Genomic DNA, 55418 nt, shown 5'->3' on the forward strand with positions numbered 1-55418 from the left:
AGTTCCAGCACCTCCGCCTGCAGCAGCACGGCTTCGAGCAGTTCGTCGATGCCAACGCCGGTTTTCGCCGAAACGTTGATGAACATCACGTCACCGCCATATTCCTCTGGCAGCACGCCCTCGGCGACGAGTTCCTGCTTGACGCGGTCCGGATTCGCCTCGTGCTTGTCGATCTTGTTGACGGCGACGACCAGCGGGACGTTCGCCGCCTTCGCGTGGTGAATCGCTTCCCGCGTCTGCGGCATCACGCCGTCGTCAGCCGCGACGACCAGGATCACGAGGTCTGTTGCTTTTGCGCCGCGCGCCCGCATCGCGGTGAACGCTTCGTGGCCCGGCGTATCGAGGAAGGTCACCATTCCGCGCGCCGTCTCGACGTGGTACGCGCCGATATGCTGGGTAATGCCGCCGGCTTCGCCCGACGCGACCTTCGCGCGCCGGATGTAGTCGAGCAGCGACGTCTTCCCGTGGTCGACGTGGCCCATGACGGTGACGACGGGCGCGCGCGGTTCGACGTGCGCGTCGTGCACCTCCTCGCTTTCGAGGAAGGCGTCCGGCTCGTCGAGCTTCGCGGCGAAGGCCTTGTGTCCCATCTCCTCGACGAGAATCATCGCGGTTTCCTGGTCGAGGACCTGGTTGATCGTCACCATCGAACCCATCTTCATCAGGTTCTTGATGACTTCAGCGGCCTTGACCGACATCTTGTGCGCGAGATCGGCAACGGAAATCGTCTCAGGGACGTGGACTTCGCGGACGACCGGCTCCGTCGGAGCCTGGAACGCCCGGTGCTCGTCCTGCTGTCCCCGGCCCTGCCGGCCGCCGGCACCGCGCGCGCCGCGCCACGAACCGGTCGCGCCGACTTCGCCGCGGGTCTTTAGGCCGCGCCGTTTCGCGCTGTCGCCCGCAGCGTCGCTACGCGCGCCGCGTTTCGCGTCCTTGCCGGCCTTCTCGTCGGTCTTCGCTGGACGGTGCAGGGTTCCGCTCGGCGCCTTCGGCGCTTCCTTCGGATGCGGTTTCGCGGCTTCGGCACGTTTTTCGGCTTCGGCCCGCTGACGCGCTTCCTCCTCGGCCTTGCGAGCTTCCGCGGCCGCGCGGGCGCCAGCCTCACGCTCCTGCTTGGCCTTCAGGTCCGCCATCTGCCTCGCGCGCAGTTCTTCATGCCGCCGCGCTTCGCGTTCGCGTGCCGCACGCTCCTCGTCGCTCAAAATGGAAACACGAAGCGGCGTTTTCGGCGCAGCGGTGGCGCCGGCCGGACCTTCCGCCTTCGCCGCGACTTCGGCAGGTTCTTGCGCCGGTTCGGGCTGGGCTTCGGGCTCGGGAGCGGGTTCCGGCTCGCGAACCGGTTCCGGTTCCGGCTCGGGTTCGATCACCGGTTCGGGCTCGTGCGGGAATTCGGCGACCGTTTCGGGCGCCGCCTCCGCTGCGAACTCGGTCGCGGCAACCTCGGGTTCCTCGGCGCTGACCTGCGAGATCGCAACCGCCTCTTCTTCGACGGGTGGCTGCTCGACGACCGCGGTTTCGAGCTCGTCACGCTTCACGAAGACGCGCTTCTTGCGAACTTCGACCTGGACGGTGCGGGCGCGACCGGACGAATCCGTCGAACGGATTTCGGACGTCTGCTTGCGGGTAAGGGTGATCTTGCCCTTGGGCTGGTTTTCGCCATGCGAGCGGCGCAGATATTCGAGCAGCCTCGCCTTGTCCTGTTCGGACAGCAGTTGGTCGGCACCGGTCTTCTGGACGCCTGCCTTCTGCAACTGCTCGAGCAGTACCGCGGCCGGCATCTTAAGTTCGCCGGCAAACTGGGTTACGCTCATCTGTTCCATCAATGCCCTCCCATCATTCTTCGAACCAGTGCGCCCGCGCGACCGAAATCAGCGCACTCGCCCGTTCTTGTTCGATCCCCGCAATCTCGACCAGCTCATCCACCGCCAGATCCGCAAGATCGTCCCGAGTGCGGACGCCGTGCTCGGCCAGCTTCGCGGCGAGCGGCTTGTCCATGCCTTCGAGGTTGATCAGATCGTCGGAAACGCTTTCGAGATGCTCCTCGGTGACGATGGCTTCGGTCAGCAGCACATTGCGCGCGCGGTTGCGCAGCTCGTTCACCGTTTCCTCGTCGAACGCCTCGATCTCGAGCATCTCGGCAAGCGGAACGTAGGCGATCTCCTCGAGCGAGGAGAACCCCTCGTCGATCAGGATGTCGGCCAGTTCATCGTCGACGTCGAGTTTCTCCATGAACAGGCTGCGCAGCCCCTCCCGCTCCTGCCCCGTTTTCTGCGCCGACTCTTCCTCGCTCATGAGATTGATCGTCCAGCCCGTGAGTTCGGACGCCAGCTTGACGTTCTGCCCGTTACGACCGATCGCAATCGCGAGGTTGTTCTCGTCGACGACGACATCCATGCCGTGACTTTCCTCGTCGACGACGATCGAGACCACTTCGGCCGGCTGCAGCGCCGCAATCACGAACTGCGCGGGGTCGCTCGACCACACGATGATGTCGATCTGCTCGCCGGCGATCTCGTTCCGGACCGCGGTCACGCGCGAACCTCGAAGACCGACGCAGGTCCCGATCGGATCGATCCGCGAATCGTTCGACTGGACGGCGATCTTCGCGCGCAGCCCGGGGTCACGGGCGCAGGCCTTGATCTCGAGCAGCCCATCTTCGATCTCGGGCACTTCCAGTTCGAACAGCTTGCCGAGGAAGTCGGGCGCGGTACGCGACAGGATCAGCTGCGGGCCACGGGCGCCGCGATCGATGCGCAGCAGGAACGCCTTCACGCGATCGCCGACACGCAGGTTTTCGCGCGGAATCATCTGGTCGCGCGGGATCACCGCTTCGAGCCGACCCACTTCGATAATCGCATTGCCGCGCTCCATCCGCTTGATCGAGCCGGAAACGAGATGCTCTTTACGCTCGAGGAAGTCGTTCAGGACCTGTTCGCGCTCCGCGTCGCGAATCCGCTGCAGGATGACCTGCTTGGCCGCCTGCGCGCCGATGCGGCCGAAATCGATCGGCTCGAGCGGCTCCTCGATGTAGTCGCCGAGCTGGATTCCGGTATTCACTTCCCGCGCGTCGATGATTCCCATCTCGGCTTCGTCGTTGACGACCTCCTCGTCGGGCATCACGAGCCAGCGGCGGAACGATTCGTAGTCGCCGGTCTCGCGATCGATCGTTACGCGCACGTCGGCTTCGTCGTTGATGCGCTTCTTCGTCGCGGAGGCAAGCGCCGTCTCCAGGGCACCGAAAACGATGTCCTTGGCCACATTCTTTTCGCGCGCCAGCGCATCCACAAGCAGCAATATTTCGCGGCTCATTAATCAAAACCTCCACATCCGAAAGCTCAAAACTTGGGTACCAGGCGTGCCTTCTCGATCTCGTCGAAGGGAAAGGCGACCTCGCCTTTCTCGGTGCGCAGCCGCACCTGCCCCTCGACCACTCCCTCGAGCACGCCGGCAAAATTCCGTTGATTGCCGATCGGCATGTGCAACCGCACCTGCACGTCACTTCCGGTGAAACGTTCGAAATCCGACAGCTTCTTCAGCGGCCGATCCAGTCCGGGAGACGAGACTTCGAGGCGGTCGTAATCGACGTTTTCGACCTCGAAAACGCGGGTCAGCTGGTTGCTGACGGTCGCGCAGTCATCCACCGTGACACCCCGCTCGATGTCGATGAACACGCGCATCAGCCTCCCCTTCGGGGATGTCTCGAAATCGACCAACTCGAAGCCGAGCCCGCTGACGACCTGCTCGACCAGACCTTCGACGTTCATTTTCACGCCCACAAATAAAAAATGGGCATAACGCCCATCCCTGTTGATTCCAACCGAAACTGGAGGACGTCGGAATCTGTCCTGCCAAAGCCTTGAAATTATAACTGGTCGCCAGATAACAGGCAATTGACCATCGAGAGTTGTGTTGGCGATTGGGAGTAGAACGACGCCCGCCGCAGCGAGCCGGTATGCAGGCTCGTCCGCGACGAGAACGATCGACGGCGCCCGGGCGGGGCCGGGCTTCCCGAACGGGCCGCCCGAGAGCCTAAAAAGATGCGCTCACTTGCCCGGATTACGCTCGCGCGGCGTCGTGCGGTGAACGCGGACTTTCCGCTCCCGCTCGCCCGGACGCGACGCCTGCCCCTGCGGTTTCGGCAACCCGGCCAGTTCGCATACCTCGGCTTCCGGCATCTCCATCCACATGCCGCGCTTCAGGCGCGAAGGAAGGCTGACCGGTCCGTAGCGCACCCGCATCAGACGGCTGACGGTGAGGCCGACTGCTTCGAACATTCGCCGCACCTCGCGGTTCCGCCCCTCCAACAGCGTGACTTTGTACCAGTGATTGACCCCTTCGCCGCCCTGGTCGGACAGCGTCGTGAAACGCGCGAGACCGTCCTCGAGCTGGACCCCCGCCTTGAGCGACTCGACCTGCTCGTCCGTGAGCTGTCCGAGCAGGCGCACCGCATATTCACGCTCCAGTTCGTAGCGCGGATGCATCAGGCGGTTGGCTACTGTGCCGTCGTTCGTGAACAACAGCAGGCCCGACGTGTTGAAGTCGAGTCGCCCGACGGCGATCCAGCGGCCCTTGCGCAGGATCGGAAGCCGCTCGAACACGGTCGGCCGGCCTTCGGGATCTTCGCGCGAGACGATTTCGCCTTCGGGCTTGTGGTACATCAGCACGCGGGGCGAGCGCGCCGCGGATCGCAACTGGACGAGCTTTCCGTTGCACTTGACCCGGTCGCCCGGGCCGACTTTCTGGCCGAGGACCGCGGGCTCGCCGTTGACCGAAATCCGCCCCGCGACGATCCACTCCTCGATCTCGCGGCGCGACCCGATGCCCGCCTGCGCGAGCACTTTCTGCAGGCGCTCGGGCTCGGCGAGCTCCGCTCCAGGTGCGGATGCGCGGGCTCCCGGCGCCGCGACCGGCGCCCTTGCCGGGCGAGCGAGACCGCCACGGCCGCCGGCTTCGCCGAACGCCGCCTCCCCGCGCAGCGTCGGACGCTCCGACCGCTGCCCGGCGGGTTCAGTTTTCTTCTTCGTTGGCGGCCGCAGCGGGCGCTTCGATTTCTTTGGTGTCGACAAGATCCATGATCCTTTCTATTTCGGTTAGCGCCGGCAATTCGGTCAGGGTGCGCAGGCCCAAGTCGTCGAGAAAGCGCCGCGTCGTCGCGAAGAGCGCGGGCCGGCCCGGCGTGTCGCGATGACCGACGATATCGACCCAGCCCCGCGATTCGAGCGTTTTCAGTACGTTCGGCGACACCGCGACGCCGCGGATGTCCTCGATGTCGCCGCGAGTGACGGGTTGCCTATAGGCGATGATCGCCAGTGTTTCGAGAACCGCGCGCGAATATTTCGGCGGCCTTTCCTGCTTCAGGCGATCGAGGAAGACCTGGTACTCCGGCCTCGTCTGGAAGCGCCACCCGGACGCCAGTTGCACCAGTTCGACGCCGCGCCCGCCCCAGTCGCCGCGCAACTCGTCGAGCATGCGGCGGATGAAGTCGCCGCCCGGGTCGTTCTCGAAGAGCTGCCGCAAGTCGGCGACGGCGAGCGGCGCGGATGCCGCCAGCAAGGCGGCTTCGACGACCCGCTTGAAGTCCTCAGGCGTCGTCGGTTGCATCGGCGAGCTTCACGTAGATCGGTGCGAAGGGTTCGTTCTGCGCGACCTGCACGAGCTTTTCCTTCACGAGTTCGAGTACCGCGAGAAAACCGACGACGAGCGACGCCGGCCCGGCCGACGCCTCGAGCAGCGTCTCGAACGCGACGAACGTCCCGTCGGCGAGCTTTCTCAGGATCGCGGTCATGTGCTCGCGCACCGACAGCTCTTCGCGCTTCACCTGGTGGTGCTGGGTGAGACGGGCCTTCTTCATCATTTTGAGCCAGGCGAACTGGAGGTCGTGCAGCGTCACGTCAGGTTGCCGCTCGACGACCTTCTCGGCGACGAAGACGCTCACCCATTCGTAATCGCGTTCGGCTCGCGGCAGCACATCCATCCGTGCGGCCGCCATCTTCATTTGTTCGTACTCGAGCAGCCGACGCACGAGCTCCGCGCGGGGGTCGCCGTTCTCGTCGTCGCCTTCGCGCGGCGGGCGCGGCAGCAGCATCCGCGACTTGATCTCCAGCAGCGTCGCCGCCATCAGCAGGTAGTCCGCGGCAAGTTCGAGATTGTGCCGGCGCATCGCCTCGACATAGACGAGATATTGCGCGGTGAGCGGCGCCATCGGAATGTCGAGGACGTTGAGGTTCGACTTGCGGATCAGGTACAGCAGCAGGTCCAACGGCCCCTCGAACGCTTCGAGAAACACCTCCAGCGCATCCGGCGGAATGTAGAGATCCTTCGGCAGTTCGAGCAGCGGCTCGCCGTACAGGCGCGCGACGGCCTCGCTCTGGGCGAGCGATTCTTCAGGGGCGAGTGCGAGCGGAAGATTCATCGCAGAGACAGCGCGAACACGGCCGACGTTCGTAGCACCGAGGCGGCCGGGACCGGCACGCCCCGCGCTGCGACGACGGGTCGGGACGGTTCAGGAGTACGACAGTCCCATTGCCTCGCGCACATCGCGCATCGTCTCCTCCGCCAGCTCGCTCGCCCGCTCGCAGCCCTCGGCCATGATCCGGCGCAGCAGCGACGGGTCCTCGACGTAGGGTTGCGCGCGCTCGCGCATCTCGGCCTGCTCCTTCAGCACCGCGTCGATCACTGGCTGCTTGCATTCGAGACAGCCGATGCCGGCGCTGCGGCAGCCTTCCTGGACCCACGCGCGCACGCCGTCGTCGGAGTAGATCAGGTGGAACTGCCACACCGGGCACTTGTCCGGGTCGCCCGGATCGGTGCGCCGCACGCGCGCTGGGTCAGTCTGCATCGTGCGGATCTTTTTCGTGATCGAATCGGCGCCCTCGCGCAGGTAGATCGTGTTGCCGTAGCTCTTCGACATCTTCTGCCCGTCGAGGCCCGGCATCCGCGCCGCCTCGGTCAGCAGCGCGCCGGGCTCGACGAGAATCATCTTGCCGGTCCCTTCGAGATAGCCGTGCAGCCGCTCGCGATCGACGTGCCCGAGGCTCTTCGCGTCATCGATCAGCAGCTTCCCCTGGTCGCGCGCGGCGGCGTCGCCGTCCTGCTGGAAGCGCGTGCGCAGCTCGTCGAACAGCCGTGCGTCCTTGCCGCCGAGCTTCTTCATCGCCTCCTTCGCCTTGTCCTCGAAGCCGGGTTCGCGGCCATAGAGGTGATTGAAGCGGCGCGCGGCCTCGCGGGTGAATTCGACGTGCGGAAGCTGGTCCTCGCCGACGGGCACCTTGTCCGCGCGGTACAGCAGGATGTCGGCGGACATCAGCAGCGGATAACCGAGGAAGCCGTACGTGGAGAGATCCTTGTGCGCGAGCTTTTCCTGCTGGTCCTTGTACGTCGGCACGCGCTCGAGCCACCCGAGCGGGCAAAACATCGACATCAGCAGGTGCAGCTCGGCGTGCGCCGGCACCCGCGACTGGATGAAGAACGTCGCCTTCTGCGGGTCGACGCCGGCGGCCAGCCAGTCGACGAGCATGTCCCAGACGCTCTCGGCGATGACCTGCGGGCTGTCGTAGGCAGTCGTCAGCGCGTGCCAGTCGGCGACGAAGAACAGGCAGGGATACTCTTCCTGCAGCCTCACCCAGTTCTTGAGGACGCCGTGATAGTGGCCGAGGTGGAGACGCCCGGTCGGGCGCATACCGGAAAGAACACGTTCTGCGTACATGGTCGCTGATCAGAATCCAAGAAGGGTCGCGAGAAGAACACGGAAGACGGCCATCATCGGCCACAGGAGTTCCCCGAGGATGCCGGTGAAGAGCAGCACGAGAAGAATCGGGAAGCCGTAGGGCTCGAGGCGCGCGAACTTCCACGCAAGCCGGTGCGGCAGCAGGCTCACCGCGATCCGCCCGCCATCGAGCGGCGGGATCGGCAGCAGGTTCAGCAGCATGAGCACCGCGTTGATCTGCATGCCGGCGTCGGCCATTTTCATCATCGGGATGGTGTAGGCGCCGCCCGGGTTGCTCGCGGCGATCTTGAACAGCACGCCCCACGCCACCGCCATGAGGAGGTTCATGAAGGGTCCCGCCGCGGCGACCCACAGCATGTCGGCCTTCGGGTTGCGCAGCCGGCCGAAGTCCACCGGCACCGGCTTCGCCCAGCCGAACAGGACCCCTGCCCCGCCGAAAAGCGTGCTCAGCGTCAGGATCGCGCCGGGGACGAGGATCGTGCCGACCGGGTCGATGTGCTTGAACGGATTGAGCGTGATCCTGCCGGCCTGATGCGCTGTCGGATCGCCGAAGTGGCGCGCGACATAGCCGTGCGCCGCCTCGTGCAGCGTGATGGCAAGCAGCACCGGCAGCGCCCAGATGGCGATTGTCGAGATCAGCGATTCCATGAGGTCACGGCGTAAAACGGCGCATTCTAGCAGAGCGGACGCGGGCGCCCCGCCACTGCCTGCAGCGGCCCGGTCGGCATAGGCCGCAATGACCGCCGGCCGGCGGAAGAGCGCCGAAGAACGGCACCCTGCAGCCGGGATCGACAGGAACAACGGTCACGGAGACATGACCGCATTTTGCGAACGCTGGCAGCCGAGGCCGCCCCCGCGCCCGGCGCTATTTCTCGAGTCCGAACGGGGCGAGGTCGCCCCGTCCCGCGCGCACGAGCGAAGGGGTGCCCGACGTCAAATCGATCACCGAGGTCGCTTCCGGCCCGCAGTAACCGGCCTCGATGACGAGCTCGACCTGCTTGCCGATCCGCTCACGGATGTTTTCCGCGTCGGTCAGCGGGTGGTCCTCGCCGGGCAGCAGCAAGGTGGAAGTCAGGATCGGCTCGTCGAGTTCCGCCAGCAGCGCGGCGACGACCGGATGATCGGGCACGCGCAGCCCGATGGTCTTCCGTTTCGGATGCAGCACTCGGCGCGGCAGCTCCCGCGTCCCTTCGAGGATGAAGGTGTAAGGGCCCGGCGTGGTCGCCTTGAGCAGGCGGTACTGGGCGTTGTCGACCCGCGCGAAGGTCCCGATCTCGGACAGGTCGCGGCACATCAGCGTGAAATGGTGGCGCTCGTCGACAGCGCGAAGCCGGCGGATCCGCTGCAGCAGGTCGGCGTCACCGGTCAGCCCGCCGAGCGCATAGGCCGAGTCGGTCGGAAACGCGACGAGACCGCCGCCGCGCATGATCTCTGCGGCCTGTCGGATCAGCCGCGGCTGGGGATGTTCGGGGTGGAGCGAAAAGAACTGGGCCATTTTTTTTCTTGCCTGCTTTTTCCTGGCTGAGCTACACGAATCAAGCGAACCGCGACCACACCGGCAACAGGTCCGGCGGCAGGGGTTCGCAACAACCGAGATCCACCGCGCTTTCGCTCTCGCCATGGAAGTCCGACGCTCGCGACGCGAGCAGTCCGCGCCGCCGCGCGAGACTCGCGAACTTCTGCGCCTCGGCTTGCGAGTGCGCACCCGATACGACCTCCACCGCTTCGCCCCCGCACGCGGCGAACGCGTCGAAGAGCGCGTCGAGGTCGGCGTCCGAGAAGCGGTAGCGTCCCGGATGGGCGATCACGGCGATGCCGCCGGCGTCATGGATCCAGCCCACCGCGTCCTCGAGCCGCGCCCATTCGTGCGCGACGTAGCCCGGCTTGCCTTGCGCGAGGTAGTGACGGAAAACCGTATTCACGTCGGGCATCAGCCCGGTCGCGACCAGATGACGCGCGAAATGGGCGCGGCTGACGAGTTCGGGATTGAGCGCGAAAGTCCGCGCCCCGGCGAGTGCGTCGCGGATGCCGGCCGCTTCGAGCGCTTCGCCGATGCGTTTGGCACGTTCGGCACGACCGCGGCGCACTTGCGCGAGCCCGGCGAGCAACTCCGGGTTTCGATGATCGATACCGAGTCCGACCACATGCACGGTGTCGCCGCGGAACGACACCGAGATCTCGACGCCCGGCACGAGCGTGATGCCGACCTCGCGCGCGACCGCGAGCGCCTCGTCCAGGCCGCTGACCTCGTCATGATCGGTCAACGCGAGGTGTGTCACGCCATTCGCCGCCGCGCGGCGCACGACGTCGGCCGGCGCGAGCCAGCCATCCGAAACGGTGGAGTGGCAATGAAGGTCAGCGTTCATGGGATCGATACCGCAAGATGGGCCCGCATTCTAGGACACGAGGAAGGCCGGGAGGATCCGCGATGGTAACAAACCGGGCGTTCCCGCCGTTGCCACTGGAGGGCCGGCGGTGCTATCGTCCGCCCGTCGCGCGGGAGAGCACTCTCCCAGAGAGTCGCCGAAGGCGTAATCCCCCGGAATCGCTCAGGCAAAAGGACCGCCGACGGAATGAAAATCTGGAGAGCGATGCGGCGCGCGGTGAAATCCTCTGCGGGCTTGGGCATCCACCGAAGGGGCACCCGGCGCATGTCGGAATCTCTCAGGTACAAGGGACAGATGGGGCGGCGCTCGCTTGGACGGGCCTCGCCCCGTCCTGTTTTTCAACCCTTCGCAGCCTGAAAAGCCGTCCCGAGGAGCATCCCGTGTCCAGACAAACCCCTCTCCACGCCGCCCATATCGCCGCCGGCGCCCGCATGGTGGATTTCGCCGGCTGGGACATGCCGGTGAACTATGGTTCGCAGATCGAGGAACATCACGCCGTCCGCCGCGACGCGGGGATGTTCGACGTGTCGCACATGCTGGCGCTCGACCTCGAAGGGCCGGATGCGACGACGTGGCTGCGCGGACTGCTCGCCAACGACATCGCGAAACTGAAGGAGCACGGCAAGGCGCTCTACAGCTGCATGCTGAACCCGGACGGCGGCGTCATCGACGACCTGATCGTCTACTACTTTTCCCCGACGTCGTTCCGCATCGTCGTCAACGCCGGCACAGCCGACAAGGACGTCGCGTGGATGCGCCAGCGGATCGCCGCGACGGCCGCGAACGTCACCCTCGAAGCGCGGCGCGATCTCGCGATGATCGCCGTCCAAGGGCCGAACGCACGCGAAAAGACCTGGGCGGCCCTGCCGCAAGTCCGCGCGGCAAGCGAAAACCTGAAACCGTTCTCGGCCGTCGCCGTCGATGACCTGCTGGTCGCCCGCACCGGCTACACCGGGGAAGACGGCTTCGAGATCGCGCTGCCGGCGAACCGCGCCGAAGCGATCTGGAACGCGCTCCTCGCCGCCGGCGTCGCCCCCTGCGCCCTCGGCGCGCGCGATACGCTGCGCCTCGAAGCCGGGATGAATCTCTACGGGCAGGACATGGACGAGGGCGTCTCGCCGCTCGATGCCGGCCTTGCCTGGACCGTCGATCTCAAGGACGAAGCGCGCGACTTCGTCGGCCGCGCCGCCCTCGTCGCAAAGCCCGCCACCCGCGCCGTGCTCGGCCTGATCCTCGAGGACAAGGGCGTGCTGCGCGCGCACATGCCGGTCTTCACCGCGCACGGCGAGGGCGAAACGACGAGCGGCAGCTTCTCGCCGTCGCTCGAGAAATCGATCGCGTTCGCGCGCCTGCCGCATGGTGTCGAAACCGATGCGACCGTCGAGGTCGACATCCGCGGCCGTCGACTGAAGGCCCGGACGGTCAAGCTGCCGTTCGTGCGCAACGGCAAGGCGCTCGTCTGAGGGTTCGGGTCGGCGGACCACCGACGGCACGTTCTTCGCATCCCCACCGCGCCCCTTCAACACCCACTCACCCTCTCTTTCAACAGCCAAGCTACCTGCCGCCGCCGGGCACGAACCCCTGCGGCTCATCTAACTTCCGGAGTCAAGCATGAGCAACGTCCCAGCCCAGCTGAAATACACCAAGTCCCACGAATGGATCCGCGTCGAAGCCGACGGCACGCTCACGGTCGGCGTCACCGACCACGCCCAGGAAGCCCTCGGCGACGTCGTCTTCCTCGACCTGCCCGAAGCCGGCCGGCGCCTCGCCGCGGGCGAAGCGTGCGCGGTGATCGAGTCGGTCAAGGCGGCCTCGGACATCTACGCACCGGTCGCGGGCGAAGTCCTCGAATCCAACCAGGCGGTGGCCGACGCGCCGGAAAGCGTCAACGCCGACGCGTACTCCGCGTGGCTGTTCAAGCTCAAGCCAGACAACGCGGGGGATGTCTCGGCGCTGCTCGACGCCGAGGGATATCAGGCCGACATCGCCAGCGCCTGACGGCCGATCTCATTTCTCCCCGGACCGGCGACAACGGTCCGGAAAATCCCCGAAGAGCCCACGCCTCATGCCGAACACCGCCCTCCCCTCGCTCCTCACCGCCCCGCTCGCGCAGCTCGAACAGCGCGACGCCTTCATCGCCCGCCACATCGGCCCGACCCCGAACGAGATCGCGACGATGCTCGACGCGGTCGGCGCGCCCGATCTCGACGCGCTGATCGACCAGACGGTGCCGCCGTCGATCCGTCTCGCCGCACCGCTGCCGCTCGAAGGCCCCAAGCCGGAGCACGAAGCGCTGGCCGACCTGCGAGCGATCGCGGCGATGAACGTCGTGAAGAAGTCGCTGATCGGCATGGGCTATTACGGCACGCTGACGCCCTCCGTGATCCTCCGCAACGTCATCGAGAATCCGGGCTGGTACACTGCCTACACGCCCTACCAAGCCGAGATCGCGCAAGGCCGGCTCGAAGCCCTGCTGAACTTCCAGCAGATGGTCATCGATCTGACCGGCCTCGAACTCGCGAACGCATCGCTGCTCGACGAGGCGACCGCGGCGGCCGAGGCGATGACGATGGCGCGGCGCGTCAGCAAGTCGAAGTCGAACGTGTTCTATATCGATGAGGCGTGTTTTCCGCAGACGATCGACGTCGTTCGCACACGCGCCGGTTTCTTCGGCTTCGAGCTGAAGTTCGGCCCGGCCCAAGACGCGGCGGGGCACGACTGTTTCGGGGCGCTGCTGCAGTATCCGAACGCGCGCGGCGAAGTCGTCGAGCTGACCGGCACGGTCGCCGCGCTGAAGGCGAAGGGTGCCGTCGTCGCGGTCGCGTCCGACCTGATGGCGCTGGTGCTGCTGAAGTCGCCCGGCGCAATGGGCGCCGACATCGCGCTCGGTTCGGCGCAGCGCTTCGGGGTGCCGATGGGCTTCGGCGGCCCGCACGCGGCGTTCTTCGCGACGCGCGAAGCGAACGTGCGCGCGATGCCCGGACGGATCATCGGCGTGTCGAAGGACGCGCGCGGCAAGACGGCGCTACGCATGACGCTGCAGACGCGCGAGCAGCACATCCGCCGCGAGAAGGCGAATTCCAACATCTGCACGTCGCAGGTGCTGCTCGCGAACATGGCCGGTTTCTACGCCGTCTATCACGGCCCCGAAGGACTGCGCACGATCGCCGCGCGCATCCACCGCTTGGCGGCGATCCTCGCCGAAGGGCTCCGGAGCGCGGGATTCCGCGTCCTCGCGACTGCGTTCTTCGACACCTTGCAGGTCGAGACCGGCGGGCGGACCGCCGATCTGCTCGCCGCGTGCGATGCGGCCGGCTACAACCTGCGGCACGCAACCGGCACCGTTCTCGGCCTGTCGGTCGATGAGACGACGACCGCCGACGACGTCGCGCGGCTGCTGTCCGTCTTCGGCGCCAGCACCGATCTCGTCGCGCTCGACGCGCGTGTCGCGGACGCCGGCGGCGCGATTCCGCCGGCGCTGCTGCGCGCCGACGCGATCCTCGCGCATCCCGTGTTCAACACGCACCACACCGAACACGAGATGCTGCGCTACCTGAAAAAGCTGCAGAACCGCGACCTCGCGCTCGATCATTCGATGATCTCGCTCGGCTCCTGCACGATGAAGCTCAACGCGACGAGCGAGATGATCCCGATCACCTGGCCCGAGTTCGCGAACCTCCATCCGTTCGCGCCGCGCGAGCAGGCGCAGGGCTATCTCGAGATGATCGACGGACTTGCGGACTACCTGAAGGCCGTGACCGGTTTCCCGGCGATCTCGATGCAGCCGAATTCGGGCGCGCAGGGCGAGTACGCAGGCCTCGTCGCGATCCGTCGCTATCACGACAGCCGCGGCGACACGCACCGCAACGTCTGCCTGATCCCGAAATCGGCCCACGGCACGAACCCGGCGACGGCGCAGATGTGCGGCATGGACGTCATCGTCGTCGGCTGCGACGACAGTGGCAACGTCGAGGTCGCCGACCTCGAGGCGAAGGCCGCGCAATACGCCGACCGGCTCGCGGCGCTGATGATCACCTATCCCTCGACCCACGGCGTGTTCGAGGAAGCGATCCGCGAGATCTGCGCTGCCGTGCATCGCCACGGCGGGCAGGTGTACATGGACGGCGCGAACCTCAACGCGCAGGTAGGGCTGACGTCGCCGGCGACGATCGGCGCCGACGTCAGCCACATGAACCTGCACAAGACTTTCTGCATCCCGCACGGCGGCGGCGGGCCGGGCATGGGCCCGATCGGGCTCGCCGCGCATCTCGCGCCGTTCATGGCCGATCACGTGGTCGCGCCGACCGGGGACGACGAGCGGCCGAACAAGGGACAGGGAGCGGTGAGCGCCGCGCCATTCGGGTCGGCGAGCATTTTGCCGATCTCGTGGATGTATATCGCGATGATGGGCGCCACCGGCCTCAGGCGCGCGACCGAAGTCGCGATCCTCAACGCGAACTACGTCGCGAACCGTCTCGCCCCGCACTACCCGGTGCTCTATACCGGCTCCAGGGGCCGCGTCGCGCACGAGTGCATCCTTGATATCCGCCCGATCAAGGCCGCCACCGGCATCAGCGAAGTCGACATTGCGAAGCGCCTGATGGATTACGGCTTCCACGCGCCGACGATGTCCTTCCCGGTCGCCGGCACGATCATGGTCGAGCCGACCGAGTCGGAGGATCTCGGCGAACTCGACCGCTTCATCGACGCGATGATCTCGATCCGCAACGAAATCCGCGAAGTCGAAACCGGGGCCTGGTCGGCCGACGACAACCCGCTGAAGAACGCGCCGCACACGCAGGCGGACTTCATCGGCGGCGACGACCGGGAATGGAGCCGGCCCTATTCGCGCGAGCTGGCGGCCTTCCCGCTGCCGTGGGTCGCCGAAAACAAGTTCTGGCCCAGCGTCAATCGCATCGACGACGTGTATGGGGATCGCAATCTTTTCTGCGCCTGCGTACCCATGACCGAGTACGCGAGCTAGAATCCCGCCGCTTCATTCGGAAGCCACGCCCCCGGGCGTGGCTTTTTCATATGCATTGGCAAAAGCCCTCCGTCCCCGACATGCCCGACCCCCGTTCGTCGCGCGCGGCCGCCGCCCCCTGGCGCGCGCTGCTCTACGTCCACCTCGTCGCCCTCGCCTGCCTCGGCCTCTTCCTCGCGTGGCAGCTGCGGCCCGTCGCGATGCACGACCTGCAACTCGCCGAAGGCGAACGGCTGAAATGCGTCTCCTACGCGCCGTACCGCAAGCCCGGCCAGACGCCGTTCGACGAGACGCTGAAGATCTCACGCCAGCAGATCGTCGACGACCTCACGGCCCTGTCGCGGATGACGGAATGCGTGCGGCTGTATTCGGTCGACCAGGGACTCGACCAAGTCCCCGAGGTCGCGCGCGAGCTCGGGTTGAAAGTGCTGCTCGGCGCGTGGATCAGCATTGACCGCAAGCGGAATGCGCGGGAACTCGATCGCGCGATCCAGATCGCGAACGACAACGCGGACGTCGTCCGCATGTTGATCGTCGGCAACGAGGTGATGCTGCGCCGCGAGCGCACCGAGGACGAGTTGCGCGAACTGATCGAGTACGCGAAGGCGCGCGCGAAGGTGCCGATCACCTATGCCGACGTGTGGGAGTTCTGGCTCAAGCACGAGAGCCTCGCGCGCGCGGTGGACCGCGTCACGGTGCATATCCTGCCGTTCTGGGAGGACGAGCCGGTGTCCGTTGATGTCGCGATCGCCCATGTCGCGACGGTCTTCGCGGAGGTGCGCGGGCACTTCGACAAGCCGGTGATGATCGGCGAAACCGGCTGGCCGAGCGCTGGACGCCAGCGCGAAGCGTCCGCGCCGTCCCAGGTCAATCAGGCGCGATACATCCGCGAGTTCGTGCACCGCGCTCACGACGAGGGCTGGGACTACAACCTCATCGAGGCGATCGACCAGCCGTGGAAGCGGCGCCTCGAAGGGACGGTCGGCGGCTACTGGGGGGTGCTGGACGTCGATTTGAAGCCGAAATTCCCGCTCGCCGGGCCCGTTGCAGAACGCCAGGATGCGGTGGCCCCGCTGCAGGGCGCAGCGCTCGGCGCGCTGCTTTGTCTCGGTCTGTCGCTCGCCGTGGGGCGCGGGAAGCGCTCGCGCGGACACGTGGCCGCGTCGGCGGCGATCGGCCTGGTCGGCGGCCTTGTGGCCATGCTGACTTGGGAACACGCCGCACTCGCCTACCGCGATGCAGGGGAATGGATGCTGCTCGGGGCAGTCTTCGTCGTCGGCCTGCTCGTTCCGCTCGTGCTGACGCGAGGGGCGACGGAGTCCGGGATCGTCTCCGGCGCTGCGGCGTGGAGGGCATTTCGCAAACGCGGCGCAGTTGGACTCGGTACTTCGGGCTACCTCGGACTGCTGCGCACCGTCCTGCTGTTCGCCGCCGCCGTTGCGGCGCTGCTGCTGTTTGCGGACCCGCGCTATCGCGACTTTCCAACCTTGCTCTTTCTGGTGCCGGCGCTCGCATTCGGCACCCTCGGATGGTTCGGCCAAAAGGGGCACGCAGTCGAAGAGCGCGTTTGCGCGGCGGTCATCGCGGTCTGTGTCGTCGGCCGCTGGCTACCCGAGCCTGCCAACCCGCAAGCCATCGCGTGGCTGCTCACCGGTCTGCTCCTCGCCGCGCCGACGCTCGGACGCGGCCCTCGCGAGGACCAGCAGTGACAGCAATGCGCCGACCGCCGCGGGATTGAAGCTGTACAACACGAGTCCGGCGATCCCGCCGACCCAACCTCCCCACGCGAACCCTCGGCGCCGCGTCATGAAGGCGGCGAGCCCGAGGACGAGACTCAGCCAGCCGAGGCGCTCGTGGAGGAACGACTCCACCAGGAGCCATTTCGCCGCGCACAAGCCATCGAAGCCGTCCGCGCTCACGCCCCCGCAGTCGAGCGGAAAGACACCCGCTTCGAGCGCACCATAGCGCAGCACGAGGGCCGCAGCGAGCACGGCGGCGCCGACCGCGCCGATCGCCTTCGGGTCGCAATATGTGTGGAAATACTTTCGAACCATTTTTCTTTTCCCTTTCAAATCAAGCGCCCGCCCTACTACCTACGTCCTGTTGCAAATTGCGCCTCCCGAACGTTGCTAAGCAACTGAAAAAGCGAATAAACTCCGCGCCGCACGTAACGTGTTCCGGGTAGGCCGAATTGTGTCACAACGTCGGCGCCGCATGAGCCCCGCGCCGCACCGCGCCGCTGCTCGAAGCACCTCCGCCACGCTGTGCAGCGTTCTCCTGCCCTGAATGCACCCGGATCATTGATGAAAACTGCAGCTTCGCTGATTTACCGTCTGTTCGTAGCGCTCATTCTCGCCGGCCTGGTCGCCGCCACCCAGTACTACATCGCGGAACGCTGGAACCGAGGCGCCGAATTCATCGGCGCCGGCAACAGCATTCGCGGCTTCGCATACAGCCCCTTCCAGCGCGACCAGAGTCCCCTGAAGGAGACGTATCCGACCGAAGCGCAGATCGGGGCCGACCTCGATCTGCTCGCGCAATCAGCCGAACGCGTGCGGACGTACGGCGTCACCGAGAACCCGGCAGTCATCCCGCTGGCCGGCGAACGCAAGCTGCGCGTGACGGCCGGCGCGTGGTTGTCGTCCGACCTCGCGGCAAACGAGCGCGAAATCGAAGCATTGATCGCATCGGTGCGCAAGTTCCGGCATATCGAGCGCGTCGTGGTCGGCAACGAAGCGGTGTTGCGCGGCGACCTTTCCGTCAAGGAACTGTCCGCATATCTCGCGACTGTACGTAAGGCCCTGAAGGGGCTGAAGGTTCCGGTTTCGACCGCGGAGCCGTGGCACGTCTGGCTCAAGAATCCGGAGCTCGCGAAGAACGTCGATTACATCAACGTGCACCTCCTTCCGTACCACGAAGGGGTGCCGGTCGAGTCGGCGGTCGAATATGCGCTGATGCGCTACGACGAACTTGTTAAGACGTTCCCCAAGAAGAAGATCGTCATCGGCGAAATCGGCTGGCCGAGCCGCGGCCCGACGCTCAACAGCCTGGACGGCGCGGACACGACGTCGGTGCCCTCGGCGGAAAACCAGGCGCGCTTCATTCGCGAGTTCCTCGCGCATCCGCGTACCGCCGACCTCGATTATTTCCTGATGGAAGCGATCGACCAGCCGTGGAAGATCGAAGTCGAAGGCTGGGCCGGCGCGTACTGGGGCATGTTCAACGCCGAGCGCGAGGCGAAATATCCGCTCGACGGCCTAGTCGTGAAGGACATCCGCTGGCACGAGAAAGCGGAGATGGCGGCGATGATCGCGTTCCTCCCGATGTTCCTGATCTGCTTCCTGCTGCGCGACTGGAACGTCCTCGGCCGCCTGTGGCTCGCCGCGTTGATCCAGGCCTGTGCAGTGACGCTGGTCATCGGCCTCAACGTGCCGGCGGACTACTACCTCACTCAGCGCGACCTGATCGGCCTCGCGATGCTGATCGTCGCGACGATCCTCACAATCGCGGTGCTGCTGTCGCACGGCTTCGAGTTCGGCGAGGTGCTGTTCAAACGCCGCTGGCAGCGGCGCTTCCTCCCGCTGGACCCGCACCCCGTCGAGCGCGAGCCGTTCGTGTCGGTCCACCTCGCGTGCTGCAACGAGCCACCCGAGATGGTTATCGCGACGATCGACAGCCTCGCGGCGATGAAGTACGGCAACTTCGAAGTCCTCGTCCTCGACAACAACACGAAGGACGAGGCCTTGTGGAAGCCGCTCGAGAAGCGCTGCGCCGAGCTCGGGCCGCGTTTCCGCTTCTTCCATCTCGATAATTGGCCCGGCTTCAAGGCGGGGGCGCTGAATTTCGGTCTCGAGCAGACGGATCCGCGCGCCGAAGTCGTCGGCGTCGTCGATGCGGACTACGTCGTGTCGCCCGACTGGCTGTCCTGTCTGATCCCGCACTTCGACGCGGCCGACGTCGCCGTCGTGCAGGCGCCGCAGGCGCATCGAGATTGGGAGACGCAGCCCTTCCGCCGCATGTGCAACTGGGAGTTCGACGGCTTCTTCCGCATCGGCATGCATCACCGCAACGAACGCAACGCGCTGATCCAGCACGGCACGATGACACTCGTGCGCCGGCTCGCGCTCGAGGAAGTCGGGGGCTGGTCGGAATGGTGCATCTGCGAAGACACCGAACTCGGCTTGCGCCTGATCGAAAAGGGCTACGACACGCGCTACGTCGACCATATCCTCGGCCGCGGCCTGACGCCGGCCGACTTCCCGGCGATCAAGAGCCAGCGTTTCCGCTGGGCGTTCGGCGCAATGCAGATTCTCAAGCACCACGTCCCCGCGATGCTCGGCCCGAGCCGGCTCAATCTCGCACAGCGCTACCACTTTCTGACCGGATGGTTCGCATGGCTCGGTGACGCGCTGCAGCTCGTGTTCGTGTTCGCGAGCCTCGCGTGGACCATCGGCATGCTCTACATGCCCAAGGAGTTCGGACTGCCAGTGTCGGCGCTCGCGCTGCCGATCCTCGTGTTCATGGCGTTCAAGGGGGGTCTCGGGCCGATCCTCTACCGGCGAACGATGGACGCTCCGTGGAAGGACATTCTCGGCGCATCGGTGCTCTCGGTCGGACTGGCGCACGCGATCGCGCGCGGCGTCTTCGCCGGGCTGGTCAAGAAGCGCGGCGAGTTCGTCCGCACGCCGAAAGGATGGAAGGACAAGGGCACGCTCGCGTTCTTCTCGCCGATCCGCGAGGAAATCGGACTGCTGTTCGCGTTGGTCCTCGGCTCGGTCGTCCTCGTCTGGCTGCGCGGCGCGAACGACCTCGAAGCGCAGTTGTGGGTGGGCATCCTCGCGCTGCAGTGCATTCCCTACGTCGCTGCGATCGCGTGCCAGGTCGCGTCGTACATGCCCGAGCGCCAGCCCGTCGTCGTACCGGCGCCCGCCGCGCCGCCTGTCCCGGTCGCTCCGGCCCCGGTCGTGACGAAGATCCGCACGCGCGAACTGCAGGCCGGCCAGGGCTGACGATCAGGGGGCGCCGACGAATCCGGCGCCCTTCACTTCCCCATCTTCTTCATGTGGTCCTCGAGCCCGGCGCACGGGGACGCCGCTGCCCGCCCCGACGCGCCCGGCGTGAGCCAGATGATTTCGTGCGTCGGCGCGAACCGCCGTCCCGCAAATTCGACGGGTGCGAAGAGTTCCGGAACGGTGGTACCGGCCTGCTCGCCGCGAAAGCCGATGTTGAGCTGACGCAACTGCGGCGCGCGCTGCGCGACGCGTTCGAAGACCCCCATGTTGTGCGCGACATGGCCCCCACCGACGATCACGACGACCGGCTCCCCGGGCCGCTCCGCGGCGAGTGTCGTGACGACGGTCATCATCGCGTCGTTGCGGGCGAGCCACGTTTCGTAAAGGCGATCGAGCAGCGCCGGCCGAGCGAAGCCGCAATGCGCGTCATCGAGCCTTCCGTGCATGAATTCCCGGTAAGCGGCATCTTCGAACCCGGTGTCGTACAACTGCGCGCGTTCGACCGCGCTCAGCCCCTGCACGCCGACGCGGCTGATGCGCCGACGCAGGCCGCCCGGCAGATCGATACCGGCTATGCGAAGTTTGTTCGCGCGCGCGAATTCGAGCAGCGGACCGTAGTCGCGCCACCGATCGCCGTCGGCCGTCCAGCCCAGTTCGGAACGCAAGCGACGCGCCGCTGCTTCCGCGTCGCCGGAAGCCGGCGCGAAGACGTAGTTCATCAGGTCGCTCGTCTGCGTCAGGCTGACGGCCTCGAAACCGATCGCGGGTTTGCGCCCGCTCGCGACGAGGTCGGCGACGATGCCGAGTTGGGCGGCGTGGTGGTGGCGGTTGCCGTGCTGTTCGCCGAGATAGATCACGTCCGCCGCGGCGAGCCGCATCCGGAAGCTCGTCCGGTCGAGCTCGGTGCCGTCCGGCGCGACATGAAGCGTTCCGGCAACGGGCGGGCCGGGCTCGCCGAAGCTCGGCAGGCTGCAGCCGATCAGCATCGCGGCCGCCGCGAGCGCGCATGCTGTCGATCGGTCGATTGCACGCATTCGCAAGCCCTCTTCACCCGATCCCGCATGCCCGTCTCAGGATGTTCGGCCCGCACGAAAGCGCGTTGCCATGCGCGCGGAATGCCTGGATGTTAGCACTCCGATCCGCCACCTGCCCTGGGGCTCACTCCGTGCTTTGTGCTTCGTGCGCGCAGCCCCCTCAGGGAATGTAGCTCAGCTCGATCTCGTCGCTGCGACGGGCGCCCGCCGTCATTTCGCGACAGAGGTCGAGAAAAGCCTTCATGCCCGCCGTCTGGAACTTCTGCCGGTGCCAGAGGAAATGAAAGCGCCGGCGCAGATCGAGTGAGGGCGTTTCGATCGCGACCAGACTTCCGCGGCGGAACGCCTCGCGCAGCGCCATGCGCGAGATGCAGCCGATGCCGAGCCCCGACTCCACGGCCCGCTTGATCGCCTCGGTGTGTTCGAGCTCGAGCCGCACGTCCAGTCGCCCTTCGAAGTGCCGTGTCGCCTGGTCGAGGGTTTCGCGGGTGCCCGACCCGATTTCGCGAAGGATCCACGGCTGGCCGAGGAGTTCGTCGGCCGTGGCCACCCGGCGCTGCGCCATCGGATGCGTCGGTGCGCAGAACACGACGAGTTCATCGTCGAGCCACGGCGCCGTGACGAGATCGGGGTGCTGCGAGCGGCCTTCGATGAGCCCGAGATCGAGGTCGAAGCCGGCGACCTGCTGCACGATGGTGGCCGTGTTGTGCACTTCGAGGCGAATGCGCGCGTCGGGGTGGCGTTGCAGGAACTCGGCGCCGATCAGCGTCGCGAGGTAGTTGCCGATCGTCAGCGTCGCGCCGATGTCCAGCGTGCCGAAGCCGGCGCGGCCGTGAAGCAGCGCCTCGATGTCGTCGGCACGGTCGAGAAGCTCCATCGCGCGCGGCAACAGGCGCTCCCCGAGTTCGTTGAGGCGCAGCGACCGGCCGACGCGGTCGAAGAGCTGGATGTCGAACTGCCGTTCGAACTCCGCGAGGCTGCTGCTCGCGGCCGATTGCGAGATCGCCGACAGTTCCGCGGCGCGCGAAATGCTGCCGGTCCGGGCGGTCGCCGCGAAGATCGCGAGCTGGCGAAGCGTGAACTTCATATCGCTTTTTCTTCTAAGAAATATCCGAATTATCCAACCACCGGATATTTACGCAATCCTAGAATCAACACCGACCCGCATTCCCTCCCGGCAAGGTGGCAACCATGAGCAATCTCAGCACCGAACGCGTCCTCAGCGTCCATCACTGGAACGACACGCTTTTCAGCTTCCGCACGACGCGCGACCGCGCGCTGCGCTTCACGAACGGCCAGTTCGTGATGATCGGCCTCGACGTCGAAGGGCGTCCGCTGACGCGCGCGTACAGCATCGCAAGCCCGAATTACGAGGAACACCTCGAGTTCTTCAGCATCAAGGTGCCAAACGGCCCGCTGACTTCACGCCTGCAACATCTCAAGGAAGGCGATCCGATCGTCGTCAGCAAGAAGCCCACCGGAACGCTGGTGCTGCACGACCTGAAGCCGGGCAAGCGCCTGTACATGCTCGCGACCGGCACCGGTCTCGCCCCGTTCCTGAGCCTGATGCAGGCCCCCGAAACCTACGAGCGTTTCGAACACGTCGTCCTGATCCACGGCGTCCGGACCGTTTCCGAGCTCGCCTACCGCGATTTCATCACCGAGCAACTCGCCGAAAACGAGTTCTTCGGCGACGACGTCCGCAACAAGCTCATCTACTACCCAACGGTCACCCGCGAACCTTTCGTCAACCGCGGCCGTCTGACCGACCTGATCGAAAGCGGAAAGCTGTTCGACGATATCGGCCTCCCTCCGCTCGACCCCGAACATGACCGCGCGATGCTGTGCGGAAGCCCGGCGATGCTCAAGGACACCTGCACGTTGCTCGATTCGCGCGGATTCAAGGTCTCGCGCCATATCGGCGAGCCGGGCGATTACGTCATCGAACGCGCGTTCGTCGAGAAGTAAGCCACGAGTCCGGACAGTTCGGGCGGATTGCCTCCCGTCGTCCGTGCACAAGCGCGGGCGCGGGAGTACACTTTGCTTCCTACGCTGTTTTCCGGACTGCTTTCATGATCACGCAACGCAGACGAACCGTAGTCGCGCCGCTGTCTGCATTACCCGCACTGCTGCTCGCCGGTTCGCTCGCGGCCCACGGAGCCACCCCGCCCGGCCATCCTTCCCCCGCCGACGCGTACCGGGTCATGCGACCCGCCGCTCCCGCCCGCAGCGCAACGCCCGCTAACGTCGGGCAGGTCGTCAGTGCGATCGATGCGAACGAATACACCTACATCGAATTAAGCGACGGGGACCGCACGCGCTGGATCGCGGGGCCGCGAACCGCGCTGTCGCGGGGCGACACCGTCCGCTTCGACGACGGGGTGATCATGAAGGAATTTCACAGCAAGCTGCTCGGCCGCACCTTTCCGGCCGTGATGTTCGTCAGCGGCATTTTCGTCACGCCGGCGAGTAACTGAGGCGTGGGCAGAATCGTCGAAATCCGCATGCCGAAATTTCCCGAGTGCTGGGAGAGTTGCGGCTCCTGTCGCACCGAGGAGGTCTACGTGCAGAGCGTGCTGATTCGCGCCGGAGAAGACATCGGCTTCGATGAGACCGCGATCGTGCTGGAGACCGGGAAGGTCGCCCTCGACATTCCCTCCCTGTATGCGGGGCAAGTCGTCGAGGTCCACGTCGACGAAGGCGACCTCATCGACGAAGGACAATTGATCGCGACGATCGACGCAGGCTGAAGCGCCGAGGGCGATTTCCGCAGCGCGCGCCGGCGTCCGCCGACAGGGCGCCGGACCTTCGATATGCCGCCCAAATTGGGGTATCGTATCGAAGCCGAGTTTGTGCTTCCCTACGCCCGCTGCCACCCTGACCCGATCGCGATGCCTCAACCGTTTCCCCCGGCCGTTGCGCTGGCTGCCCTCCTCAGGCCCTATCGACAGCGTGTCGTGCTTGCCGGCGTCGCGCTGCTCGTCGCCGCCGGGGCGATGCTCGCGGTCGGACAGGGACTGCGCGCGGTCGTCGACCGCGGCTTTTCGGCAGCGAACCCGGTTTGGCTCGACGCGACACTCGCCGCGATGTTCGGCATCATCGCGCTGCTCGCCGGCGCGACCTACGTTCGTTTCTACAACGTGTCGTGGCTTGGCGAACGCGTCACCGCGGACCTGCGTCAGCGCCTGTTCGATCACCTGCTGACGCTCCCGCCAGCGTGGTTCGAGGCGGGGCGTACCGGGGAAGTGATTTCGCGGCTGACGTCGGACACCGCGCAGATCGAGAGCATCATCGGCTCCACCCTTTCGATCGCGCTGCGCAACATCCTGATGCTGTTCGGCGGGCTCGTGATGCTGTTCACAACGAGCCTCAAGCTCACGCTGCTGACGCTCGCCGGGGTTCCGATCGTCGTCGTGCCGATCGTCGTCTACGGGCGGCGGGTGCGGCGGCTCGCACGCGAAAGCCAGGACCGGCTGGCCGAACTCGGCAATCGCATCGACGAGACACTGCATGAGATCCGCGTCGTGCAGGCGTACGGACACGAGGATGCGGACCGGGCGGACTTCGGGCAGCGTCTCGACCGTTCGTTCGACACCGCGCACGCCCGCGTTCGCGTCCGCGCGCAGCTTGTCGCCACGGTGCTCGTGCTCGTTTTCGGCGCGATCGCGTTCATCCTGTGGGTCGGCGGACACGACGTTCTCGCAGGGAAGATCAGCGCCGGCGAGCTGTCCGCGTTCGTGTTCTACGCCGCGCTCGTCGCGGGCAGCGTCGGTGCGCTCTCCGAAGTCTGGGGCGACTTGCAGCGCGCAGCCGGCGCAACCGAGCGACTGATGGAAATCCTCGCCGCGCGCCCCGCGATCCGCGTGCCCGCGGTGCCGGTGCCACTGCCGGAACCGCCGCGCGGCGAAATCCGCTGCGAGGGCGTGAGCTTCCACTACCCGTCCCGCCCGAACACACCCGCGCTGCAGCATTTCGACCTCTCGGTTGCGCCCGGCGAAACCGTCGCACTCGTCGGCCCGTCGGGCGCGGGCAAGTCGACGCTCTTCCAGTTGCTGCTGCGCTTCTACGATCCCGACGGCGGCGTTCTGCGCATCGACGGCGTGCCGCTGACTTCGGCCGACCCGCGAGCGATCCGCAGCCGGATCGCGCTCGTCCCGCAGGAGCCGGTGATCTTCGCCGCGAGCGTGACCGAGAACGTCCGCTACGCGCGGCCGGACGCCACCCTCGACGAGGTGCGCGCCGCGTGCGAAGCCGCTTGTGCCGACGAATTCGTTTCGCGGCTTCCGCTCGGCTACGACAGCGATCTCGGCGAGCGCGGCGTGAAGCTGTCGGGGGGGCAGCGGCAGCGGATCGCGATCGCGCGCGCGATCCTCGCCGACCGCCCGATCCTGCTGCTTGACGAGGCGACCTCCGCGCTCGACGCCGAAAGCGAGCGGATGGTGCAGGAGGGGCTGGAGGCGCTGATGCGCAACCGGACGACGATCGTCATCGCCCATCGTCTCGCCACCGTGCAGCGCGCCGACCGCATCGTCGTGCTCGAAGCCGGCCGGATCGTCGAAACGGGCACCCACTCGCGCCTCGTATTGCTGAACGGCCTGTACGCGCACCTCGCGCGCCTGCAATTCGCCGCCTGAACCTTCGTGTGCGGAAGGACTAGAATCGATCCGTGGCCCCGGCGCGGAAGTTCGCGCTCCCTACGACAACCGGAGGAAAGCCGTGTCCCGAATTCTCGTTCTCACGCTCCTCGGCGACGACCGCCCCGGACTCGTCGAACAGCTCTCGTCGGTGATCACCGCTCATGGCGGGAACTGGCTCGAATCGTCGATGGCGCAGCTCGCCGGAAAGTTCGCGGGCATCCTGAAGGTGAGCGTGCCGCCAGACCAGGCGGAACCGCTCGAAGAGGCGCTCGCGCAGCTATCGGCGTTGCGCGTCGCCGTCGAATGCTCGATGAACTCCGCGGGCGCGGCGCCCCGTCACCGGCGTCTCGCGTTCAGCCTCGTCGGGCACGACCGCATCGGGATCGTCCGCGAAGTGTCGCAGGTGTTCACCCGGCACGGCGTCAACGTCGAGAAGCTCGTGACCCGCGTGTCGAGCGCGCCGATGTCGTCCGAGACGCTGTTCCACGCCGAAGCGGTGCTCAACGCCGACGCTGCCGTGGATGCCGCGGCGCTGAAGGCGGATCTCGAACGCCTGTCGAACGATCTGATCGCCGACATCAATCTCGACGAGCTGGTCGGCTGACGCTCCACCGCGCCCCTCAGTCGGGGTACCGGTAGGCGTTCCGACCTTCGCTCTTCGCGCGATACATCGCTTCGTCCGCGCGCCGCAGCAGCGTGTCCTCGTCGTCGGCGTGCTCCGGATAGAGCGCGATGCCGATGCTCGACGAGATCCTGACGTTGTTCCCGTCGAGGAGGAAAGGCCGCTCGATCTCGCTGCGGATTTTTTCCGCGACGGCCTCGACGTCGGCATGCGAATTGATTTCTGGCAGCAGAACGACGAACTCGTCGCCGCCGCGCCGGCCGAGCGTGTCCGACGCGCGGATCGAATGCTGCATGCGCCGGGCGGCATCCATCAGCAGCAGGTCGCCGACGTGGTGTCCGAACTCGTCGTTTGCCTGCTTGAAGTGATCGAGATCGACGAACAGCAACGCGAGGCGATGCCGGTAGCGGCGCGCCTGATCGACCGCATGTGTGAGCAACTCGCCGAACATCAGGCGGTTCGGTACGCCGGTCAGCACGTCGTGGGTCGCAAGATGGGAAATCCTGCGCTCGATGTCCTTGCGCTCGGTGATGTCCGCGATGACGACGGTCGCGCCCTTCAGCTGGCCGTCATCGTCGGCCAGCGGCGCGTCGGACACGAGCGCGGTCAAGAGACGGCCCTCGCTGCGAACGAGTTCCTTCTCGTAGCGCTTCCCTCGCCCCATCCGCAGGCGTTCGAGGATCTGCTCGCGACTCTCAGGGTCGCCGTCCCGCCACAACTCGTCCAGGGCGCGTCCGAGCAGCACTGACTGGTCGCGCCCGAGCATCTCGACGAGGCTCGGATTGGCGAAAACCAGCCGGAACTGCGCGTCGGTCGCCGCGATCCCTTCCTGCGCGAGATTGACGAGCGTGCTGTAACGCGCTTCGCTTCGGCGTAGGGACTCCGACGTGCGTGCGATGGTCCGGGCGCGCCGCCGGGCCAGGGACATCGAGAACGTGACGACCACGAACAACAAGCCGACCAGTGCAATCGACACCAGTTCGGCCTGCCGCGCATCGAACGGCGCGGCATATCCCGGCAAGGCTTCGAGCCTCACGACCCACTCCCGCCCGGCCAGCGGTAAGCGCTCGACGCTGCCCAACTCGGGCTCCTCTTCCGGCTCGCGTCCGCCGTGACTGTCGTACAGCAGGTTACCGGGCGCCTCGGATTTGTCGTAAATCCGAAGCCGCACGCCGTCCGAATATCGCCCGAGGATCCCCCGCATCAGATCGGACATCCGGAACGGCATATAGACCCACCCGAGCTGCGCCTGCCGCCGTTCCACGTCCGTGCTGAGCGGTTTGTCCCGGTCGAACAAGGGGCTATAGATGAGGACCCCCGCCTGGACGTCCGATTCCGTCTCCTGCACCAGCACCGTGGGGCCGGATAATGCCGCCTCCCCGGTTCTCGCCGCGCGCTCCATCGCCTCCCGCCGCACCGGCTCGGAATACATGTCGTAGCCGAACGCCCGCTGGTTCCGCCAGTCGTCGGGCTCGAGCAAGATGATGCTGGAGTAGCCGTCGCGTTCGCCCTCCGGCCACACCCGATAGTCTTCGTTCCGCTGGCTGCGCATGCGCACCATATGCGCTTCCAGCGCGTCGGGTTGTATCCACTCGGTGAAGCCGAAGCCCTGGATCCCCGGGAAGTCTTTGATCACGTTCAGCGTCTGCACGAAATCCTTCCACTCCGCGCGGCCGATCTCCCCGCCCAGCCCCAAGAGCGCGCGCCCGCTGCGCAACAGCGCCTTGTAACTCCTAAAGCGCTCCTCGATGCGAAGTGCGACTTCGGCACGCTGCAGCGCCAAGTGGGACGCCAATTCGCGCTCGTGCCGTTCCGTGAGCTCGCGCCACACCACCCACGCGGCGAGCCCGGAACAGACGAGCGCGAAAAGTGTCATCGCGACAACGCCCGAAAGCCCGCGTCGCCAGCCCCGATCTGCTCCCCCCGATGTCTTTTCGTCGTCGGTCATGCAGCGCGTCTCCCCGTTGCGGGACGCCGATTACGGTCCGGCGGTCGTACCTCCATCCGCACGCGGGACACGGCACGAGAACTGGACAGCATCATCCGGCATCGGTTCGACTGTCCAGCCGCCTGAACAGCATGCTGCGGGCTTAGGGTATCCTTTGCAGTCTTTCTTTCGGATCGTTTTCCAATCTCAGAGCGATGGCCCAATACGTGATGTCGATGCTCCGCGTGAGCAAGATCGTGCCGCCGAAACGGCAGATCATCAAGGATATTTCCCTCTCGTTTTTCCCCGGCGCGAAGATCGGACTGCTCGGCCTGAATGGCTCGGGGAAGTCGACCGTGCTGCGCATCATGGCCGGCGCCGACAAGGAGTACGACGGGGAGGTCCAGCACCTCGCCGGCGTCCGGATCGGCTACCTGCCGCAGGAACCGGAGCTCGATCCCGCGAAGACCGTCAGGGAGGAAGTCGAATCCGGCCTCGGTGAAATCCTCGAGGCGCGCCAGAAGCTCGACCAGATCTACGCCGCGTACGCCGAACCCGATGCCGACTTCGACAAGCTCGCCGAGGAGCAGGCGAAATACGAGAACATCCTCGCGACGGCCGGCAGCGACATCGAGAACCAGATGGAGATCGCCGCCGACGCGCTGCGTCTGCCGGCCTGGGACGCCGTCATCGGCAACCTGTCGGGCGGCGAGAAGCGGCGCGTCGCGCTGTGCAAGCTCTTGCTGTCAAAGCCCGACATGCTGCTGCTCGACGAACCGACCAACCACCTCGACGCCGAGTCGGTCGAATGGCTGGAGCAGTTCCTGACCCGCTTCCCGGGCACCGTCGTCGCCGTCACCCACGACCGCTACTTCCTCGACAACGCGGCCGAGTGGATCCTCGAGCTCGACCGCGGCCATGGCATCCCGTGGAAGGGCAACTACTCGTCGTGGCTCGAGCAGAAGGAAGCGCGCCTCGAGCAGGAGCAGAAGCAGGTCGACGCGCACATGAAGTCGATGAAGCAGGAACTCGAGTGGGTGCGCTCGAACCCGAAGGCGCGCCAGGCGAAGTCGAAGGCGCGTCTCGCCCGCTACGAGGAGATGGCGACCGTCGAATACCAGCGCCGCAACGAGACGCAGGAAATCTTCATCCCGCCGGGCGAGCGCCTCGGCGACAAGGTCATCGAGTTCCACAACGTCTCGAAGGCGTTCGGCGACAAGCTGCTGATGGACAACGTCAGCTTCACGATCCCGGCGGGCGCGATCGTCGGCATCATCGGTCCGAACGGCGCCGGCAAATCGACGCTGTTCAAGATGATCCAGGGCAAGGAGCAACCGGATTCGGGCGAAGTCGTCGTCGGTCCGACGGTCAAGCTCGCGTCGGTCGACCAGTCCCGCGAAGGACTCGCTAACGACAAGACCGTGTTCGAGGCGATCTCGGACGGCGCCGACGTGTTGACCGTCGGCCGCTTCGAGATGCCAAGCCGTGCCTACATCGGCCGCTTCAACTTCCGCGGCGGCGACCAGCAGAAGATCGTCGGCAACCTCTCCGGCGGCGAGCGCGGCCGGCTGCACATGGCCAAGACGCTGATCTCCGGCGGCAACGTGCTGCTGCTCGACGAACCGTCGAACGACCTCGACGTCGAGACGCTGCGCGCACTCGAAGACGCGCTGCTCGAATTCGCCGGCTGCGCGCTGATCATCAGCCACGACCGGTGGTTCCTCGACCGCATCTGCACGCACATTCTCGCGGCGGAAGGCGATTCGCAATGGACGTTCTACTCGGGCAACTACCAGGAATACGAAGAGGACAAGAGAAAACGCCTCGGCGAGGAAGGCGCGAAACCGAAGCGCATCCGCTACAGGCCGATCGCCCGTTGAACCTGCGCGGGCACGCCGGCCGGCCCCATTCCGACGTTCGCCGGCCCCACGTTCCATCCGGGCCGGCGGCGCATTTCATATTCGTCAGTTTTCAGGGAGAAAAAGCGATGAAGAAGATCCTCCGTGCCATGCTCGTTGCGGGCTGCGCCTTGGCCGCCCTCGCCCCGGTGTCGGCGGTCCGCGCCGAGGCGCCGATGGTCAAGACGCAGGTGCCCGGCTACTACCGCATGATGCTCGGACAGTTCGAGGTCACCGCGCTGCACGACGGCGCGCTCGAACTCGACGTCAGCGTGCTCAAGAACGCGCGCGGCGACACGCTGAACCGGATGCTCGCGCGCATGTTCGTCGGCACGCCGAAGATGCAGACCGCGGTCAATGCGTACCTGATCAATACCGGCAGCAATCTCGTGCTCGTCGACGCGGGCGCGGCGAAGCTCTTCGGGCCGAGTCTCGGCCACGTTGTTGAGAACATGCGCGCTGCCGGCTACGACCCGGCGCAGGTCGACACCGTGATCGTCACGCATCTGCACGGCGATCACATCGGCGGTCTCAATGATTCGGCCGGGCAGATGGTGTTCCCGAAAGCCGCAATCCACGTCGCGCAGAGCGACAATGATTTCTGGCTGTCGCAGGAGGCCGCGGCGAAGGTCGCCCCGGCGATGCAGCCGTTCTTCAAGATGGCCCGCGAGGTCGCCGCACCCTATCAGGCCCGCGGCCAGTGGAAGACATTCACCGAGGGAAGCGTCATCGTGCCGGGGATCAGAGCGACGAAGGCCTACGGCCATACTCCGGGCCATACTGCCTACTCCGTGGAGTCCGATGGCCAGAAGCTTCTGATCTGGGGCGACGTCGTGCATGCCCACGCGGTGCAGTTCGCACAGCCCGACGTATCGATCGAATTCGACGTCGATCAGGAGCAGGCGGTCGCGACACGCAAGAGCCTGATGTATTCGATGGCCGCAACGAAGACGCTGGTCGCCGGCATGCACCTGCCCTTCCCTGGCTTCGGCCACGTACGTGCCGACGGCAAGGGTGTCTATAGCTGGGTACCGATCGAATTCAGCCCGCTGCCGGCGGCGGCCGCCCAGTGAGCCTCGGGACTCATCGGGATAGGGAAGCGAAGATGACCTACGAAGAACACCTCGACGAAGTGACGACGCTGATCACCGAGAAATACGACGTCGAGGACGACGCGGCGATCGCGATGGTGATGCGTGCCCAGGCGGACGGGTACTTCAGCGGCCATGACGACGACCCGTCGGTTTGCACGCTCGAGCGCGCGCATCACGACGCGCGGACCGTGTTCAAGCAGTACAAGTAAGCGGTACGGGGCGGCGGTGAGCGACAACGGAGGCACTTCCGGCGACGCGAGGAAGACCGCCGCCGATGCGCTCCACCGGCTCACGGAAGCGACGATCGCCCATTACGACCGGAACGCCGAGGCGTTCTGGTCGGGTACACGCGATCACGACGTGACACAGAATTACGACGCACTCTTCGGGGCGATCCTGACCGCCCCGCCCTGGTCGATCCTCGATTTCGGCTGCGGCCCGGGGCGCGACCTCGCCTACTTCCGCTCACTGGGCCATGAAGCGGTCGGGCTCGACGGCTCGGAAACCTTCGTCGAGATGGCGCGCGAGTATTCCGCCTGCGAAGTGCTGCATCAGGACTTCGTCGCGCTCGACCTCCCCGAAGCCCGCTTTGACGGCATCTTCGCCAACGCGTCGCTTTTCCACGTCCCGCGCGAGGCGCTGCCCGACGTGCTCACCAAGCTGCATGCGACGCTGAAGCCCGGCGGCGTACTGTTTTCGTCGAACCCGCGCGGCAACAACGAGGAAGGCATGGCCGGCGGCCGTTACGGCTGCTACCACGATCTCGCTGCGTGGCGCCGCTTCGTCGGCGCGGCCGGCTTCGTCGAGATCCGTCATTACTACCGTCCGCCCGGACTCCCGCGCGAGCAGCAGCCGTGGCTCGCGACGGTGTGGCGAAAGGCGTGACGGCGTAAGGGCGCGCTCCGGGAATCGGAGAAAATCCCTTTCCGGCAGCGAAGGCCGGGGGAAATCGAAGCCCGGAAGGTACGCCGCGCTTCGATCTCCGCGTGCTCCAGTCAGTGCGCTGCGAGCCGCCGCGCTGGCCAGAACCGCTCCATCAGTGGCTTCACGCTGACGCCGTGAAAGACGATCGACAACGTGACGACGATCAGCGTCATGTGGATCAGTTCGAGCGCGATCGGCTGCGGCAAGCCGTGCTGGATCGCGAACATCAGGTAATACAGCGACCCGATCCCGCGCACGCCGAACCAGCCGCTCAGGCTGCGGATCGTCCAGGGCGTGCGCGTGCCGAGCAGGCCGACCAGCACGCTGAGCGGGCGGGCAACGGCGAAGAGGAAAAACGCGAGCCCCACGGCGCGCCAGCTCCACGAATCGACGAACAGCGTGCCGCCGATCAGCAGGATCAGCATCAGTTCGGACAGGCGCTCGAGGTGCTCCTTGAACACGAGCGAGCCTTCGCTCACGGTGGGCGGCGTCTCGCGATGCGCCAGCGCCGGCCGACCCGTCGCCGCCGTTTCGGCGCTCTGCAGCCGCTCGGGCGCGTCCGGCGCCGCGCCGGTCAGCCGCTTTTCGGCCTGGCGCAGCGCGACCGCGGCGAAGAACACCGCGAGGAAGCCCCAGGCGCTCACCAGGACACTGATGCCGTAGACGATGCCGATCAGGCCGAGGCCGAGGAAATCATCCATCAGTCCGCGTTTCGCATCCTTTCCGCGCACGCGCCTCGCGACGTGCGCCAGCGCGACGCCGCACCCGACTCCGATCGCGATGCCGGCGGCGGTGGCCCATAGCACGTCTACGAGCGCCCACCGCAGACCGAACTCGCCCAATTCGTGTAGCCCGAGGAGCCCGAGGCCGAGCATCACGAACGGAAACGCGCTGCCGTCGTTCATCCCGGCTTCGCAGGTCAGCGTGAAACGCAGGCGGTCGCGGTCGCCAGGGTGGCGGATCTGGACGTCGGTCGCGAGCACCGGGTCGGTCGGCGCGACGATCGCGCCGAGCAGCACCGCCGCCCCGAGCGGCAAGCCGAGCACATAGTGCGCGAATGCCGCGACCAGGCCGACGGTCACGGTCATCGACACGAAAGCGAGCAGGATCGGCGTCCGCCAGCGCGGCAGACTCACCGGCACCGGCATCTTCACGCCGGCCGCGTACAACGAGATCAGCACCGCCGCTTCCGTCAGCACCTCGAGCAGCGCCGACTCCTTCAGCGGGTTGAAGTGGAAGAGATGCAGCACGGTCGGCCCGACGATCATGCCGACCGCGAGGTAGATGATCGCCGACGTCACCGGCAGGCGCTTCAGCGTCGACGACGTGAACCCCATCGCGATCAGCAGCCCGCCAAACAGCAGGAACCACAGCGCATTGGTCAATCCATTTTCCATTTCAGATGTTCTTCCTTTTCCGGGCGTCGGCTTTCACGCCGCCCTGGGCGCCCGGCAGGCACTTTTTTCGAAAAGGCGAAAGTATCTACCAATACATGGGTATCCGGGGCGGCGTTTTCGTGCTGTTACGCCGACTCGCCCGATTGTCCGAAAACGGCGGCCGAAACGAAGGACTCGGCATGACTGCGGCTGAAAAACACGAGGCGCACTTCGGCGAGCGAGTCGTCCGCCGCGAGGCACTGCGACAGAGCGCGGGATACCACGACCGCGGCTTCGTCCGCCGGGTAGCCGTACACGCCGGTCGAGATCGCGGGGAACGCGATCGTCGCGAGCTCATGCTCGCGCGCGACTTCGATCGACCGGCGGTAGCAGTTCGCGAGCAACCTGGGTTCGTCGCCCCGATGCTGGCCGTAAATCGGTCCGACGGTGTGAATGACGTGCCGCGCCGGCAGTTCGCCCGCGGTCGTGATGACTGCTTCGCCCGTCGGCAGGCCCTTGGGATAGCGCGTCGCGCGGATTGCTCGGCAGGCTTCGAGAATCGCCGGCCCGCCGCGGCGGTGAATCGCCCCGTCGACGCCCCCGCCGCCGAGCAGGGAAGCGTTCGCGGCATTGACGATCGCGTCGACCGCCTGATCGGTGAGGTCGCCGATCAGCACGATGATTCTCCCGCCGAGATGACGGCCAATTACTGTTTCGACACTCATGAGGGCCTCCGAAAAATTCATTATTAACCCGGCAACCAGACCGTTAGGGCTGAGCTTGTCGAAGCCCTGTTGGCGCGAACGCCTTTCGACAGGCTCAGGGCGAACGGGTCAGCTGTTTAATCGCCGGGTTAAGGACGACAGCCAGTTCGCGGCGACACGGACGACACAGGAGGGTGCCGGCAGTCACCCCCATGGTGGTCTAGACTGTCAAAACCGGCCGAAGCAGTGCCCTGTTCGTACGAATCATGCCGCAAATCGTGTTTGCCCCGGCGATCCAGCGTCATCAGCCCTGTCCGCCGCTGCAGGTTGCTGCCGGCACGGTCCGCGATGCGCTCGGACAGGCGTTTTCCGCGCAGCCGCAGATGCGCGACTACGTCCTCGACGATCAGGGACGGCTGCGACGCCACGTCGCGATCTTCATCGATGGCCAGGTCGTTGCGGACCGGCAGCATCTGACGGACGCCGCCGGCGAAAACGCGGAAATCTACGTCGTGCAGGCGCTATCGGGCGGTTGAGCCCCGAGCGTCAAGGAGCGAACGATGTCCGACCAGCTCTTCGTCGCAACCCGAAAGGGTTTGTTCATCTATGACCGCCACCCACACGCGAGTCCGCACTGGCTGCCACGCGCCGAAGTGCCGTTCCTCGGCGACCCGGTCACAATGGTGCTGCCGGACCCGCGCATCGGCACCCTGCACGCGGCGCTCAATCTCGGCCACTTCGGCGTGAAGATGCGCCGCTCTTCGGACGGCGGGCGAAACTGGACGGAGGTCGCGGTCCCCGCGTATCCACCCAAGCCGGAAACCGCGGCGGACGAAGCGGATACCGCCTGGACGCTCGCCCAGGTCTGGGCCCTCGAACGCGGCGGAGCCGATCAGCCAAACCTGCTGTGGGCCGGCACGATTCCGGGAGGCCTTTTCCGCTCCCTCGACGGCGGCGACTCCTGGACCCTCGTGCGCTCGCTGTGGGACCGTCCGGAACGCAGGGAATGGTTCGGCGGCGGCTACGACCGGCCGGGCATCCACTCGATCTGCGTCGACCCGCGCGACAGCCGCCGGGTCACGATCGCGATCTCGTGCGGCGGGATCTGGCAGACGTGCGACGGCGGTGAAACCTGGGACTGCCGCGCGAGCGGGATGAAGGCCGACTACATGCCCGAGGAGCGCGTCGGCGATCCGAACATCCAGGATGTGCACCGGCTGGTGCAGTGCGCGGCTAATCCGGACGTGTTCTGGGTGCAACATCACTCGGGCATCTACCGCTCGATCGACGGCGCCGCGAGCTGGCAGCCGCTTGTCGCCCAGCCGTCGTCGTTCGGGTTCACCGTCGCAGCGCATCCCCACGACCCGGATACCGCGTGGTTCGTGCCGGCCGCCAAGGACGCCTGCCGGATCCCTTCCCAGGCCCACCTCGTCGTGACGCGCACACACGTCGGGGGCGCCACCTTCGAGACGCTCGACCACGGGCTGCCGCGTGCGCCCGCGTACGACCTCGTCTATCGCCACGGACTCGACGTCGATGCGAGCGGCAAGCGCCTCGCGATGGGATCGACGACGGGCGCACTCTGGGTGTCGGACGACGGCGGGAATTCCTGGGCCTGCCTGTCCGCGCACTTGCCGCCGATCTACTGCGTCCGCTTCTCTCCCGGCTGAAAAACCCGGGATGTCGCCGGCCTCAGCGCGCGCTGCCGAAGCTCGTATTCCTGCCGCAGTTCGCGCCGCATCATCGCGTTGCGGTGGCGCCGCTCCTCGTCGGGGGTCTTCGGTTCGAGCGCCGGCACCGGCGTCGCCCGCCCCTGGTCGTCGACGGCGACCATCGTGAAGAAACAGCTGTTCGCATGTCGGACCACCTGCTTGCGGATGTCCTCGGCGAGCACCTTGATGCCGATTTCCATCGACGTCCGGCCGGTGAAATTCACCGACGCGAGGAAGGTCACGAGTTCGCCGACGTGGATCGGCTGGCGGAACATCACCTGGTCGACCGACAGCGTGACGACGTATTGGCCCGCGTAGCGGCTTGCGCACGCGTACGCGACCTGGTCGAGCAGCTTCAGGATCGTGCCGCCGTGGACGTTGCCGGAAAAGTTGGCCATGTCCGGTGTCATCAGCACCGTCATCGTGAGTTGGTGGTTCGGCAAGTGCATGGGTTCTCCGCAGGGTTGGGGGATCGACATCCGACGTCCGACGACGAACGGACCCGACCGCGGAGAGACTAGCGCGCGTGCGCCTGTGGGCGCCAGCGCTTGCCCGTTCGGTTGCACCGATCAGCCCCTCGCCGAATCCGTCGCCGGCTCCGCCGCGAAATACTGCCAGCTCCCCCGGCGGTCGGCCTTCGCACGGTACATCGCGATGTCGGCATGGCGGAACAGGGTTTCGATGTCCTCGCCATCCTGAGGATAAAGGCTGATGCCGATGCTCGCCGAAGTGCTGATATCGCCGATGCCGAAGTCGAGTCCGTTCGCGAACTCGCGCGCGAGGCGGTCGACGAGCGCAGTGACCGTGCCTTCGTCGGCATGCTCGACGAGAACCGCGAACTCGTCGCCAGCGATGCGCGCGGCGGTATCACTTTCGCGGATGCACTTTTGCAATACGTTCGCCGCCGCCTTGAGAATGCGGTCGCCCGCTTCGTGGCCCCAGGTGTCGTTGATCGTTTTGAAGTGGTCGAGATCGATGAAGAGCAGGCCGAGCCGCGTCTCGTAACGACGGGCATTGGCGAGCGCATGCTGGAAGCGGTCGAGGAACAGCGTGCGGTTCGGGATGCCGGTGAGCGAATCGTGGTGTGCGAGGTGACGGTAGCGGCCATGGCTCTCGCGCAATTCCTCTTCGATTTCGAGCCGCCGTTCGATCTCCTGGTGCAGTTGGCGGCTATGCCTGCGCTCGCTGCGCAGCGCGTTCGTGTAGGAGCGCACGACGATGACTGCGAAGACCGCGAGCAGGATCGCCGACAGCCCGCCCAGGTTCAGGCTCATCGCGCGCAGCCGCTGGTCGAAGTCCTTGCGCTGCTCCGTGATGTCGTAATAGATCTCGAACGCGCCGCCGAAGCGCCCCTGCTCCATCAACGGGACGTAGATTTCGACGAGGTCGCGCACGTAGGTGTCGCCATCGAGGCTGGATTCGTTGCGGCGCAGGAGATTCGTGCGCGTATCGCCTGCCGCGACGCTGTCGCGAAAATAGGTGTTTTCGTTGACCCGGCCCGTCTCCGACGGCTCGGTCGAGAAGGTGATCCGGCCATCGCGATCGAAGATCCTGAACTTCATCACGCCGAGCGCGCGGCGGACGGAGTCGAGTTCGGACGACACGTGGGCGTTGGGCAGGACCGACGCATCGGCGCCCCGGTGCGCGACGACACGCAGGATGCCCGCTGCCCGCACGGCGTCGCGCTCGGATTCCTCGACGAGGCACTGGACGAGTAATGGATAGGCGTAGAAGTAGAAATGCCCCCCGAGGGTCAGGATGACCACCAGCACGAACAGCGCGATATTTCGCACCTCGGTGGATGACCCGCCGGTGCCTTGCACCCGCAGCTGCATCCGGCGCGCGGTCCGCTTCATCTGCATCTGCCCGCATGGCCAACGAACGCAGGGCGACATCCCCGAAGTCGAAATCCGGATCCACACGCTGCCCGACAGCCGTCCATTTTGCCGATCCTTCCCGCTGCGCGAAGCTCTTCGCCCCGACTTGTCACGCCATTCCAATTGGGTATCAACGGAATAGCCCGCGAGAATATCAGCTTGTCGCCGAGAAAAGCTTGCGCTATGACAAATGCACTGCATTCCGCTGGCGCGCGTCAGCATGCGAGGCGCGTCCGGCGGAGATGCGCAAGCAGCGCCGGATCGGCCCCGACGGCTCCGCGGGCGCCGGACTGCGGTTCAACTCGCCCAGTCGGCCGGCAGCGTCGTGATCGTGGCCTTCGGTAGCCCGACCAGTCCGGTCCACACCGGCAGCTCGCCGAGCGCTTCGGTCGCGAGCGCGCGCGATTCGTCGGGCGACAGGTCGAGAACCGCGCCGCGCAGGTACACCGCGGCGACGCTGTCGGGATCAGGTTGCGCCGCAAGACAGGTCTGCGCGAGCCGCGACGCAAACTGCAGCCCGCAGGCCAGTCGGTAAGCGCGCGAATCGGGCGCGAAACCCCCGCCCTCGGGGTCGCACTGCCAGTAGACGACATCCGCGAGGGCGGTCGGAATCCCCCACTCCGCAAGCAGCACCGCGGACAATTCGCGGTGGTCGAAACCGAAGACTTCCTGTTCGGCGCGGTCGAGGTCTTCGTGCGGTGTTGCGCCGCGCGCGAGCACGCGGTCGTAGTCGTCGGGCCGGGCCGTCGCGAACGCGAGCTTTCCGATATCGCTCAGCAGGCCGAGCGTGAACGCCTCGGTCTTGGGGAGATCGCCGCGATGACCGGCGAGCGCCTCCATCACCGACGCGTTCAGCAGCGCGCTCGTCCAGAACGCGAAATAGTCGAAGCGCCGGCAGCCGGTGTTCGGCCGGTAGCTGGCGAGCGACAGCGCGAGCGCATGCGCGCGCACGATATTCATGCCCAGCCGTATCACCGCGTGCTGCAGGTCGAGCGCGCGTTCGGTGCGCCCGAAGCGCGCGGCCGAAGCGGCGCGCACGACGAATCCCGACAGTGCCGGATCGGAACGGATGACGCGGACGACGGCGTCGATGCTGGTTTCTGGATCGCGCGACAGCTCGAGGAGCTGAAGCGCCGCGCCGCGCGGGCTCGGCAGCGACTCGGCGGCAAGCAGGAAGTCGCGGATGCTGCCGACGACTTCGTCGCGATCGCGAAAATGCGTGCTTTCGTTCATGGCTTTCCCTTCACTAACGCTGGAATTCGTCGAGGACGGCGTCGACGACGCGATCGAGGAGCGCTTCCTCGCTGGCGGTGGCGGCCTCACCGGTGGCGAAGCGCCGCGTCAGCTCGTTGCGCGTCAGCGCGAGCGCACGCTGGCCCTGCCGGTTCGCGAACAGGTACATCGTGCGCGCCGGGCTGATCCAGCTCAGCCGCAGCCGGCGGATGCCGCCCGATTCGTCGCGCAGTTCGATCCAGCTTCCGCGGCTCAGCAGATCGAGTTCGAGGGATTGGGGCGTCGGCTCGTCTGCGGCAACGCCGGCGCGGCGCCCCGCCTTCGGCGGCGGCCGTGGCAGGCCTTCCGGCGGCGTCATCCCCGCCTTGAGCGCCGCCGCGTGCAGGCGGACCAGTTCGGCGAAGAACTGCTTCTGGGCGGCCTCGTCCAGTGCGACGCGCGTCATCCCCGCCTTTACCGCGCGCAGCCATGCCGGGAGCCGCTGCACCATTTCCGTGCGGGACGCCGCGTCGTACTTCGGCAGCACGCTCCAGACGACTCCTTCGAGGGTCGCGACCGCTTCGCGCCACGCGGCGCCCTCCTCGCCGGCTTCGATCAGCGCGTGCGTCAGAACAGTCAGCCACGTGGTTTCGGCGAAGGTCCGCACGACGTCGGGAATCCCGTCCTTCGCGAGCGGCGCGACGATCGCCTTCCGCGCGACGTCGCGCGCGAGGCCGTGCTGCTCGCGCTGCTTCAGGCGCTCCGTAAGCGTCGCGGCGCGCTCGTCCGCATGACGGTCCTGCTCGGCGAGGAATGCGTCGAACTCCCGCTGGCACCGCGCGAAGACCTCCGGGTCCGCGGCGAACTCGCCGGCGATGCGCCGCACTGTCGTGTCACCTGCACGGTACAGCGGCGAATCCGCGGTCACGTCGCCGTCCCACGTCGTGCCGGCGTGCGCGAGTGCATTGATCAGGCGCCGCGCGGGATGAGCCCGGTCCGAAAAGAAGTCGTGATCGACCATCGCGAGTTGCAGCACCGGAATCTGCAGACGCCCGATCAGGCCCTTGATCGGCGCGGGAACCCGGCTGTCGTCAAAGATGCGGTCGAAGAGCGTCGCGACGACTTCGAGGATCAGGGCGCCGGCCTCGCCGAGGTGCTTGCCGAGCCCCGCGTCGAGCAACACCGTGACGAGGTTTGTCGCGTCCGGCACCGCCTGCGGCAACGAAAACGTCTGCCCGCCGAGCGCCGCGGAGGTTTCCCCCTTCTGCAGCCGCATCAGGAAGTCGATGACTTCCGCGCTCTCGGCGCCCCACCGCGCCCGTTCCGCGGGGTCCCGGGTTTTCGTCGAGAGCAGCTGACGGATGATCGCGTTCGCACGCTTCTCGGCGTCGGGGAGCGGGCCGCCGGCGCGGCGCGCGCGATGCAAGCCGTCCTGCCGGCGGCGGGCATTTCCCGGCCGGGATGGATTTTCGATGGTCACGGCATGCTCCGCTTCGATGGCCTCCCGCGCGTCAACGGCAGCGTTCGCGCGAAATTGAGCGGAATTTCGGTCGAGGACGGGCGAAATGCGAAAAAAAACGTTCGGCCTGCGCATCGAACTCCCACGCTCAACGGGGCACGGTCCGTCTCGGCGCCCGCCCCTCACGCCGGCGCCCGGCATTCGACGCGGGCGATTTCGCGGATCGTGCTGCGGCGCAAAAAGAGCGTCTCGATACGGCGCGCCGCGCCGGTTATCATCCCGGCTTCCCCCTTTCCCGAGCCGCGAGTTCCGATGCCCCGCCTGAAGATCGACGTCCCCGACCGGTTCGGCTTTTCGACCGAACTGCAGGTCTATTACGTTTTCATCAACGAGAGCGGCCATCTCGACAACGCGCAACTGCTCGCGCTTGTGTCCGAGGCGCGGGAGCGCTTCTTCAACGCGCTCGGCTACACACAGACGAACGTCGAAAACGTCGGCGTGCTCGTCTCGGATGCGGCCGTGCAATACCTGTCCGAAGCGTTCCATGGCGAGACCCTGACGTTCGAGATGACCGCGAACGACTTCAACAAGTACGGGTGCGACCTGGTCTGGCGGGCGCGCGAGCAGGCGAGCGGCCGGGAGGTGGCGCGCGGCAAGACCGGCATCGTGTTTTTCGATTACGCCGTGCGCCAGGTCGCGCCGGTGCCCCGCGCATTCAGCGACAAGGTCGCGGCGCTCGACGCCGCGGCATAAGCCGCGGATCAGACGGCCGGGGTCGGCAGGCGGCCGTCGACGAGGAACTGATCCAGCGGAAAGCGCTGGAGCACGTGCTCTTCGGGGCCATAAAAGCGCACACCGCTCGCGCCCGTTTCCGCAAGCCAGGTCTGCGTGAAGGTCGGGCGGGGTGACGCGAGCGATGCGGGCGTGAACAGCGCGACATTGACGCCGCGCGCCGGGTCCCGCGCCGACAGGTATTCGAAGGCTTCGATTCCGGCGGCGCGCAACGCGCTGCCGAGTCGCTGCGTCGCGCGATAGTCCGCCGGATCGACGAGTGTGTCCCGCCAGCGGTCGAAGGGCTCCGCGTGCAGGCGCAGGCCGCGCGCGCATTGCCAGCGCGCGCCGAACAGCGTGTGCTGCGTCGTCAGCGGCGCCGATGGCGCGAACGCCATGCCGTGCCAGAACACCAGCCGGTAATACGCGGATTCCGCGAGCACGGTCGGCGTCGTCAGCGCACCGTAGAACAGGCTCGGTTCGAGGCGCCCGCCGAACCGCGAGCCGTGCCGCAGCGGCGGATAGCGGAACGGCGTGGCGAGCAGGTAATGCAGCCCCGCGGCCGCTTTCGGCAGCGGGGGTTTCGCCGCCTCGAGCAGCGATTCGAGAAGCGCCTGTTCTTCGAGCGTGTCGACGAGGCGGTTCGTCGCCACCTGCTCCTGGCTCTCGACGAGCCGCACGAGGTCGCCTTCGAGCGGGACGACCGGCGCGGCGGCGCCGGCCTCGACCCAGATGTCGAAGGTCATCCGGCGGCCGGTCGACTCAGACTTTCGCGCGGATCGCGTCGAGGTATTCGACGACCCGCAGCAAGCCCTGCACGCTGCGGATCTGCTCGGACGGTATGCCGCCGACGTGATGATTGTCGGTGTGGACCCAGTGCTTCATCTGCGCCACATCGCCGCCGACGAGCGCGAACAACGCCCGGTAGGCGCGGATTACCAGCAGCGCGAGCTCGCCCGTCTTGCTGTCGGGATCGATGCCGCCGCGGCTGATCGCGGTCCGGTCCTTGCCGACGATCTCGCCGAGCGCGGCCTGGGTCAGGCCGAGTTCCCGGCCCACGTTCATCAGCGCCTTGCCGAGCACGTGCGCGGCGTCGGGTTTCGGAAGGGCGATTGCACTCATGTCCGGCGCGTCCATCAAGATGCCAGTGCACATTTAACACGATCATTGATGCAATTGCAACTCTAAAAACGCCCACCTCGAACGCCCGCCGACGGGTCTGCTCAGCCCGGATCGAGTCTCAGGATCCGCCCGTCGCTTTCGTCGAGCAGATAGAGCTTGCCGTCCGGCCCCTGCCTCACGTCGCGGATACGTTTGTCGACCTCGAGTCGCTCCTCGTGCGCGACGCGATCGCCGTCGAGTGCGAGCCGCGCGAGCAACCTGCTCTTCAACGCCCCGACGAACAGGCTGCCCTTCCACTTCGGCATCGCGTCGCCGGTGTAGAATGCCATTCCCGACGGCGCGATCGACGGCACCCAGTAATGCACGGCCGGTTCGACGTCCTTGCGCTCCGTGCCCTCACCGATCTTCAGACCCGTTCCGTATTCGCGACCGTGCGTGATGACCGGCCAGCCGTAGTTCCGGCCGGGCTTCACGATGTTGACCTCGTCGCCTCCCTGCGGGCCGTGCTCGTGCACCCACAGCACGCCGGTTTCCGGGTGCAGCGCCGCGCCCTGGACGTTACGGTGTCCGTACGACCAGATCTCCGGCAGAGCGCCAGGCTTTCCGACGTAGGGATTGTCCGGCGGGACGCTGCCGTCGGGACGGATGCGGACGATCTTGCCGAGGTGGCTGCCGAGGTCCTGCGCCTTGTCGCGGTAGTCGAAGCGGTCGCCGAGCGTGACGTAGAGGTTGCCGTCGCGGTCGAACACGAGTCTCGAACCCCAGTGATTGTTGCCCGGCGGATCGTCGCGCTGCGCGAAGATCACCTTCACGTTCGAAAGACCCGGCGCATCAGCGTCGAGCGTCGCGCGGGCAACCGCGGTATGCGCGCCCCGCCCGGTCGGCTCCGCGTACGAAAAGAAGATCGTTCGGTCGTCCGCGAAGCCCGGGCTCAGCACGACGTCGAGCAGGCCGCCCTGCCCCTTCGCGTGGACCTTCGGCACGTTCTTCAGCGGCGCCGACAGCTCGCCCGACGGCGACACGATCCGCATGCGACCGGGGCGTTCGGTGACGAGCATCCGCCCGTCCGGAAGAAACGCGAGACTCCATGGCGTCTCGAGGCCGCGCGCGACGACGGCAACCTTGACGGGCCCCGCTTCGCTACGCACGAGCGGCTCGGCGAAAGCGAACACGGAATGCAGTGCGAGGCCCAGCGCGGACACGAGGGCAGCGGCGACGAGCGGACGACGGATCGGAAGCATCGGGCTTTCCTCCAGCGGCGACGGTCGGGCGGGGCGCGCGCGTCCCGGCTCCGCTACCTGACACTCGCTGACTTGGCGAGTTCAGGCGGGTGCCGGCATTCCGGGCCCCGCGGCAGCACGATTGATTGATATCAATGAGTCCGCGCTTCCCGGCGGGGATCCTTGCCCGAGCCCGCCGCTTACGGCAAATGAGGATGGGAACATGAATGGACGTCTGCAAGACCGCGTCGCGGTCGTCACGGGCGCGACGAGCGGCATCGGCCGCGCGATCGTCGAGCGCTATCTCGCCGAGGGCGCGAAAGTCGTCGGCTCCGGACGCAATGCCGACGCGCTGGACGAACTGAAAGCGGCGCACGCGGACCGCTTCGTCGGCGTGGGCGGCGATGTCACGAAGACCGACGACCTGAAGCGTCTCGTCGACGAAACGGTGAAAGCCTTCGGCGGCGTCGATATCGTCGTTCCGAACGCCGGCATCGCCCGCGTCGTCTCGTTCGAGCAGAGCACGCGCGAGGCGTTCGAGACGCAGTTTTCGGTGAATCTCTTCGCGGCGGCCGAGACCGTCCGCCTGTTCCTGCCGCACATCCAGCCGGGCGGCTCGGTGCAGTTCATCACAACCTTCCTCACGCAGGTCGGCTTCCCCGGCCTCGCGATCTACAGCGCGAGCAAGGCGGCGCTGAAGTCGTTCGCGCAGACGCTCGCGGCCGAACTCGCACCGCGCGGCATCCGCGTGAATTCGATCGCGCCCGGCCCGATTGCCACGCCGCTGTGGGGGACGGTCGGGCTGCCCGACGACGTGCTCGGCGCAATCGCCGGACAGATCAACTCGCGCCTGATGACGGGCGAATTCGGCAAGCCGGACGACATCGCCGAGACCTCGGTGTTCCTCGCCTCGGACGGCGCGAAGAACATCTTCGGCCAGGACATCGTCGTCGACGGCGGCTACACGATCGGTTAGGAGACGACGACATGGCCGCCCCTCACGCCACGTCGGGCGAACTGCTCGACATCCGCCCGCTCGGCGAGCGTGTCAAGGACACGGTGTCCACGACCCTCGTCCGCGCCGAACATCTCGAAGTCTTCCGCCTCGTGCTGCCCGCCGGAAAATCCGCGCACGAACACCGCGCCGCCGGAACGATCACGATCCAGTGCCTCGAAGGGGCCGTCGAACTCGACGCGCACGGGCGCACGCAGACGATGCGCGCGGGAACGCTGGTGTACCTCGCCGATGCCGAGCCGCACGCGGTGCGGGCGCTCGAAGACGCTTCACTCTTGGTCACGATGCTGCTTCACCGCGCATGACCGGCGGATCGCGCCGCGATCGTCCGCCAACGTCCGCCAACCACTCACAGGAGACTCTATGCGGTTCCCCGATTTCTTTCGCGACGTGCCCCGGCTGACGGTGTGCGACCCGCTCGCACGCTTCCTCGGCGCGGCCGATGACGGCGTGCTCGAATACGGCTATGAGGACGCGGTCAAGCTCGCCGGCCATTCCTGCCCGACGGTCGCGTCGGCGTACCGCCTCACCGCGCTCGCGCTCGCGGCGCTCTATCCGGGCGACCTTCCCGAACGCGGCGGCGTGCGCGTCGCGTTCCGCAACGGCTTCGAGGACGGCGTCACCGGCGTGATCGCCAACGTCGTGACGCTGCTGACCGGCGCGGCGCACGAAGGCGGCTTCAAGGGCATCGGGGGACGACACGTGCGGCGCGGGTTGCAGCAGTTCACGGCCGAGCTGCCGCTTTCGCTGCGCTTCACCCGCAGCGACACCGGCGCCGCGGTCGACGCGGAAGCCGACCTGTCACGCGTGCCGGCCGATCCGGAAATGTCCGGGCTGATGGCGCGCTGCGTCGCCGGCGCGGCGGACGCCGACGAGCAGCGGCGCTTCACGGACCTGTGGCAGGACCGCGTGCGCCGGATCCTGATCGGGCACGGCGACGATCCGGAAGTGTTCCGGATCGTTCCCGCCACGTAGGCGCCTGTTGCGCGCCGGATTCGCACGCTGGGTCGTCGGCTGTTGCGTGGCCGGCGCGATGACGAGCGGACTGGCCGCGGCAGCGCCGCCGCTCGCCGAACTGTCGGCGGCCGGAGTCGCGGCGCGGATCGCGCGGAAGCGTCCCGCGATCGTCGTGCTATGGACGCCGGATTGCCTCGCGTGCCGCAAGTCGCTGGCCGAAGTCGAGCGCTTCGCCGCCGGCCGGGGGTCGAACGGCATCCCCGTCAGGACGGTCGTCCCTGCCGCCGCGTATGACGACGCGCGCGAACTCGTCGCGACGCGCGGACTCGCGCTCGAGGTCGAGTCCGCGGCCGGTGAGCTGGACACGGTCAGCCACCGCGTCCTCCTCGACAAACCGGTTGCCTATGCGTTCGGGCGCGGCGGCGAGATCAAGGGCGCGCACGCCGGCCTGCTCGGGGCGTGGATCCTCGAGGATCTCGCTTCGGACGCAATGCGGCCGTCGGACTGAACCGTCACCGGACGCCACAACTCCCGCAGCAGATGCGGCACCCGACTTCAGCGTCTGCGGCCCCCGCGTAACCCCCCGCGTAACCTTTTCCCCGCCTCCCGCATCCAATGGGCAGCAGAACCGTTGGAGCCGATCATGAGCGACGTCACTGCCCCTGCACTCCCCGCCGTCGGCGACGTCGAGCTCGCCGCGAAAGTGCTGCGCGCCGAACCGGGCGCGCTCGAACGCATGATGCGCGCGAACAACCGCCGCCTCTTCCGCGCCGCGCGCGGGATCCTGCGCGACGACGCGGACGCGGAGGATGCGGTTCAGGACGGCTATGTCAGCGCGTACCGTTCGCTCGGCGACTTCAAGGGCGAATCGAGCCTCGCGACCTGGCTCACGCGCATCGTGATCAACAAGTCGCTCGAACGCCTGCGGCAACGGTCGCGCTTGGGGATGCCCGAAGATCCGGCGATGCACGACGAAAAACCGGCGCCCCCCGCCGAGACGCCTGAAGCGCTCGCGATGCGCCGCGAACTGCGCCGCGTCATCGAAGGTTCGATCGACGGCCTGCCTGACGGCTGCCGCGCGGTCTTCATGCTGCGCGCCGTCGAGGAACTCACCGTCGCCGAGACCGCGGCCTGCCTCGGCATGACCGAAGCGGCGGTCAAGACCGCGCTGTTCCGCGCGCGCCACCTGCTGCGCGAATCGATCGGACGCGAGATCGGCCCGACGATCGACGAGTTCTTCTCGTTCGACGGCGCGCGCTGCGACCGGCTCGTCGCAGCGGTGCATCGCCGCCTGCAGGTCGCGCTGGAACAGGCGCCGCCGCCCGGCTGATCGGCGCGCCGGCCCGCGACACCCGCAAAGGTCGCGACCGCCGCGTCTTTCCCTTCTTTCCGGCTTCCTTCCCGCTGGTATGCACCGCGCGCCGGCAGGAGCCGCTCAACCTCAAGAAACGGAGGACATCATGAAAATCGCCCACCCTTCCCTGCTGATCATCCCGAGCCGCCGCCGTTTTCTGCACAGCGGCGCGACGCTGTCGGCCGCGGCGGTCGCGCTGCTCGCCGGCCGCCCGTCGCTGGCCGCGCAGGCCGACGCCCGCAAAGGCGATCCAGCCGCCGACGCGCGAATCCTGAATACCGCGCTCGCCGCGGAACACGAAGCGATCGCCGCCTACCAGCTCGGCGCGGACAGCGGCCTGCTGCGTGCGCCCACCCGCGATCTCGCGTTGCAGTTCCAGGGGCATCACAAGGCCCATGTCGATCTGCTGGCGCAAACCGTCGCGAGGCTGGGCGGCACACCGGCCGAGAAAAAGCAGAAATACAACTTCCCGACCGGAGACCTGAAGGCCGAGGCGGACGTGCTGCGCTTCGCGTCCGGGCTCGAACGCGGTGCGGTCAGCGCCTACCTCGGCGCGGTGCCGCTGTTCGGCAATCCCGATCTCGCAAAAGCCGCGGCCAGCATTCTCGGCGACGAGGCGATGCACTGGGCGATCCTGCGCCAGGCGCTCGGCGAAGATCCTGTGCCGTCGGCGTTCGTGTCCTAAGGGCAAACGGCGATGTTCCCCACGCGAGGCTGGACGGGCGTGATGGTCGTCGCGCTGGCATGCGCAGCGCCGTTCGCCGCAGCGGGGGCGGCGCCGCGTGGCGAGGAGATCTATGCACGGTGCCTCGCGTGTCACGCGCTCGCCTACGACCGCGTCGGCCCGCGCCACTGCGGACTGTTCGGCCGGCGCGCGGGCAGTGTGCGCGGCTACGACTATTCCAACGCGATGCGCGGCAGCGGCATCGTCTGGGACGCCGCGACGCTCGACCGCTTCCTCGCCGCGCCGACCGAGGTCGTCCCCGGAACGACGATGGGTTACGCCGGAATCCCCGACGCCGCCGAGCGCACCGCGCTGATCGAGTGGCTGCGCGGCGCCTCGCGCGCCGCCAAATCCTGTCCGCAACACCCCTGAGGAGATTCGCGCGGCATCGTGCGGGGCCCCCCGGGCGAGCGGGCTCACGTCTCGAGCGTCACGGTCAGCACCGGATCGAACCGCCGGTTCTCGTTCACGCCCTCCTTGCCGTAACCGCGCGGGTTGCACAGCACGCGCGTGTTCCCGACGCGGTAGTCGTACGAATCATGGACGTGGCCGTGGATCCACAGCGCGGCCCCTGAGGCCTCGACGAGTTCGTCGAGATCGGAGACGAACGCCGGCGTGATCGGCGAGTCGGCGTATTTCGGGTGAACGCTCCCGGTGCAGGGCGCGTGGTGCGTCACGACGATCGTCGGGCCGTCATGCGGGGCCTGCAGCGCGTTCCGCAGCCATGCGACCGCGCGCTCGAAGAGGTCCGCCGACAGCGCGGGCGTGAAGAGATCCGGCGCGGCGTCATCGACTCGGACGCGCGAAAAGTCGTACATCAGCCGCGTCGCTTCGTCGCGCGACTGCTGCTGCCGCTCGGGCTCCGCGAACAGGCGGAAATCGCTCCACAGCGTGCAACCCAAAATGCGTACGCCGCCGAACGCGGCGACGCCGCAGTCGAGGACATGCACGTTGCTACCCGCCGCCGCGGTGCGCAGCGCCTGCGGGACGCCCGACAGGCTGCCGCCGTAGTACTCGTGATTGCCGGGAACGTAGACGACCGGCTGCGGAAACTGCCGCGCCCAGGCGACGGCCCGCTCGGGGCGCGCGATGTCGCCGGCGAGAACCACAAGGTCCGCGTCCGTGACGGGATGCTCCATGTCCGCCACGTTGAGGTGGAGATCCGAGAGGATCTGGATTTTCATTGTTCTCCTCCGTTTGTCGGGGCTTCAGCTTACGCGCCGCGGGCTGCGGTCCGGGCTTGCCGGGCCGCGATCGGGCGGAATGTGCTAGCCTCCGGCCGTCCGCCCGTAGCGCGATGACCCGTTTTCCGCCTTCCCGATGACCGTTCGACCGCTTCCCGACCTCCTCGTTGTCTGCCTGTGCGCCGACTGGTGCGGTACCTGCCGCGAGTACCGCCCCGGCTTCGATGCGCTCGCGCGCGCCTGGCCGCAAGCGGGCTTCCACTGGGTCGACATCGAGGACGACGCCGACTGGATCGGGGACTACGACGTCGAGAATTTTCCGACGCTGCTGATCCAGCGCGGCGACCTCGTGCTGTTTTTCGGCACGATGCTGCCACAGCACCAGTTCCTGCAGCGCACCCTCGAAACCCTGACCGCGCTGAGCGAGGAGGAAGCGCGCGCGTATGCGTTCGCGAACGACGAACGGCGCGCGTGGCAGCGCGACTGCGACTTCCGTGCGGCGCTTCTGACTCGCGATGCGGCGAACGAAGCCTGACGCTCGCCGCCGATGACGAACCAGCCTTACGATCGCAAGCGCTGCCTGTCCTGCAAACGATGGGGCGGCAAACGTCGCCCGGGCAGCGAGCCCGGCGCCGTCGAATACGACGAGAACGACGACAAGGGACTCTGCAACGAAGGCCCGTGGCACGGCACGCTGCGCGGGCCGCGCAACGCCTGCGGCCAGTGGGTGATGTGGGCGGCGCTGGAGGCGCCACAAGGCTGATCCCGGACGTACGGGAAGGACCGCCCCCGCCGCCGCGCGCCGTCACTCCTCGATCCAGCCCCGCTTCATCGCGTAGTTCGCGAGTCCCGCGGCGGTCTCGATGCCGAGCTTGCGCCGCAGGTTCAGGCGGTGGGTTTCAACGGTGCGGACACTGACGTCGAGCTTCTGTGCGACGCGTTTGTTGCTCGCGCCTCGCGCGATCAGAATCAGCACCTCCTTCTCGCGCTCGGTCAGCAGCGACGACTCGACCGGCGGGCCGGAAAGCGCGGCGGTCAGCGCGCTGCTGAAATAGACGCCGCCCGCGGCGACGGCGCGGATCGCGGCGATGATCTCGGCCGACGGCGCGTCCTTCAGCACATAGCCGCGCGCCCCCGCCCGCATCGCCGACTGCACATAGCCGCGACTGTCGTACATGCTGAGAACCAGCACGCGCAGCGCCGGAAAGCGCGCCGCGAAAGCCGAAGTCAGCTCGATGCCGTTCATCCCCGGCAGCCCGACGTCGACGAGAGCGAGGTCGGGCCGCAGGCGTTCGGCCGCCGCAAGCGCGTCCTCCGCGTTAGCCGCTTCGCCGAGAACGACGATGTCGTCGAGATCGCCGAGCCGCGCCTTGAGTCCGTCGCGCACGAGCTGGTGATCATCGACGAGCAGCAGCCGGATCGACCCGCCCCCTTCCTTCGCTTCCGTCATGCAGCCGCTCCTTTTGCGGACGCCGCGCAGGGCAGCGTCGCCGAGATTTCCGTACCGCCCGGTGCCGAGGCGATCGCGAGCTGCCCGCCGAGATGTTCGATGCGCTCGCGCATGTTGCGCAGACCGATGCCGCCGCTCGCCGGCCGCTCGATCCCCGCCGGATCGAAGCCGCGGCCGTCGTCGGCGATCGCGAGCCGGATCGTCCGGCCGGCGACTTCGAGGACGACCTGGACCCGGCTCGCGCCGGCGTGCCGTTCGACGTTCGTCAACGCCTCCTGCGCGATCCGGTACAGCGTCGTCGCGCCGGCGTCGTCGGCCGGGAGATCGACCGCGTCAATCCGCGCGTCGACGGCAATGCCGGTACGCAACTGGAATTCGTCGAGCAGCTGCCGCAACGCCGCCGGCAGGCCGAGATTGTCGAGCAGCGAAGAGCGCAGGTTGTGGGAGATGCGGCGGACTTCGGAAATCGCCGTGCCGAGTCCGGCGAGCCCCTTCGCGATCTGCTCGGCCGAATCCCGCCGCCCGTCGGCGACGCGCTGCTGCGCGAGTTCGAGATGGAACTTGATCGATGCCAGCAGCTGGCTCAGACCGTCGTGCAGGTCGCGCGCGACGCGGGTGCGCTCTTCTTCGTGCGAGGTCACGATGCGCTGCGCGAGCGCCTTCAGCTGACGGTCGGCAAGCTGATGCGCGCTGATGTTGAGCGCCATGCCGCCGGCGAACACGATCACCGACGCGACGATCGCTACGATCGTGAAGCCGGTGACGGTGGCGCCGATCGCCTCCGACATCCGGCCCCGCAGCATTCCCCGCGTCGCCTCGACGTCGTCCAGATAGATGCCGGTGCCGAGCACCCAGCGCCAGCGCTCGAGCTGCACGACGTAGCCGAGCTTCGCCGTTTCGCGGCCGGTCGACGGCTTGTTCCACCGGTACTCGAGAAATCCGCCCCCCGCCGCGGCGAGCTCGACCAGCCTCTGGATCACCGGCAGGCCCTCGGAATCGCGACGCTCCCAGAGGTTGCGGCCGACCAGTTCGCTTTGCCGCGGATGGACGACGTTGAGGCCGCTGAGGTCGTACGCAAAAAAATAGCCATCGTCGCCGTAGTTCATCTCGCTGAGGATGCGCGCGGCTTCGGCCTTCGTCGCGTCATCGTCGCGCCCGGACGAATAGAGATGGTCGATCGAGGTCTGCGCGAGCTGCACGTAATGCTGCAGTTCGGCCCGCTTCGCGGCGAGCATCGCGTCCTTCAGCACCTGCTCCTGCGCCTGGACCAGGTCGCGGGCCTGCATCGCGACCAGGATCGCGATCGCCAACACCGCCGCGATCAGCGGCAGCACCGCCAGGACGATGACCTTGTGCTTGAGTCGCAATGCCCGCTCCATGTTTTCAGATGGCCGACGGGAGTGGCCCGTCCGGAGTCTGCGTAGTACTACGCAGCTTGCGAAGGTAGTAGTGCGAATGGTCCCGGGCGCGCTCCCGGGCGACATTCGCACGTGATCTCCGGTGCACGGGCGCCGGAGCCCGGACCCTGTCCGGCCAAGACCAGAGCCTGCATCGACGGCCTTCCGGACCAAGGAGGAGTATAGATGGCAACACTCACGAGACATGCGCCCTGGGCGCTCCTCGCGATCCTCGGCGCGTTCGCGCTCGGGTTCATCGCGCTGAACCGCGGCGAAACGATCAACGCTTTGTGGATCGTCATCGCCGCGGTTTCCGTTTACCTGATCGCGTACCGCTACTACAGCCGGTTCATCGCGAACCGCGTGATGTCGCTCGACCCGAACCGGGTGACGCCGGCGTACCGGCACAACGACGGCCTCGACTACGTGCCGACGAACAAGTACGTGCTGTTCGGCCATCACTTCGCCGCGATCGCCGGCGCCGGCCCGCTCGTCGGACCGGTGCTCGCCGCGCAGATGGGCTACCTGCCGGGAATGTTATGGATCCTCGCCGGCGTCGTGCTCGCCGGCGCGGTGCAGGATTTCATGGTGCTGTTCGTGTCGACGCGCCGCGACGGCCGCTCGCTCGGCGACCTCGTCAAGTCCGAGCTCGGCCAAGTGCCGGGCGTCATCGCGCTGTTCGGCACCTTCATGATCATGGTGATCATCCTCGCGGTGCTCGCGCTGATCGTCGTGAAGGCGCTGGCGGACAGCCCGTGGGGCACGTTCACCGTCGCGGCGACGATCCCGATCGCGGTCTTCATGGGCCTCTATGCGCGTTACATCCGACCGGGCCGCATCGGCGAGATCTCGGTGATCGGCTTCGTGCTGCTGATGGCGGCGATCGTCGGCGGCGGCCAGATCGCCGGAAGCCCGACCTGGGCACCGCTCTTCACGTTCGACGGCAAGCAGCTGACGTGGATGCTCATCGGCTACGGTTTCGTCGCGTCGGTGCTGCCGGTGTGGCTGCTGCTCGCGCCGCGCGACTACCTGTCAACCTTCCTGAAGATCGGCGCGATCGCCGCGCTCGCGGTCGGCATCCTGTTCGTCGCGCCCGACCTGCAGATGCCGGCGGTCACGCGCTTCATCGATGGCACGGGGCCGGTGTGGTCCGGCAGCCTGTTCCCATTCCTCTTCATCACGATCGCCTGCGGCGCGGTGTCCGGCTTCCACGCGCTGATCTCGTCGGGAACGACGCCGAAGATGATCGAGAACGAGTCGCACATGCCCCTGATCGGCTACGGCGGCATGCTGATGGAGTCGTTCGTCGCGATCATGGCGCTCGTCGCCGCGTCGATCATCGACCCCGGCGTCTATTTCGCAATGAACAGCCCGCTCGCCGTGCTTGGGCCCACGGCCGAGAGCGCGGCACAGGTGATCTCGAACTGGGGCTTCGTCGTCACGCCCGAGATGCTCACGAGCACCGCCGCGGCGGTCGGCGAGAACACGATCATCGCGCGCGCCGGCGGCGCGCCGACGCTCGCGGTCGGCATGGCGCAGATCTTCTCGAAGATGTTCGGCGGCGCCTCGATGATGGGCTTCTGGTACCACTTCGCGATCCTGTTCGAGGCCCTCTTCATCCTCACCGCGGTCGACGCCGGCACGCGCGCGGGGCGCTTCATGCTGCAGGACCTGCTCGGCACCTTCGTGCCGTCGATGAAGCGCACCGATTCGTGGGTCGGCAACGCGGTCGCGACCGCGCTGTGCGTCGCCGCGTGGGGCTACTTCCTGTACCAGGGCGTCGTCGATCCCCTCGGCGGCATCAACACGCTGTGGCCGCTGTTCGGCATCGCGAACCAGATGCTCGCCGCCGTCGCGCTGGTCCTCTGCACCGTCGTGCTGTTCAAGATGAAGCGCGAGCGCTTCGCGTGGGTCACCGTCGTGCCGATGGTGTGGCTGCTCGCCTGCACGCTCACGGCGGGCTGGCAGAAAGTATTCGACGCGAACCCGAAGGTCGGCTTCCTCGCGCAGGCGTCGCGCTACCAGGACGCGCTGGCACGCGGCGAACTGCTCGCGCCGGCGAAGAACATCGATCAGATGCAGCAGATCATCCTCAACAACCAGATCGACGCGGGCCTGTCGGCGTTCTTCATGGTCGTGGTCGTGAGCATCCTCGCCTACGGCATGAGCTCCTGCTGGCAGGCGTACCGCAGCTCGCACCCGACGACGCGGGAAGTGGGCGCACCCGGCGTCGAACCGGAAAGCGCCCGGGCCTAAGACGTCGTGTTCAACGACCTGTCGAAGCTCGGCAAGTATCTCGGGCAGGCTGCCCGCCTGATGGTGGGCATGCCCGACTACGACACGTACGTCGCGCACGTGAAGGCTACGCATCCGGACCGCCCGGTGATGAGCTACGAAGAGTTCTTCCGCGAGCGGCAGGAGGCGCGCTACAACGGCGGCACCGGCCGCTGTTGCTGAGTGCCGCGACAATCGGACGGAGATCGAGCATGACAAGCACGCCCAACCCCAACGACCCCAACCCCGACGCTCCCGGCCCCGACTCCGCCGGCCGGGGCACGACCGGCGACAGCAACGATAACGAAGCGGGCGCCGCCGGGTTCGCCCCGATCCCGGTCACGGTGCTCACCGGCTTTCTCGGCGCAGGCAAGACGACGTTGCTGAACCGCATCCTGACCACGTCGCACGCCCAGCGCATCGCGGTGATCGAGAACGAGTTCGGGCCGGTGAACATCGACAGCGAACTCCTCGTGCAGCAGAGCGCGGAAGTCGTCGAGATGACAAACGGCTGCCTGTGCTGCACCGTGCGCGGCGACCTGGCGAAGAACCTCGTCGACCTCGCGTCGCGCCGCGCCGCCGGCGAAGTCGCGTTCGACCGCGTCGTCATCGAGACCACCGGCCTCGCCGATCCCGGTCCGGTGATCCAGACCTTCTTCGCCGAACCGGAGCTCGCCGAAACCTATCTCCTCGACGGCGTGCTGACCGTCGTCGATGCGATCCACGCGCCGCGTCAGCTCGACGAGCACCCGGTGCTGCAGAAGCAGATCGGCTTCGCCGACCGGATTCTGGTCTCGAAGAGCGACGGCGTCCGGGCCGAAGCGGTCGACGCGCTCGTCGAGCGGCTCGCGCGCATCAACCCCCGCGCGCCGCTGCGCCGGCTCGTCGCCGGCCCGCTCGACATCGGCGACCTTCTCGACATCCGCGGTTTCAACCTCAATGAAACCCTGCTCGCCGACGAGGCCGCGCCGCGCTTTCGACCGGCCGCGGGTCCGCGCGCTTTCGCGCGAAAAAATCACGGCGACGAGATCGGTTCGCTGCTGCTTGAACACGACGGCGAAGTCGACCTCGATCGCGTCGGGGCGTTCGTGCAGGACATGCTCGACCGCCACGGCGACGACCTCCTTCGCTACAAAGGGGTGCTCGCGGTGCCGAACCAGCCCGCGCGCCTCGTCTTCCAGGGCGTGCAGCGCGTCGCAGGATTCGACTACGGCACCGAGTGGGCAGCCGACGAGCAGCGCCGGTCGCGCATCGTCGTGATCGGTCGCCGATTGCCGGAGAGTGAGTTGCGGAGGGGATTTCGCGGCCTGCACGCCTGCCGCGTGAACCAGCGAACAGCTCAGTAATGCGGCGGAATCTCGTCGC

General features: G+C 67.0%; 56 protein-coding genes and 1 riboswitch (1 of these 57 running past the window's edge). Of the genes, 29 read left to right on the plus strand and 27 right to left on the minus strand.

The genetic code is table 11. From position 1 onward, the window contains the following. The 10 genes from V6M37_RS06675 to V6M37_RS06720 all read right to left on the minus strand — a co-directional run. Positions 1-1820: translation initiation factor IF-2 (locus V6M37_RS06675; protein ID WP_332671758.1), on the minus strand; the 1820-nt coding region annotated here is incomplete at its 3' end. A 13-nt stretch (positions 1821-1833) separates the two neighbouring features. Then, entirely contained in the window at positions 1834-3309 is a 1476-nt protein-coding gene (gene nusA, locus V6M37_RS06680) for a transcription termination factor NusA (protein ID WP_332671759.1), read from the minus strand. 26 nt (positions 3310-3335) lie between these two features. Continuing rightward, positions 3336-3764: a ribosome maturation factor RimP gene (rimP, locus tag V6M37_RS06685; protein ID WP_332671760.1), complete on the minus strand. Its 429-nt coding sequence runs from the start codon at positions 3762-3764 to the stop codon at positions 3336-3338. Positions 3765-4043: 279 nt separating this feature from the next. Further along, positions 4044-5066 (minus strand): 23S rRNA pseudouridine(2605) synthase RluB, encoded by a 1023-nt coding sequence (rluB, locus tag V6M37_RS06690; protein WP_332671762.1) that lies wholly within the window; start codon positions 5064-5066, stop codon positions 4044-4046. After that, a complete protein-coding gene (gene scpB, locus V6M37_RS06695) occupies positions 5008-5601 on the minus strand; it encodes an SMC-Scp complex subunit ScpB (protein WP_332671763.1) in 594 nt (197 codons plus the stop codon). Before scpB ends, rluB begins: the two co-directional genes overlap by 59 nt. Continuing rightward, positions 5582-6412: a segregation and condensation protein A gene (locus V6M37_RS06700; protein WP_332671764.1), complete on the minus strand. Its 831-nt coding sequence runs from the start codon at positions 6410-6412 to the stop codon at positions 5582-5584. The genes scpB and V6M37_RS06700 overlap by 20 nt, the downstream gene beginning before the upstream one ends. A 90-nt stretch (positions 6413-6502) precedes the next feature. After that, positions 6503-7705: a tryptophan--tRNA ligase gene (locus tag V6M37_RS06705; protein ID WP_332671766.1), complete on the minus strand. Its 1203-nt coding sequence runs from the start codon at positions 7703-7705 to the stop codon at positions 6503-6505. A 9-nt stretch (positions 7706-7714) separates the two neighbouring features. Continuing rightward, positions 7715-8374, minus strand: a complete 660-nt coding sequence (locus tag V6M37_RS06710; RefSeq protein WP_332671767.1) for a site-2 protease family protein — start codon at positions 8372-8374, stop codon at positions 7715-7717. Positions 8375-8591: 217 nt separating this feature from the next. Then, positions 8592-9221 (minus strand): L-threonylcarbamoyladenylate synthase, encoded by a 630-nt coding sequence (locus V6M37_RS06715; RefSeq protein ID WP_332671768.1) that lies wholly within the window; start codon positions 9219-9221, stop codon positions 8592-8594. A gap of 40 nt (positions 9222-9261) precedes the next feature. Then, positions 9262-10092 (minus strand): 3',5'-nucleoside bisphosphate phosphatase, encoded by an 831-nt coding sequence (locus tag V6M37_RS06720; protein ID WP_332671770.1) that lies wholly within the window; start codon positions 10090-10092, stop codon positions 9262-9264. A 121-nt stretch (positions 10093-10213) separates the two neighbouring features. Next, a riboswitch (glycine riboswitch) is annotated at positions 10214-10300 on the plus strand. Between the two features lie 193 nt (positions 10301-10493). Between V6M37_RS06720 and gcvT the strand changes: the two genes are divergently transcribed. From gcvT to V6M37_RS06740, 4 genes are all read left to right on the plus strand, one after another. Next, positions 10494-11576 carry a glycine cleavage system aminomethyltransferase GcvT gene (gene gcvT, locus V6M37_RS06725; RefSeq protein ID WP_332671771.1) on the plus strand — a complete coding sequence of 361 codons (1083 nt, stop codon included), beginning with the start codon at positions 10494-10496 and terminating at the stop codon, positions 11574-11576. A gap of 148 nt (positions 11577-11724) precedes the next feature. After that, entirely contained in the window at positions 11725-12111 is a 387-nt protein-coding gene (gene gcvH / locus V6M37_RS06730; RefSeq protein ID WP_332671772.1) for a glycine cleavage system protein GcvH, read from the plus strand. 67 nt (positions 12112-12178) lie between these two features. After that, the gene (gene gcvP, locus V6M37_RS06735) at positions 12179-15097 is read left to right on the plus strand and encodes an aminomethyl-transferring glycine dehydrogenase (protein ID WP_332671773.1); all 2919 of its coding nucleotides are present in this window, start codon (positions 12179-12181) and stop codon (positions 15095-15097) included. An 80-nt stretch (positions 15098-15177) separates the two neighbouring features. Then, entirely contained in the window at positions 15178-16806 is a 1629-nt protein-coding gene (locus tag V6M37_RS06740; protein WP_332671774.1) for a glycoside hydrolase family 17 protein, read from the plus strand. Here V6M37_RS06740 and V6M37_RS06745 read toward each other — a convergent pair. Beyond that, complete coding sequence (locus tag V6M37_RS06745) at positions 16705-17151, minus strand: hypothetical protein (RefSeq protein ID WP_332671775.1); 447 nt, start codon at positions 17149-17151, stop codon at positions 16705-16707. The genes V6M37_RS06740 and V6M37_RS06745 overlap by 102 nt on opposite strands. Before the next feature lie 249 nt (positions 17152-17400). Here V6M37_RS06745 and V6M37_RS06750 point away from each other — a divergent pair, with 249 nt between their 5' ends. Next, positions 17401-20106 carry a glycosyltransferase gene (locus tag V6M37_RS06750; RefSeq protein WP_332671776.1) on the plus strand — a complete coding sequence of 902 codons (2706 nt, stop codon included), beginning with the start codon at positions 17401-17403 and terminating at the stop codon, positions 20104-20106. Positions 20107-20138: 32 nt separating this feature from the next. On the opposite strand, the gene V6M37_RS06755 is transcribed toward V6M37_RS06750, so the two are convergent. Further along, positions 20139-21143, minus strand: a complete 1005-nt coding sequence (locus tag V6M37_RS06755; protein ID WP_332671777.1) for a ChaN family lipoprotein — start codon at positions 21141-21143, stop codon at positions 20139-20141. 160 nt (positions 21144-21303) lie between these two features. Further along, positions 21304-22230 (minus strand): LysR family transcriptional regulator, encoded by a 927-nt coding sequence (locus tag V6M37_RS06760; RefSeq protein WP_332671778.1) that lies wholly within the window; start codon positions 22228-22230, stop codon positions 21304-21306. Between the two features lie 104 nt (positions 22231-22334). On the opposite strand from V6M37_RS06760, the gene V6M37_RS06765 reads away from it, so the two are divergent. The 5 genes from V6M37_RS06765 (at position 22335) to V6M37_RS06785 (ending at position 26384) form a co-directional block, all read left to right on the plus strand. Next, the gene (locus V6M37_RS06765) at positions 22335-23111 is read left to right on the plus strand and encodes a ferredoxin--NADP reductase (protein ID WP_332671779.1); all 777 of its coding nucleotides are present in this window, start codon (positions 22335-22337) and stop codon (positions 23109-23111) included. A 104-nt stretch (positions 23112-23215) separates the two neighbouring features. Then, entirely contained in the window at positions 23216-23620 is a 405-nt protein-coding gene (locus V6M37_RS06770) for a hypothetical protein (RefSeq protein ID WP_332671780.1), read from the plus strand. 27 nt (positions 23621-23647) lie between these two features. Further along, entirely contained in the window at positions 23648-23893 is a 246-nt protein-coding gene (locus V6M37_RS06775) for a biotin/lipoyl-containing protein (protein ID WP_332671781.1), read from the plus strand. Between the two features lie 63 nt (positions 23894-23956). Continuing rightward, complete coding sequence (locus tag V6M37_RS06780) at positions 23957-25777, plus strand: ABC transporter transmembrane domain-containing protein (RefSeq protein WP_332671782.1); 1821 nt, start codon at positions 23957-23959, stop codon at positions 25775-25777. Between the two features lie 82 nt (positions 25778-25859). Then, positions 25860-26384: a glycine cleavage system protein R gene (locus V6M37_RS06785; RefSeq protein WP_332671783.1), complete on the plus strand. Its 525-nt coding sequence runs from the start codon at positions 25860-25862 to the stop codon at positions 26382-26384. A gap of 16 nt (positions 26385-26400) precedes the next feature. Here V6M37_RS06785 and V6M37_RS06790 read toward each other — a convergent pair whose 3' ends face one another. Then, complete coding sequence (locus tag V6M37_RS06790) at positions 26401-28350, minus strand: CHASE domain-containing protein (protein ID WP_332671784.1); 1950 nt, start codon at positions 28348-28350, stop codon at positions 26401-26403. Positions 28351-28544: 194 nt separating this feature from the next. Between V6M37_RS06790 and ettA the strand changes: the two genes are divergently transcribed. From ettA to V6M37_RS06810, 4 genes are all read left to right on the plus strand, one after another. Continuing rightward, positions 28545-30209: an energy-dependent translational throttle protein EttA gene (gene ettA, locus V6M37_RS06795; RefSeq protein ID WP_332671785.1), complete on the plus strand. Its 1665-nt coding sequence runs from the start codon at positions 28545-28547 to the stop codon at positions 30207-30209. Between the two features lie 107 nt (positions 30210-30316). Beyond that, on the plus strand, positions 30317-31300 hold the full coding sequence (locus V6M37_RS06800; RefSeq protein ID WP_332671786.1) for an MBL fold metallo-hydrolase: 984 nt from the start codon (positions 30317-30319) through the stop codon (positions 31298-31300). Between the two features lie 32 nt (positions 31301-31332). Then, a complete protein-coding gene (locus tag V6M37_RS06805) occupies positions 31333-31530 on the plus strand; it encodes a hypothetical protein (RefSeq protein ID WP_332671787.1) in 198 nt (65 codons plus the stop codon). 16 nt (positions 31531-31546) lie between these two features. Next, positions 31547-32206, plus strand: coding sequence for a class I SAM-dependent DNA methyltransferase (locus V6M37_RS06810; RefSeq protein WP_332671788.1), 660 nt, complete (start codon positions 31547-31549; stop codon positions 32204-32206). A 110-nt stretch (positions 32207-32316) separates the two neighbouring features. On the opposite strand, the gene V6M37_RS06815 is transcribed toward V6M37_RS06810, so the two are convergent. Together V6M37_RS06815 and V6M37_RS06820 are read right to left on the minus strand one after the other, a co-directional pair. Further along, complete coding sequence (locus V6M37_RS06815; protein WP_332671789.1) at positions 32317-33642, minus strand: cation:proton antiporter; 1326 nt, start codon at positions 33640-33642, stop codon at positions 32317-32319. Between the two features lie 125 nt (positions 33643-33767). Then, positions 33768-34346 (minus strand): O-acetyl-ADP-ribose deacetylase, encoded by a 579-nt coding sequence (locus V6M37_RS06820; RefSeq protein ID WP_332671790.1) that lies wholly within the window; start codon positions 34344-34346, stop codon positions 33768-33770. Between the two features lie 245 nt (positions 34347-34591). Here V6M37_RS06820 and V6M37_RS06825 point away from each other — a divergent pair, with 245 nt between their 5' ends. Then, positions 34592-34861, plus strand: coding sequence for a hypothetical protein (locus tag V6M37_RS06825; RefSeq protein WP_332671791.1), 270 nt, complete (start codon positions 34592-34594; stop codon positions 34859-34861). Between the two features lie 24 nt (positions 34862-34885). Continuing rightward, positions 34886-35995: an exo-alpha-sialidase gene (locus V6M37_RS06830; protein WP_332671792.1), complete on the plus strand. Its 1110-nt coding sequence runs from the start codon at positions 34886-34888 to the stop codon at positions 35993-35995. Here V6M37_RS06830 and V6M37_RS06835 read toward each other — a convergent pair. From V6M37_RS06835 to V6M37_RS06850, 4 genes are all read right to left on the minus strand, one after another. Continuing rightward, positions 35968-36486 (minus strand): acyl-CoA thioesterase, encoded by a 519-nt coding sequence (locus V6M37_RS06835; protein ID WP_332671793.1) that lies wholly within the window; start codon positions 36484-36486, stop codon positions 35968-35970. The genes V6M37_RS06830 and V6M37_RS06835 overlap by 28 nt on opposite strands. 120 nt (positions 36487-36606) lie before the next feature. Further along, entirely contained in the window at positions 36607-37893 is a 1287-nt protein-coding gene (locus V6M37_RS06840) for a GGDEF domain-containing protein (protein WP_332671794.1), read from the minus strand. A 318-nt stretch (positions 37894-38211) separates the two neighbouring features. Continuing rightward, positions 38212-39147: an HDOD domain-containing protein gene (locus tag V6M37_RS06845; protein WP_332671795.1), complete on the minus strand. Its 936-nt coding sequence runs from the start codon at positions 39145-39147 to the stop codon at positions 38212-38214. Positions 39148-39160: 13 nt separating this feature from the next. Further along, entirely contained in the window at positions 39161-40987 is a 1827-nt protein-coding gene (locus V6M37_RS06850) for a DUF1631 family protein (RefSeq protein ID WP_332671796.1), read from the minus strand. Here V6M37_RS06850 and V6M37_RS06855 point away from each other — a divergent pair. Next, positions 40898-41338 (plus strand): acyl-CoA thioesterase, encoded by a 441-nt coding sequence (locus tag V6M37_RS06855; RefSeq protein ID WP_332671797.1) that lies wholly within the window; start codon positions 40898-40900, stop codon positions 41336-41338. The genes V6M37_RS06850 and V6M37_RS06855 overlap by 90 nt on opposite strands. Before the next feature lie 8 nt (positions 41339-41346). On the opposite strand, the gene V6M37_RS06860 is transcribed toward V6M37_RS06855, so the two are convergent. The 3 genes from V6M37_RS06860 to V6M37_RS06870 all read right to left on the minus strand — a co-directional run bounded on the left by V6M37_RS06860 (position 41347) and on the right by V6M37_RS06870 (position 43719). Next, positions 41347-42102 carry an RES family NAD+ phosphorylase gene (locus V6M37_RS06860; protein ID WP_332671798.1) on the minus strand — a complete coding sequence of 252 codons (756 nt, stop codon included), beginning with the start codon at positions 42100-42102 and terminating at the stop codon, positions 41347-41349. A 16-nt stretch (positions 42103-42118) separates the two neighbouring features. After that, complete coding sequence (locus V6M37_RS06865) at positions 42119-42478, minus strand: MbcA/ParS/Xre antitoxin family protein (protein ID WP_332671799.1); 360 nt, start codon at positions 42476-42478, stop codon at positions 42119-42121. A gap of 101 nt (positions 42479-42579) precedes the next feature. Then, the gene (locus tag V6M37_RS06870) at positions 42580-43719 is read right to left on the minus strand and encodes a PQQ-dependent sugar dehydrogenase (protein WP_332671800.1); all 1140 of its coding nucleotides are present in this window, start codon (positions 43717-43719) and stop codon (positions 42580-42582) included. A gap of 202 nt (positions 43720-43921) precedes the next feature. Between V6M37_RS06870 and V6M37_RS06875 the strand changes: the two genes are divergently transcribed. From V6M37_RS06875 to V6M37_RS06905, 7 genes are all read left to right on the plus strand, one after another. Continuing rightward, positions 43922-44674: an SDR family NAD(P)-dependent oxidoreductase gene (locus tag V6M37_RS06875; protein WP_332671801.1), complete on the plus strand. Its 753-nt coding sequence runs from the start codon at positions 43922-43924 to the stop codon at positions 44672-44674. 11 nt (positions 44675-44685) lie between these two features. Then, a complete protein-coding gene (locus tag V6M37_RS06880; RefSeq protein ID WP_332671802.1) occupies positions 44686-45018 on the plus strand; it encodes a cupin domain-containing protein in 333 nt (110 codons plus the stop codon). A 58-nt stretch (positions 45019-45076) separates the two neighbouring features. After that, on the plus strand, positions 45077-45688 hold the full coding sequence (locus V6M37_RS06885) for a hypothetical protein (protein ID WP_332671803.1): 612 nt from the start codon (positions 45077-45079) through the stop codon (positions 45686-45688). Between the two features lie 58 nt (positions 45689-45746). Next, positions 45747-46178 (plus strand): hypothetical protein, encoded by a 432-nt coding sequence (locus V6M37_RS06890; RefSeq protein ID WP_332671804.1) that lies wholly within the window; start codon positions 45747-45749, stop codon positions 46176-46178. Positions 46179-46313: 135 nt separating this feature from the next. Next, complete coding sequence (locus V6M37_RS06895) at positions 46314-47000, plus strand: RNA polymerase sigma factor (RefSeq protein WP_332671805.1); 687 nt, start codon at positions 46314-46316, stop codon at positions 46998-47000. Positions 47001-47130: 130 nt separating this feature from the next. After that, on the plus strand, positions 47131-47709 hold the full coding sequence (locus V6M37_RS06900) for a ferritin-like domain-containing protein (protein ID WP_332671806.1): 579 nt from the start codon (positions 47131-47133) through the stop codon (positions 47707-47709). 12 nt (positions 47710-47721) lie between these two features. Beyond that, on the plus strand, positions 47722-48120 hold the full coding sequence (locus tag V6M37_RS06905) for a c-type cytochrome (RefSeq protein ID WP_332671807.1): 399 nt from the start codon (positions 47722-47724) through the stop codon (positions 48118-48120). A 44-nt stretch (positions 48121-48164) separates the two neighbouring features. Here V6M37_RS06905 and V6M37_RS06910 read toward each other — a convergent pair whose 3' ends face one another. Further along, positions 48165-48932 carry a metallophosphoesterase family protein gene (locus V6M37_RS06910; RefSeq protein WP_332671808.1) on the minus strand — a complete coding sequence of 256 codons (768 nt, stop codon included), beginning with the start codon at positions 48930-48932 and terminating at the stop codon, positions 48165-48167. 136 nt (positions 48933-49068) lie between these two features. Here V6M37_RS06910 and V6M37_RS06915 point away from each other — a divergent pair, with 136 nt between their 5' ends. Both V6M37_RS06915 and V6M37_RS06920 read left to right on the plus strand, forming a co-directional pair. Further along, entirely contained in the window at positions 49069-49467 is a 399-nt protein-coding gene (locus V6M37_RS06915) for a thioredoxin family protein (protein WP_332671809.1), read from the plus strand. 12 nt (positions 49468-49479) lie between these two features. Then, entirely contained in the window at positions 49480-49695 is a 216-nt protein-coding gene (locus tag V6M37_RS06920) for a hypothetical protein (RefSeq protein WP_332671810.1), read from the plus strand. A gap of 42 nt (positions 49696-49737) precedes the next feature. Here V6M37_RS06920 and V6M37_RS06925 read toward each other — a convergent pair whose 3' ends face one another. Together V6M37_RS06925 and V6M37_RS06930 are read right to left on the minus strand one after the other, a co-directional pair. Beyond that, entirely contained in the window at positions 49738-50382 is a 645-nt protein-coding gene (locus V6M37_RS06925; RefSeq protein WP_332671811.1) for a response regulator transcription factor, read from the minus strand. After that, positions 50379-51749: a cache domain-containing protein gene (locus tag V6M37_RS06930; protein ID WP_332671812.1), complete on the minus strand. Its 1371-nt coding sequence runs from the start codon at positions 51747-51749 to the stop codon at positions 50379-50381. Before V6M37_RS06930 ends, V6M37_RS06925 begins: the two co-directional genes overlap by 4 nt. Positions 51750-51965: 216 nt before the next feature. Between V6M37_RS06930 and V6M37_RS06935 the strand changes: the two genes are divergently transcribed. The 3 genes from V6M37_RS06935 to V6M37_RS06945 are packed head-to-tail and all read left to right on the plus strand — an operon-like array spanning position 51966 to position 55399. Then, a complete protein-coding gene (locus V6M37_RS06935) occupies positions 51966-54035 on the plus strand; it encodes a carbon starvation CstA family protein (RefSeq protein ID WP_332671813.1) in 2070 nt (689 codons plus the stop codon). 6 nt (positions 54036-54041) lie between these two features. Continuing rightward, positions 54042-54236 (plus strand): YbdD/YjiX family protein, encoded by a 195-nt coding sequence (locus V6M37_RS06940; RefSeq protein ID WP_312658723.1) that lies wholly within the window; start codon positions 54042-54044, stop codon positions 54234-54236. 29 nt (positions 54237-54265) lie between these two features. Then, complete coding sequence (locus V6M37_RS06945) at positions 54266-55399, plus strand: CobW family GTP-binding protein (protein WP_332671814.1); 1134 nt, start codon at positions 54266-54268, stop codon at positions 55397-55399. Here the strand turns inward: V6M37_RS06945 and V6M37_RS06950 are convergent. Continuing rightward, positions 55393-55418 carry the end of a SlyX family protein gene (locus tag V6M37_RS06950; protein WP_332671815.1) on the minus strand. Its footprint extends 178 nt past the window's final position, so 26 of the gene's 204 nt are visible here — the last part of the coding sequence; its start codon lies off the right edge, out of view — the gene reads right to left on this strand; the stop codon is at positions 55393-55395. The two genes, V6M37_RS06945 and V6M37_RS06950, sit on opposite strands and share 7 nt — an antisense overlap.

It is taken from the genome of Aromatoleum sp. (genome assembly GCF_036675785.1).
GTDB lineage: Bacteria > Pseudomonadota > Gammaproteobacteria > Burkholderiales > Rhodocyclaceae > Aromatoleum.

Bases quoted from the DNA above. Each gene is read 5' to 3' on its own strand.
- V6M37_RS06780 (WP_332671782.1), top strand. From the start codon at position 23,957: ATGCCGCCCAAATTGGGGTATCGTATCGAAGCCGAGTTTGTGCTTCCC.
- V6M37_RS06860 (WP_332671798.1), bottom strand. From the start codon at position 42,102: ATGACCTTCGACATCTGGGTCGAGGCCGGCGCCGCCGCGCCGGTCGTC.
- V6M37_RS06770 (WP_332671780.1), top strand. From the start codon at position 23,216: ATGATCACGCAACGCAGACGAACCGTAGTCGCGCCGCTGTCTGCATTA.
- V6M37_RS06825 (WP_332671791.1), top strand. From the start codon at position 34,592: ATGCCGCAAATCGTGTTTGCCCCGGCGATCCAGCGTCATCAGCCCTGT.
- V6M37_RS06835 (WP_332671793.1), bottom strand. From the start codon at position 36,486: ATGCACTTGCCGAACCACCAACTCACGATGACGGTGCTGATGACACCG.
- V6M37_RS06830 (WP_332671792.1), top strand. From the start codon at position 34,886: ATGTCCGACCAGCTCTTCGTCGCAACCCGAAAGGGTTTGTTCATCTAT.
- V6M37_RS06895 (WP_332671805.1), top strand. From the start codon at position 46,314: ATGAGCGACGTCACTGCCCCTGCACTCCCCGCCGTCGGCGACGTCGAG.
- nusA (WP_332671759.1), bottom strand. From the start codon at position 3,309: ATGAGCCGCGAAATATTGCTGCTTGTGGATGCGCTGGCGCGCGAAAAG.
- V6M37_RS06700 (WP_332671764.1), bottom strand. From the start codon at position 6,412: ATGAATCTTCCGCTCGCACTCGCCCCTGAAGAATCGCTCGCCCAGAGC.
- V6M37_RS06740 (WP_332671774.1), top strand. From the start codon at position 15,178: ATGCCCGACCCCCGTTCGTCGCGCGCGGCCGCCGCCCCCTGGCGCGCG.
- V6M37_RS06935 (WP_332671813.1), top strand. From the start codon at position 51,966: ATGGCAACACTCACGAGACATGCGCCCTGGGCGCTCCTCGCGATCCTC.
- V6M37_RS06760 (WP_332671778.1), bottom strand. From the start codon at position 22,230: ATGAAGTTCACGCTTCGCCAGCTCGCGATCTTCGCGGCGACCGCCCGG.
- V6M37_RS06865 (WP_332671799.1), bottom strand. From the start codon at position 42,478: ATGAGTGCAATCGCCCTTCCGAAACCCGACGCCGCGCACGTGCTCGGC.
- V6M37_RS06925 (WP_332671811.1), bottom strand. From the start codon at position 50,382: ATGACGGAAGCGAAGGAAGGGGGCGGGTCGATCCGGCTGCTGCTCGTC.
- V6M37_RS06900 (WP_332671806.1), top strand. From the start codon at position 47,131: ATGAAAATCGCCCACCCTTCCCTGCTGATCATCCCGAGCCGCCGCCGT.
- V6M37_RS06910 (WP_332671808.1), bottom strand. From the start codon at position 48,932: ATGAAAATCCAGATCCTCTCGGATCTCCACCTCAACGTGGCGGACATG.
- V6M37_RS06875 (WP_332671801.1), top strand. From the start codon at position 43,922: ATGAATGGACGTCTGCAAGACCGCGTCGCGGTCGTCACGGGCGCGACG.
- V6M37_RS06945 (WP_332671814.1), top strand. From the start codon at position 54,266: ATGACAAGCACGCCCAACCCCAACGACCCCAACCCCGACGCTCCCGGC.
- ettA (WP_332671785.1), top strand. From the start codon at position 28,545: ATGGCCCAATACGTGATGTCGATGCTCCGCGTGAGCAAGATCGTGCCG.
- V6M37_RS06920 (WP_332671810.1), top strand. From the start codon at position 49,480: ATGACGAACCAGCCTTACGATCGCAAGCGCTGCCTGTCCTGCAAACGA.
- V6M37_RS06815 (WP_332671789.1), bottom strand. From the start codon at position 33,642: ATGGAAAATGGATTGACCAATGCGCTGTGGTTCCTGCTGTTTGGCGGG.
- V6M37_RS06890 (WP_332671804.1), top strand. From the start codon at position 45,747: ATGACGAGCGGACTGGCCGCGGCAGCGCCGCCGCTCGCCGAACTGTCG.
- V6M37_RS06855 (WP_332671797.1), top strand. From the start codon at position 40,898: ATGCCCCGCCTGAAGATCGACGTCCCCGACCGGTTCGGCTTTTCGACC.
- rimP (WP_332671760.1), bottom strand. From the start codon at position 3,764: ATGAACGTCGAAGGTCTGGTCGAGCAGGTCGTCAGCGGGCTCGGCTTC.
- V6M37_RS06765 (WP_332671779.1), top strand. From the start codon at position 22,335: ATGAGCAATCTCAGCACCGAACGCGTCCTCAGCGTCCATCACTGGAAC.
- V6M37_RS06915 (WP_332671809.1), top strand. From the start codon at position 49,069: ATGACCGTTCGACCGCTTCCCGACCTCCTCGTTGTCTGCCTGTGCGCC.
- V6M37_RS06805 (WP_332671787.1), top strand. From the start codon at position 31,333: ATGACCTACGAAGAACACCTCGACGAAGTGACGACGCTGATCACCGAG.
- V6M37_RS06720 (WP_332671770.1), bottom strand. From the start codon at position 10,092: ATGAACGCTGACCTTCATTGCCACTCCACCGTTTCGGATGGCTGGCTC.
- V6M37_RS06905 (WP_332671807.1), top strand. From the start codon at position 47,722: ATGTTCCCCACGCGAGGCTGGACGGGCGTGATGGTCGTCGCGCTGGCA.
- V6M37_RS06715 (WP_332671768.1), bottom strand. From the start codon at position 9,221: ATGGCCCAGTTCTTTTCGCTCCACCCCGAACATCCCCAGCCGCGGCTG.
- V6M37_RS06880 (WP_332671802.1), top strand. From the start codon at position 44,686: ATGGCCGCCCCTCACGCCACGTCGGGCGAACTGCTCGACATCCGCCCG.
- V6M37_RS06800 (WP_332671786.1), top strand. From the start codon at position 30,317: ATGAAGAAGATCCTCCGTGCCATGCTCGTTGCGGGCTGCGCCTTGGCC.
- V6M37_RS06850 (WP_332671796.1), bottom strand. From the start codon at position 40,987: ATGGCCGCTCTCGTTGATGAAAACGTAATAGACCTGCAGTTCGGTCGA.
- V6M37_RS06790 (WP_332671784.1), bottom strand. From the start codon at position 28,350: ATGACCGACGACGAAAAGACATCGGGGGGAGCAGATCGGGGCTGGCGA.
- V6M37_RS06775 (WP_332671781.1), top strand. From the start codon at position 23,648: ATGCCGAAATTTCCCGAGTGCTGGGAGAGTTGCGGCTCCTGTCGCACC.
- V6M37_RS06885 (WP_332671803.1), top strand. From the start codon at position 45,077: ATGCGGTTCCCCGATTTCTTTCGCGACGTGCCCCGGCTGACGGTGTGC.
- gcvP (WP_332671773.1), top strand. From the start codon at position 12,179: ATGCCGAACACCGCCCTCCCCTCGCTCCTCACCGCCCCGCTCGCGCAG.
- V6M37_RS06755 (WP_332671777.1), bottom strand. From the start codon at position 21,143: ATGCGTGCAATCGACCGATCGACAGCATGCGCGCTCGCGGCGGCCGCG.
- V6M37_RS06820 (WP_332671790.1), bottom strand. From the start codon at position 34,346: ATGAGTGTCGAAACAGTAATTGGCCGTCATCTCGGCGGGAGAATCATC.
- V6M37_RS06710 (WP_332671767.1), bottom strand. From the start codon at position 8,374: ATGGAATCGCTGATCTCGACAATCGCCATCTGGGCGCTGCCGGTGCTG.
- V6M37_RS06870 (WP_332671800.1), bottom strand. From the start codon at position 43,719: ATGCTTCCGATCCGTCGTCCGCTCGTCGCCGCTGCCCTCGTGTCCGCG.
- V6M37_RS06845 (WP_332671795.1), bottom strand. From the start codon at position 39,147: ATGAACGAAAGCACGCATTTTCGCGATCGCGACGAAGTCGTCGGCAGC.
- V6M37_RS06750 (WP_332671776.1), top strand. From the start codon at position 17,401: ATGAAAACTGCAGCTTCGCTGATTTACCGTCTGTTCGTAGCGCTCATT.
- scpB (WP_332671763.1), bottom strand. From the start codon at position 5,601: ATGCAACCGACGACGCCTGAGGACTTCAAGCGGGTCGTCGAAGCCGCC.
- gcvH (WP_332671772.1), top strand. From the start codon at position 11,725: ATGAGCAACGTCCCAGCCCAGCTGAAATACACCAAGTCCCACGAATGG.
- V6M37_RS06705 (WP_332671766.1), bottom strand. From the start codon at position 7,705: ATGTACGCAGAACGTGTTCTTTCCGGTATGCGCCCGACCGGGCGTCTC.
- V6M37_RS06840 (WP_332671794.1), bottom strand. From the start codon at position 37,893: ATGAAGCGGACCGCGCGCCGGATGCAGCTGCGGGTGCAAGGCACCGGC.
- V6M37_RS06745 (WP_332671775.1), bottom strand. From the start codon at position 17,151: ATGGTTCGAAAGTATTTCCACACATATTGCGACCCGAAGGCGATCGGC.